The sequence below is a fragment of the Variovorax brevis genome (assembly GCF_030317105.1).
Classification (GTDB): domain Bacteria; phylum Pseudomonadota; class Gammaproteobacteria; order Burkholderiales; family Burkholderiaceae_C; genus Variovorax; species Variovorax brevis.
In genome coordinates this window covers 1-57671 of record NZ_JASZYG010000020.1, presented here as the reverse complement: position 1 = coordinate 57671, position 57671 = coordinate 1, and the positions used below count along the sequence as shown (strand labels likewise).

The 57671-nt window shown below is 66.2% G+C and carries 45 protein-coding genes (1 of these 45 running past the window's edge); 20 read left to right on the top strand and 25 right to left on the bottom strand.

The features are described from left to right. The 9 genes in view from QTI66_RS33510 to QTI66_RS33470 are tightly spaced (at most 32 nt apart) and all read right to left on the bottom strand, a layout consistent with a single transcriptional unit that may run on beyond the window. Window positions 1–1093: the 5' portion of an acyl-CoA dehydrogenase family protein gene (locus QTI66_RS33510; protein WP_286564699.1), read on the bottom strand. The gene continues 113 nt to the left of window position 1, outside the view; 1093 of the gene's 1206 nt are visible here — the first part of the coding sequence; the start codon lies at window positions 1091–1093; its stop codon lies beyond the left edge, outside the window. Beyond that, window positions 1090–2229 carry a class III poly(R)-hydroxyalkanoic acid synthase subunit PhaC gene (phaC, locus tag QTI66_RS33505; protein ID WP_286564698.1) on the bottom strand — a complete coding sequence of 380 codons (1140 nt, stop codon included), beginning with the start codon at window positions 2227–2229 and terminating at the stop codon, window positions 1090–1092. Before phaC ends, QTI66_RS33510 begins: the two co-directional genes overlap by 4 nt. Then, the gene (locus QTI66_RS33500; RefSeq protein WP_286564697.1) at window positions 2226–3263 is read right to left on the bottom strand and encodes a poly(R)-hydroxyalkanoic acid synthase subunit PhaE; all 1038 of its coding nucleotides are present in this window, start codon (window positions 3261–3263) and stop codon (window positions 2226–2228) included. The genes phaC and QTI66_RS33500 overlap by 4 nt, the downstream gene beginning before the upstream one ends. A gap of 22 nt (window positions 3264–3285) precedes the next feature. Next, window positions 3286–4068 (bottom strand): SDR family NAD(P)-dependent oxidoreductase, encoded by a 783-nt coding sequence (locus QTI66_RS33495; protein WP_286564696.1) that lies wholly within the window; start codon window positions 4066–4068, stop codon window positions 3286–3288. An 8-nt stretch (window positions 4069–4076) separates the two neighbouring features. After that, on the bottom strand, window positions 4077–5720 hold the full coding sequence (locus QTI66_RS33490) for an acyl-CoA synthetase (protein ID WP_286564695.1): 1644 nt from the start codon (window positions 5718–5720) through the stop codon (window positions 4077–4079). A gap of 5 nt (window positions 5721–5725) precedes the next feature. Continuing rightward, on the bottom strand, window positions 5726–6265 hold the full coding sequence (locus tag QTI66_RS33485; RefSeq protein ID WP_286564694.1) for a carboxymuconolactone decarboxylase family protein: 540 nt from the start codon (window positions 6263–6265) through the stop codon (window positions 5726–5728). 32 nt (window positions 6266–6297) lie between these two features. Next, window positions 6298–6927: a protocatechuate 3,4-dioxygenase subunit alpha gene (gene pcaG, locus QTI66_RS33480; protein WP_286564693.1), complete on the bottom strand. Its 630-nt coding sequence runs from the start codon at window positions 6925–6927 to the stop codon at window positions 6298–6300. Continuing rightward, window positions 6924–7667: a protocatechuate 3,4-dioxygenase subunit beta gene (pcaH, locus tag QTI66_RS33475; protein WP_286564692.1), complete on the bottom strand. Its 744-nt coding sequence runs from the start codon at window positions 7665–7667 to the stop codon at window positions 6924–6926. Before pcaH ends, pcaG begins: the two co-directional genes overlap by 4 nt. A gap of 27 nt (window positions 7668–7694) precedes the next feature. Beyond that, entirely contained in the window at window positions 7695–9098 is a 1404-nt protein-coding gene (locus tag QTI66_RS33470; RefSeq protein WP_286564691.1) for an MFS transporter, read from the bottom strand. Window positions 9099–9238: 140 nt separating this feature from the next. Here QTI66_RS33470 and QTI66_RS33465 point away from each other — a divergent pair, with 140 nt between their 5' ends. Then, window positions 9239–10036, top strand: a complete 798-nt coding sequence (locus QTI66_RS33465; protein WP_286564690.1) for an IclR family transcriptional regulator domain-containing protein — start codon at window positions 9239–9241, stop codon at window positions 10034–10036. A 55-nt stretch (window positions 10037–10091) separates the two neighbouring features. Here QTI66_RS33465 and QTI66_RS33460 read toward each other — a convergent pair whose 3' ends face one another. The 4 genes from QTI66_RS33460 to QTI66_RS33445 are packed head-to-tail and all read right to left on the bottom strand — an operon-like array spanning window position 10092 to window position 14782. After that, window positions 10092–11054, bottom strand: a complete 963-nt coding sequence (locus QTI66_RS33460) for an MBL fold metallo-hydrolase (protein WP_286564689.1) — start codon at window positions 11052–11054, stop codon at window positions 10092–10094. 37 nt (window positions 11055–11091) lie between these two features. Next, complete coding sequence (locus tag QTI66_RS33455) at window positions 11092–12852, bottom strand: FAD-dependent oxidoreductase (protein ID WP_286564688.1); 1761 nt, start codon at window positions 12850–12852, stop codon at window positions 11092–11094. An 11-nt stretch (window positions 12853–12863) separates the two neighbouring features. Next, window positions 12864–13679 carry a sugar phosphate isomerase/epimerase family protein gene (locus tag QTI66_RS33450; protein ID WP_286564687.1) on the bottom strand — a complete coding sequence of 272 codons (816 nt, stop codon included), beginning with the start codon at window positions 13677–13679 and terminating at the stop codon, window positions 12864–12866. 20 nt (window positions 13680–13699) lie between these two features. Next, on the bottom strand, window positions 13700–14782 hold the full coding sequence (locus QTI66_RS33445) for a Gfo/Idh/MocA family protein (protein ID WP_286564686.1): 1083 nt from the start codon (window positions 14780–14782) through the stop codon (window positions 13700–13702). A 108-nt stretch (window positions 14783–14890) separates the two neighbouring features. Here QTI66_RS33445 and QTI66_RS33440 point away from each other — a divergent pair, with 108 nt between their 5' ends. After that, the gene (locus tag QTI66_RS33440) at window positions 14891–15823 is read left to right on the top strand and encodes a LysR substrate-binding domain-containing protein (protein ID WP_353506258.1); all 933 of its coding nucleotides are present in this window, start codon (window positions 14891–14893) and stop codon (window positions 15821–15823) included. Between the two features lie 66 nt (window positions 15824–15889). Continuing rightward, entirely contained in the window at window positions 15890–17044 is a 1155-nt protein-coding gene (locus tag QTI66_RS33435; protein WP_286564684.1) for a PAS domain-containing sensor histidine kinase, read from the top strand. Window positions 17045–17249: 205 nt separating this feature from the next. On the opposite strand, the gene QTI66_RS33430 is transcribed toward QTI66_RS33435, so the two are convergent. Next, window positions 17250–18242: an ABC transporter substrate-binding protein gene (locus QTI66_RS33430; RefSeq protein ID WP_286564683.1), complete on the bottom strand. Its 993-nt coding sequence runs from the start codon at window positions 18240–18242 to the stop codon at window positions 17250–17252. A 613-nt stretch (window positions 18243–18855) separates the two neighbouring features. On the opposite strand from QTI66_RS33430, the gene QTI66_RS33425 reads away from it, so the two are divergent. Further along, window positions 18856–22134: an ATP-binding protein gene (locus QTI66_RS33425; protein WP_286564682.1), complete on the top strand. Its 3279-nt coding sequence runs from the start codon at window positions 18856–18858 to the stop codon at window positions 22132–22134. A 115-nt stretch (window positions 22135–22249) separates the two neighbouring features. Here QTI66_RS33425 and QTI66_RS33420 read toward each other — a convergent pair whose 3' ends face one another. Beyond that, window positions 22250–22687, bottom strand: coding sequence for a hypothetical protein (locus tag QTI66_RS33420; RefSeq protein WP_286564681.1), 438 nt, complete (start codon window positions 22685–22687; stop codon window positions 22250–22252). A 530-nt stretch (window positions 22688–23217) separates the two neighbouring features. On the opposite strand from QTI66_RS33420, the gene QTI66_RS33415 reads away from it, so the two are divergent. Together QTI66_RS33415 and QTI66_RS33410 are read left to right on the top strand one after the other, a co-directional pair. Beyond that, the gene (locus tag QTI66_RS33415) at window positions 23218–23490 is read left to right on the top strand and encodes a hypothetical protein (RefSeq protein ID WP_286564680.1); all 273 of its coding nucleotides are present in this window, start codon (window positions 23218–23220) and stop codon (window positions 23488–23490) included. Next, entirely contained in the window at window positions 23487–23687 is a 201-nt protein-coding gene (locus tag QTI66_RS33410; RefSeq protein WP_286564679.1) for a hypothetical protein, read from the top strand. Before QTI66_RS33415 ends, QTI66_RS33410 begins: the two co-directional genes overlap by 4 nt. Here QTI66_RS33410 and QTI66_RS33405 read toward each other — a convergent pair. Further along, window positions 23665–24909, bottom strand: coding sequence for a CaiB/BaiF CoA transferase family protein (locus QTI66_RS33405; RefSeq protein ID WP_286564678.1), 1245 nt, complete (start codon window positions 24907–24909; stop codon window positions 23665–23667). The two genes, QTI66_RS33410 and QTI66_RS33405, sit on opposite strands and share 23 nt — an antisense overlap. Next, window positions 24906–25385, bottom strand: coding sequence for a PaaI family thioesterase (locus tag QTI66_RS33400; RefSeq protein WP_286564677.1), 480 nt, complete (start codon window positions 25383–25385; stop codon window positions 24906–24908). The genes QTI66_RS33405 and QTI66_RS33400 overlap by 4 nt, the downstream gene beginning before the upstream one ends. A 245-nt stretch (window positions 25386–25630) precedes the next feature. Between QTI66_RS33400 and QTI66_RS33395 the strand changes: the two genes are divergently transcribed. From QTI66_RS33395 to QTI66_RS33380, 4 genes are read left to right on the top strand one after another with little or no spacing between them, the layout of a single operon-like run. Next, window positions 25631–25987 carry a Zn-ribbon domain-containing OB-fold protein gene (locus QTI66_RS33395; RefSeq protein ID WP_286564676.1) on the top strand — a complete coding sequence of 119 codons (357 nt, stop codon included), beginning with the start codon at window positions 25631–25633 and terminating at the stop codon, window positions 25985–25987. After that, complete coding sequence (locus QTI66_RS33390; protein WP_286564675.1) at window positions 25984–27135, top strand: thiolase family protein; 1152 nt, start codon at window positions 25984–25986, stop codon at window positions 27133–27135. Before QTI66_RS33395 ends, QTI66_RS33390 begins: the two co-directional genes overlap by 4 nt. 1 nt (window position 27136) lies before the next feature. Then, window positions 27137–27895: an SDR family NAD(P)-dependent oxidoreductase gene (locus QTI66_RS33385; RefSeq protein ID WP_286564674.1), complete on the top strand. Its 759-nt coding sequence runs from the start codon at window positions 27137–27139 to the stop codon at window positions 27893–27895. 7 nt (window positions 27896–27902) lie between these two features. Then, complete coding sequence (locus QTI66_RS33380) at window positions 27903–28706, top strand: enoyl-CoA hydratase/isomerase family protein (protein ID WP_286564673.1); 804 nt, start codon at window positions 27903–27905, stop codon at window positions 28704–28706. Window positions 28707–28712: 6 nt separating this feature from the next. Here QTI66_RS33380 and gcvA read toward each other — a convergent pair whose 3' ends face one another. Both gcvA and QTI66_RS33370 read right to left on the bottom strand, forming a co-directional pair. Beyond that, window positions 28713–29618, bottom strand: coding sequence for a transcriptional regulator GcvA (gene gcvA, locus QTI66_RS33375; RefSeq protein WP_286564672.1), 906 nt, complete (start codon window positions 29616–29618; stop codon window positions 28713–28715). Window positions 29619–29686: 68 nt separating this feature from the next. Then, window positions 29687–29935, bottom strand: coding sequence for a hypothetical protein (locus tag QTI66_RS33370; RefSeq protein ID WP_286564671.1), 249 nt, complete (start codon window positions 29933–29935; stop codon window positions 29687–29689). Window positions 29936–30027: 92 nt separating this feature from the next. Between QTI66_RS33370 and QTI66_RS33365 the strand changes: the two genes are divergently transcribed. From QTI66_RS33365 to QTI66_RS33330, 8 genes are all read left to right on the top strand, one after another. Beyond that, window positions 30028–31035 (top strand): M14 family metallopeptidase, encoded by a 1008-nt coding sequence (locus QTI66_RS33365; protein WP_286564670.1) that lies wholly within the window; start codon window positions 30028–30030, stop codon window positions 31033–31035. Between the two features lie 95 nt (window positions 31036–31130). Continuing rightward, a complete protein-coding gene (gene ligD, locus QTI66_RS33360; protein ID WP_286564669.1) occupies window positions 31131–32687 on the top strand; it encodes a non-homologous end-joining DNA ligase in 1557 nt (518 codons plus the stop codon). 196 nt (window positions 32688–32883) lie between these two features. Then, a complete protein-coding gene (locus tag QTI66_RS33355) occupies window positions 32884–33033 on the top strand; it encodes a hypothetical protein (RefSeq protein WP_286564668.1) in 150 nt (49 codons plus the stop codon). 48 nt (window positions 33034–33081) lie between these two features. After that, complete coding sequence (gene katE / locus QTI66_RS33350) at window positions 33082–35295, top strand: catalase HPII (protein WP_286564667.1); 2214 nt, start codon at window positions 33082–33084, stop codon at window positions 35293–35295. Between the two features lie 887 nt (window positions 35296–36182). Continuing rightward, the gene (locus QTI66_RS33345) at window positions 36183–38261 is read left to right on the top strand and encodes a CHAT domain-containing protein (RefSeq protein WP_286564666.1); all 2079 of its coding nucleotides are present in this window, start codon (window positions 36183–36185) and stop codon (window positions 38259–38261) included. After that, entirely contained in the window at window positions 38258–40003 is a 1746-nt protein-coding gene (locus tag QTI66_RS33340) for a ShlB/FhaC/HecB family hemolysin secretion/activation protein (RefSeq protein WP_286564665.1), read from the top strand. The genes QTI66_RS33345 and QTI66_RS33340 overlap by 4 nt, the downstream gene beginning before the upstream one ends. A gap of 1 nt (window position 40004) precedes the next feature. Then, the gene (locus QTI66_RS33335; RefSeq protein ID WP_286564664.1) at window positions 40005–48131 is read left to right on the top strand and encodes a two-partner secretion domain-containing protein; all 8127 of its coding nucleotides are present in this window, start codon (window positions 40005–40007) and stop codon (window positions 48129–48131) included. 80 nt (window positions 48132–48211) lie between these two features. Continuing rightward, window positions 48212–48811: a hypothetical protein gene (locus tag QTI66_RS33330; protein ID WP_286564663.1), complete on the top strand. Its 600-nt coding sequence runs from the start codon at window positions 48212–48214 to the stop codon at window positions 48809–48811. Here the strand turns inward: QTI66_RS33330 and QTI66_RS33325 are convergent. From QTI66_RS33325 to QTI66_RS33310, 4 genes are all read right to left on the bottom strand, one after another. Continuing rightward, window positions 48756–49538: a hypothetical protein gene (locus QTI66_RS33325; RefSeq protein WP_286564662.1), complete on the bottom strand. Its 783-nt coding sequence runs from the start codon at window positions 49536–49538 to the stop codon at window positions 48756–48758. The genes QTI66_RS33330 and QTI66_RS33325 overlap by 56 nt on opposite strands. After that, window positions 49531–51552 (bottom strand): hybrid sensor histidine kinase/response regulator, encoded by a 2022-nt coding sequence (locus QTI66_RS33320; RefSeq protein WP_286564661.1) that lies wholly within the window; start codon window positions 51550–51552, stop codon window positions 49531–49533. The genes QTI66_RS33325 and QTI66_RS33320 overlap by 8 nt, the downstream gene beginning before the upstream one ends. Beyond that, a complete protein-coding gene (locus QTI66_RS33315) occupies window positions 51549–52580 on the bottom strand; it encodes an ABC transporter substrate-binding protein (protein ID WP_286564660.1) in 1032 nt (343 codons plus the stop codon). The genes QTI66_RS33320 and QTI66_RS33315 overlap by 4 nt, the downstream gene beginning before the upstream one ends. Before the next feature lie 186 nt (window positions 52581–52766). Continuing rightward, window positions 52767–54650: an ATP-binding response regulator gene (locus QTI66_RS33310; RefSeq protein WP_286564659.1), complete on the bottom strand. Its 1884-nt coding sequence runs from the start codon at window positions 54648–54650 to the stop codon at window positions 52767–52769. A gap of 229 nt (window positions 54651–54879) precedes the next feature. Between QTI66_RS33310 and phnD the strand changes: the two genes are divergently transcribed. After that, window positions 54880–55896: a phosphate/phosphite/phosphonate ABC transporter substrate-binding protein gene (phnD, locus tag QTI66_RS33305; protein ID WP_444815081.1), complete on the top strand. Its 1017-nt coding sequence runs from the start codon at window positions 54880–54882 to the stop codon at window positions 55894–55896. Window positions 55897–55899: 3 nt separating this feature from the next. On the opposite strand, the gene QTI66_RS33300 is transcribed toward phnD, so the two are convergent. Both QTI66_RS33300 and QTI66_RS33295 read right to left on the bottom strand, forming a co-directional pair. Beyond that, entirely contained in the window at window positions 55900–56484 is a 585-nt protein-coding gene (locus QTI66_RS33300; RefSeq protein WP_286564657.1) for a hypothetical protein, read from the bottom strand. A 12-nt stretch (window positions 56485–56496) separates the two neighbouring features. Next, complete coding sequence (locus QTI66_RS33295) at window positions 56497–56874, bottom strand: hypothetical protein (protein WP_286564656.1); 378 nt, start codon at window positions 56872–56874, stop codon at window positions 56497–56499. Window positions 56875–57052: 178 nt separating this feature from the next. Here QTI66_RS33295 and QTI66_RS33290 point away from each other — a divergent pair, with 178 nt between their 5' ends. Then, window positions 57053–57268 carry a hypothetical protein gene (locus QTI66_RS33290; RefSeq protein ID WP_286564655.1) on the top strand — a complete coding sequence of 72 codons (216 nt, stop codon included), beginning with the start codon at window positions 57053–57055 and terminating at the stop codon, window positions 57266–57268. Window positions 57269–57671: the final 403 nt, after the last annotated feature.

The window sequence follows — 57671 nt, the reverse complement described above, 5'->3', positions numbered from 1 at the left end:
GCTCCACGACGCTGTCGCGCGACACGCCGGTGCCGCCCATCACCTGCACGCATCGGTCGGCAATGCCGAACAGCAGGTCGGACACGGCGACCTTCGTCATGGAGCTTTCGGTGGTGCCCAGCGAGCCGGAGTCCAGCACCGAGGCGCACCAGTCGATCATCAGTTCGGCCTGCTTCAGGTCGATGAGGTTCTGCGCCAGCATGAAGCCCACGCCCTCGTGGTCGATGAGCAGCTTGCCGAAGGCCTTGCGCCGCACGGCGTAGCCGGTGGCGATTTCCTGCGAGCGGATGGCAGCGCCCAGCCAGCGCATGCAATGCGACAGGCGCGCGGGCGACAGCCGGATCTGCGCATAGCGAAAGCCTTCGTCCACTTGCCCGAGCACCTGGTCATCGGCCACCCGCAGCGCATCGATGAGCACCACCGAATGCCCGCCGGGCATCGAGCTGTCGATGGTGTCGAGCACGCGTTCGACGCGGATCGCGGGGTGGGGCAGGTCGACCAGGAACATGGTCGCGCTCGTCTTCTCGCCATCCTTGCTGGTGCGCGCCATGACGATGCCCACGGAAGCCCCGACGGCGCCGGTGATGAAAGCCTTGCGTCCGTTGATGAGCCAGCCGCCCGCATCGCGCACCGCGGTGGTCTGGAGCATCGACGGGTCCGAACCTGCGCCGCCTTCATCCGCGGGCTCCGTCATGAAGAACGCGGACCGTGCCTCGCCGCTCACCAGCTTCGACAGGAAGCGCTCCTTCTGGCCGCTTGATGCGACCTTGCCGAGCAGGAACATGTTGCCCTCGTCGGGCGCTGCCGTGTTCACGGCGACCGGCCCCAGCGGCGAGAGGCCGCTGAACCGCAGCACGTACGCCGTTTCAAGCTGCGACAGGTGATCGCCGCCATCGAGGATGTGCGGTGTGAGCACGCCCGCTTCGCGCGCCTTGCCGCGCAATTCGCGAACCAGTTCCTCGCTGGGGCCGTGCGCGCCACAGCGCGGATCGCGCTCGAAAGGGATGACGACGTCGCGAACGAAAGCTTCGACGCGCTGGGCGATGCGCTGGCTGCGTTCGGATGGAACAGGGGCGTGGATGGAATCGCTCATGCAGCAGAACCCTTGTTGCGCTCCTTGAGCCATTTCGAGATCGAAGGCGCCAGCACCTTCTGCGCCTTGCCGCCCACGAAGGTGCCGATATGCCCGCCGGGCACCGACAGTTCGCTGTAGTCGTCGGTGCCGAACTTGTCGCCCATGTCGGCGGAGCAGCAGGTCGGAACGACCACGTCGCCCTGCGCATAGACGTTCAGCACCGGCATGCGGATCTGGTTCAGGTCCACGCGCCGGCCGCCCAGCATCAGTTCGTTTTTCACGAGCTTGTTCTCCTGGTAGAGGTCCTTGAACCATTGGCGCATGACCTCGCCGGGGTGGTCCGGCCGGTCCGCGATCCAGCGCTCCATGTGCAGGAAGCCCAGCATCTTGTCGTCGTCGTCCAGGATGTCGACAAGCTCGGTCGTGTACTTCGTCATGTTGAGCACCGGGCTCATCATCAGGAACGAGAAGCCGACCGCCGCGCCCGGCGCCACGCCCATCGTATCGACCATCATGTCGATGTCTTCGGGCGCCATCGCGCGTGCCCACAGGTTCATGTAGCCGGAACCCGGCTCGGGCGGCAGGCCCTTGTCGCCGTGGAAGTCCAGCGGCGTCACCGTGATGACCAGGTTCTTGATCTTCTGGGGAAACAGCGCCGCGTAGCAGGTGCAGAAAACGCCTCCCTGGCACACGCCCAGCAGGTTGATCTGGTCGACGCCGTGGCGCTCGCGGATCACGTCGACGCAATCGTCCAGGTAGCCCGACACGTAGTCGTCGATCGTGAGCCAGCGCTGCGCGCGCGTGGGATGTCCCCAGTCGATCACGTAGACGTCGAGCCCTTCGGCCAGCAGCTTGCGCACGAAGGAGCGCTCGGGCTCCAGGTCGATCATCTGGTAGCGGCCGACCAGTGCATAGGCCAGCAGGATCGGCACGCCCATCGGCTTGTCGACGGTGGGCCGGTAGCGGTACAGGCGCACGGTGTCCTGTCGCCAGACCTCGTCCTTCGGCGTCGTGGCAATGGCCAATTGCTCCTCGGTGTAGCCGGCCAGGCGCTGGCTGCCGCGCGTGAGGTTTTCAGAGACGCGTTGCAGTTCGCGCATCACGCCTTCGGGGGTGATGCGGATCGGCAAGGTGGCGGCTTTGGTATCGGTCATGCCTTGACCCTCGTGGACTTGGCGCGCTTTGCAGCGGCGGGGAGTGATCGCGTGCGCTTGACGGCCGCGGGTTTGGGTGTCGGTTTCGGAGCGGCAAGCGCGATGCTGCTGGATGCCTTGCTGCTGACAGTCGGCGCCGCCGCCTGCGCGGGCTTGCGCAGTTTGCGAATCTGCCGCTTCAATTCCTGGATCTCGCGGTAGGCGTCATCGACTTCGGCGCGTGTGGGGATGTTCAGCGCTTCGCTGGCGATGGCGACCATGCGCTGCTTCTGCAGCCGCGCGCGGGAGCCTGCACGCACCAGCTTGGCCGAGGCTTCGAGCGCCTCGGGTGCCTGCATGGCGGCGTGCATCGACTGGTCGAGCGCGCGAGCCCATAGGCGCACCAGCTTGAGCAGCGAGTCCACGGATTCACCGCGATCGCCCATCGCCCGAAGCTCCGCCAGCAGGCCTTCGTTTCCCTTGGCCAGCGCGGCGGCCACGATGCTCATGTATTGCGCCTGGGCCTGCTGCTTTCCGAGCGAGGCGGCCGCCAGCTCACGCGCTGCGCCCTGCAGTTCGCGCGACGGCGCCAGTCCGAAAGCATCGGCCAGGCCGCCATAGGCGCGCTCCAGGTTGAGCGACAGGGGCGCGACCGCCTGGCCGAACATCTTCATCGGCGCCGTCATCAAGCCCCAGCCGTCCGAGAGAATGGTTTGCGCGGAACCCAGGCCGGGTGCCACGGCACCCAACGCATCCGAGACGCTTTGCATCTGCGTGCGCAGCATGTCCTGCAGCGAGACGAACGCCTCGCCCGCATTCGGGTTGGTCAGCAGCGCCTGGACGTAGCCCTGGTAGAGCGGGCCGATCAACTGTTGCGTGAGTTGCAGGGCCTGCGCGAGCTGCCCGGCCGGGAACGGCAATTCACCTCTGCCGTCGCCGGCTGAAGAAGATCCGGCTTGCGGCACGACGCCAGCCAGGTTCGCGATCTGGTCGCGCCACCATCCGAAGAGCTCGCCGGATTCGTTGCGCGGCTCGTTGTCCTTGTCGACAGGCATGAATGATTTCCTTGTTCGGTATTCAGAGCGAGCTGACCAGATGGCCGCCATCGACCGCGAGCACGGCGCCGGTCATGTGCGCGCCGGCCGGGCTTGAGAGCAGCAGCAGCGGCCCGTCGAGGTTTTCCAGCTGGCCGAAGCGGCGCGTGGGGATGCGCGCGCGCAGCTTCTCTCCCGCATCGCTCTGCAGGAAGTCGCGGTTCAGGTCCGTGACCACGTAGCCAGGAAGGATCGCGTTCACGCGGATGTCGTAGCGCGCGAGTTCGAGCGCCATCGCCTTGGTCGCCTGCACGATGCCGGCCTTGGAGATGGCATAGGGCGCCACGCCACCCGCCACCCGTTCACCCAGGATGGACGCGATGTTGATGATGCTGCCGCCCTTCTTCGCCGCGACCATGCGGCGCGCCGCTTCCTGCGCCACCATCCAGCCGCCCTTGAGGTTGGTGCCAACGACCGCGTCCCAGTCTTCCTCGGTGTGTTGCAGCAGCGACTTGGTGACGGTGACGCCCGCGTTGTTGACCACGATGTCGGCGGCCCCGCCGGCCGAGCGCTCGATTTCGTCGAAGCAGGCCGCGATGCTCGCCCCGCTGGTCACGTCCAGGCTCAGCGCCAGGCATTTGCCGCCGAGCGACTGCACTTCCTCCACCAGGGCGCCGAGCTTGTCGGCCCGCCGTGCGACCACGATGAGCTCAGCGCCCGCCCTGGCCAGCGTGAGCGCAAAGCGCCGCCCGAGTCCGCTCGACGCGCCCGTCACCAGCGCGCGCTGGCCGTCGACGCGGAACATGCTTTCGATCTTGTCTGCCATGTCAATCCTCAAAGCTGCGCAGCGCGTTCGCGCAGCACGTTCTTCTGAACCTTGCCCGTGGCAGTCTTCGGCAATTCACCGAACACCACGTTCTTCGGACACTTGAAGCCGGCCAGGCTGGCGCGGCACCACTTGATGATTTCCTCGGCACTCACCTCGCCAGCGCCGGCGCGCAGCGTGACGAAGGCGCACGGCGTCTCGCCCCATTTCTCGTCCGGCTTGGCGACCACGGCTGCATCCATGACCTTGGGATGGCGGTAGAGCACTTCCTCGACTTCCAGCGTCGAGATGTTCTCGCCGCCCGAAATGATGATGTCCTTCAACCGGTCCTTGATCTCGAGGTAGCCGTCGGGATGCATCACCGCCAGGTCGCCGGAGCGGAACCAGCCGCCCTTGAACGCCTCTTCGGTCGCGGCCGGGTTGTGGAGGTAGCCCTTCATCACGGTGTTGCCGCGGATCGCAATCTCGCCGACGGTCTTGCCATCGGCCGGCGCACGGGCACCGGTGTCGATGTCGAGCACGGCGATCTCCTGCTGCGTCGGCATGGCGACGCCCTGGCGCGCCATCTTGCCGGCGCGCGCCGTGAGGTCGAGGTCGTCCCAGTCGTGCTGCCACGCGCACAGCGTGGCGGGGCCGTAGGTTTCGGTCAGGCCGTAGAGGTGCGTGATCTTGAAGCCGATGCGCTCCATGGCCTCGATCACCGCGCTGGGCGGCGCCGCGCCGCCGGTCGCGACTTCCACGCGGTGGGCGTAGGGGTCTTGGGGCAAGGCCGGGGAGTGCAGCAGCATGTTGAGCACGATCGGCGCCGCGCACAGGTGCGTGATGCGCTCGCTGCCGATCAGGCTGAAGATCTGCGCAGGGTCGACCGTTCGCAGGCACACGTGCGTTCCGCCCACCAGCGTCACGGCCCAGGTGTAGGTCCAGCCGTTGCAGTGGAACATCGGCAGCGTCCAGAGGTAGGCCGTGTCGGGCGTCAGGCCGAAGGCCAGCGCATTGCCCATGGCGTTCAGGTAGGCGCCGCGATGGTGGTAGAGCACGCCTTTCGGGTCGCCCGTCGTGCCCGAGGTGTAGTTGAGCGCGATGGAATCCCACTCGTCCTGCGGCAGCTGCCACGCGAAATCCGGGTCGCCTTGCCGAAGGAAGGCCTCGTAGTCGAGCTTGCCCACGGCCATCGAATCCGGATGGCCGTCCTTGCCCGTTGCGGTGTCCACGATGTCGATCACGAGCGGCGGCGAATCGAGGCCCTGGAGCGCCTCGCGCATCGGCTTGGCGTAGTCGCGGTCGGCGATCAGCACCTTGGCCTTGCTGTGCTTCAGGCCGAAGCCGATGGCCGGCCCGTCCAGGCGCGTGTTGATGGTGTTGAGGATGCCGCCCGCCATCGGCACGCCGTAGTGCGCCTCGAGCAGCGCGGGCACGTTGGGCGCCATGATCGCCACCGTGTCGCCGGGCCCGACGCCGGCCTGGGTCAAGGCTGACGCAAAGCACTTGCAACGCCGGTACAGCTCGGCATAGGTGATGCGCCAGTCGCCGTGCACCACCGCCACCTTGTGGGGGTAGACCTTGGCGGCGCGCTCCAGGAAGCTCAGCGGCGAAAGCGGAACGTAGTTCGCCTCGCGTCGCGGCAGGGCTTCGTCATCCGTGCGGGAAGCCATCTGCATCACTCCCCGGTCGCGTCGATGTCGAGCACGACCAGGAAGCGCGACACCATGTTGTAGCCGGCAATCGTTCCCATCAGCTCGACCAACTGTTGCTCGCCGAACAGCTGGCGCGCTTTCTCGATGATCTCCTTGCGCACCTTGACCTGGCGCGTCATGTCGAGCGTGAGCCGCAGCGCCACGCGCTCCTGCTCGTTGAAGAGCGCGGTGTCGTAGCACGCCGCGGTGACGTCGTCCAGCGCATCGAGCTGCGCTTGCGTGCCGTTGGCCGCGAGGAACTCCGGCGCATGCTGGATCCACTCGTAGTCCGCCTCGTTGAGCCGCGCGACGGCGCAGATGGCCAGCTCGTTGATGTGGCGCGGCACCTGCAGCTGGTTGCGGATGGCCGCGAACATCGAGTTCCAGCCACGCGCGAAGTGCGGGCTGTGCAGCAGCATGCGGTCCAGGTTGAGCAGCTTGCCGGTGGAGCGGCGCTTGCGGATGGTGGCGACCAACTCGGCAATTTCCGGGTCGTCGACGTTGCAGTAATCGATGTTGGGCACGGGAGTCTCCTTGCTTTCAGTGAAATGGTGGATCAGATGTCGAAGAAGACGGTTTCGCCGTCGCCTTGCAGACGAATGTCGAAGCGGTAGACCACCTGGCCGTCGCGCGTCTCGCGCTGCGCAATCAGGGTCTTGCGGCGCACTTCCCATTCGATGAGGTTGAGCACCGGGTCCCTGGCATTGGCCTCGGCTTCATCGCTGAAGTAAAGCCGCGTGTGCAGCCCCAAGTTGATGCCGCGCGCCACCACCCACAAGGCGATGTGCGGCGCCATCGGGCGTCCCTTGCGGCCCTGCACCACGCCGGGCTTGACGGTCTCGAAGCTGTAGAGGCCGGTGTCGAAGTCGCTGCACGCGCGACCCCAGCCGCGGAACGACGGGTCGATGGACTTGCCGGCCTGCCGGTCCGCCGGGTGGTTGTACTTGCCCTCGGCATTGGCCTGCCAGCACTCGATGAGCACGTCGCGCACCAGCGTGCCCGAGCCGTCGAACACGGTGCCCTCGATGCGGATGCGCTCGCCCTGGGTCTGCGGCGTTGTCAGCACGTTGCCGAAGTTGTTCTCGAAGATGTCGAAGCCGGCTTGCCGGGGCGCCAGGCCGATGTGCACATAAGGGCCCGCCGTCTGGGACGCGGTCTCGCGAAGCAGGGTCGTGTTCATGTTCATGACGTGGCCTCCTGCACGAAGTTCTCGAACAGCGTGGCGCGGTGGCCGCGCAGCACGATGTCGAAGCGATAGGCGCGGCTGTCCAGCGGAACGAAGGCGCTGGTGTCCTGCATGGCGATGAGCCCGCGGATCTGTTCCTCGCTCGGCACGATGCCCAGGATCGGGCAACTCCAGATCAGCGGGTCGCCTTCGAAATACATCTGCGTGATGAGCCGCTGCACCCAGCCGTCGCCCGAGATCGCGTAGTGGATGTGGGCCGGCCGCCAGTCGTTGACGCGGTTGCGCCAGGGGTAGGGGCCGGGCCGGATCGTGCGGTAGGCGTAGTAGCCGTTCTCGTCGGTCAGCATGCGCCCGCAGCCGCCGAAGTTGGGGTCCAGCGCGCCGATGTACTGGTCCTTCTTGTGGCGGTAGCGGCCGCTGGCGTTGGCCTGCCAGACCTCGACCAGCGCGTTTTTTACCGGCCGGCCGTACTGGTCGCGCACGTAGCCGTGCACGACGACGCGCTCGCCGATCGGCAAGCCGTCCTTCGCGGCGTTCATGATCAGGTCGTTGTCCAGGCGGCCCAGTTCTTCGGCGCGGAATACCGGCGCCGTCACTTCCGTGAGCGACTGCTGCAGCGAGATCAGCGCATTGCGCGGGCTGCGCAGGATGCTGGTCTTGTAGGCCGGCGCGTAGGCGGCGGGGTGCGACGCGGTGTCGCGCATGACGAATTCATCGCCGGGTGCGGCGGCATGGGACATGTGCGGTCTCCTTGTTCAGATCCGCCGTCACGCCGAGGCGCCGGCCACGGCCTTCTCACGCAGGCGGTCGTATTCAGGCTTGGGCACGGGCACCGCGTTGCGGTTGCCCAGGTCGTTCATGTGAACGCGGTAGGTTTCCCGGGCGGTCCAGGCGGCGACGGCGGCCACCGCGCAAATGGCCAGCGTGATGCAGCCGATCGTCACCGGGATGTTGGCCGCACCCGGAGGCGCCACGGCGACGAAGAGCGCCGGCAGGAGCGCGCTGACCGCGGTGCCCAGGTTCTGCGAGATGGCCATGCCCGAAACACGCGTGCGGGTCGGGAACATCTCGGGGTAGAAGCTCGGGAACACGGCGTTGTAGCCTTGGTAGACCACGCCCCACATCAGCAGCGAGAACACGATGGCCATCGGCACGTTGTGGATGCTGATCGCATACAGGTAGCCGAAGGACAGCAGGCCCGCGCCGATGGCACCCACCATGATCGGGATGCGGCGGCCAACCTTGTCCGAGAGGTTGCCCACGAAGGGAATCACGATCACCGCCAGGATGTTGCCCATCACCGGGATCCAGAGATAGACATCCTTCTCGAAACCGATGCCGTAGCCCGGCTGCACCGCATAGGCCGCGCCGAAGATCGTCGCCACCACCGGAATCACGTTCATCAGCGAGCACAGCATCACGCGGATCATGTCGCGCCAGCTCTCGGTGACGGCCTGGACGATGGGGGCCTTGGGCAGTTCGCCATGCTCGCCTTCCTCCGTGAAGGCCGGCGTCTCGTCGACTTCCTTGCGGATGATGTAGCCGGCGATGATGACCACGAAGCTCAGCAGGAAGGGAATGCGCCAGCCCCAGCTGTTGAAGGCGTCCTTGTCCATGTAGTGCGCAAGCGGCAGGAACACCGCGGCCGCCATGATCTGGCCGGCCTGCACGCCCTGCAGGGTGAAGCTGGAGTAGTAGCCGCGTCGCCCGAACGGCGCGTGCTCCAGGATCATCGAGCTGGCCCCCGATATCTCGCCGGCCACCGCGAAGCCCTGGATCAGGCGCAACACCACCAGCAGCGCCGGAGCGAGCAGGCCCACCTGGTCGTAGGTCGGCAGCAGCCCGACGGCGATGGTGGAGAAGCCCATGAGGAACATGCAGATGATCAGCACCATCTTTCGGCCATGGGTGTCGCCCCAATGGCCCAGGAAGAAGGCCCCGATCGGCCGGGCGATGTAGCCCACGCCGTAGGTGGCCAGCGAGGCGATGATGGCGACCTTGGGGTCGGTCTTCGGAAAGAAGATCTGCGGAAAGATCAGCGACGCGGCCGTCGCGTAGATGAAGAAGTCGTAGTACTCCAATGCCGAGCCGATCCAGCCACTGGCAGTGGCCTTCCTGGTTTGGTGTCTGGCGTGGGGTTCATGGGAATCATGGGTCGAAACACTGGCCATTTATGTCTCCGGTAAAGACTGTCAAAAACGCTTGCCTGTAAAGTAATCACCGGGCAGGGTGGTCGCAAGAATTGCTTTGGCAAGCGCGGCGGTCATCGCTCACAGTGCGCGATCAACGAACGTTTCAATGGTTTTTACTGATGTCCGCATACGATCCAGTTCCCGGCGCGCACGAAGCTTTTCCGATTGATCCCAAGGATCACATCGAGGGCTTGGCGCGTGGCCTGTCCGTGATCGAGGCCTTCGATGCGGCGCATGACCGCATGAGCGCTTCCGATGTGGCCGCTCGCACCGGACTGAGTCGAACGGCGGCGCGCCGGCACCTGCTGACGCTGTGCCATCACGGCTACGCGCACTCCGATGGCAAGCTGTTCTGGCTCACGGCACGCGTGCTGCGGCTGGGCGAAAGCTACCTGGACGCAGCCCACGTGCCGCGCGTGGTGCAGCCGGCCATCGAGCACCTGTCGGCCCGCACGGGCGAGACCGTGAACGTCTGCGTGCTGGAGGGCCACGACCTGGTCTACATCTCGCGCAGCAACAGCCCGCGCCTGGTGTCGGTCGGCTTCTATCCGGGCCTGCGCGTTCCGGCGCACGTGGTCACGCCGGGCGTGGCGCTGCTCGCGACGCTGGACGACAACGCGCTTCAACGCTGGGTGGGCGAACACAAGTTCACGGCCTTCACCGCCAAGACCGTGACCGATCCGGCGGTGTTCCTGCAGGATGTGCGTGCCGCACGCGAACTGGGTTACTGGATCATCGAGGAACACCTCGACCCCGCCCTGCTCGGCGTGGCGATGGCCTTGCGAAACCGCCGCGGCGAACCGGTCGCCGCGATCGGCATCACCTTGCAGATGCGCGCCTGGACGCGCGAGTCGGTCATCGACAAGCTGGTGCCCGCGTTGAGCCAGACGGCACAGGCCCTGCGGCCGCTTCTCTGACCGTTGCCGTCAGGCCTCTCGACTGCGACATTCGACGGTCCGCAGACCGTCGTCATCACTCCTCCGGAAGGATGGCGACCGGCTCGAACAAGGGAAGGATGGCGAGTTCGCGCTTCTCGTGCAACGCCAATGCCTGCATGACGCGAACCGTCTTTGGCATGTCGTCGGCAATGGGTGGCAAGGCCTTGAGGCCTTCGCTCAGGGGCAATGTGAAGTCGTCCCAGTGGATGAGGATCACCCGCCTGGGCTTGCTTGCGCCGATGATGTTGTGCCAATAGTCGGCGATCTGCTTATCCGTGCGCTTGCCCAGGTTCGCGATGCCCAGGAACACCACGTCCGCCTCGAAGCCTGCAGGGAGCAGGCTCTCGTGATCCGCACCGGGAACGATCAGCAACCTGCGGCCCTCGTTCCCGATCAGGAACGCAAAGTTGGCACCCATGCGGTAGCTGGCGACATTGGGGCGATCTCCAAGGGGCTCGGTGATCTCGCCGGGAAAGCGGACGACGATGGGCGTGCGCGTGTGCGCCAGTTGAAGAAACCGGACCGTGAACGCGCCTTCCTTCACTTCGCCCTGCATCGGAGGCGGCGCCTGGACGGTGCACTGCGGGCACTGCTGCTGGACAAGCACCTTCGTGGATTCCGAGCCGATGATGCGTCCGCCGATCCGCTTGGCCACTGCGCCGGTGTCCATCGCATGATCGTGATGCGAGTGCGCAACGAGAATCAGGTTCGCGGACGTCACCTGACCGTCATGGAGCGCGCTCGTGATGCGGCCCTCGTCAGGAACGACCGGGCCGAAGATCAGCCGGGCCAGCGACGGGCGGCTGAAGAAGCCGTCGACCAGGATGGAAGACTTTCCGTCCGTGATGTACATGGAGGAGACGCCAAAGTACCTGACCGTCAGTGACGCACTGCTGGTTGCGTGCAGCACCTTGAGGTCTCGGGGCACGTCAGGCGTACTGCAGCCGGCGCAAAGGCCGGCCACGGCTGCAAGCGTTGCGAAGAAGCGGGTTTTCATGTGCGGGGGGTGGCCAGTATGCACATGCCTTGCCCGTTTACCACGCTTCGACGGCAGAACGTTCAGTCACTCCAGGCGCCTCGCCCGCGGCCCTGGCCGCGTGGCGGCCGGCGATGAAGCCGAAGGTCATGGCCGGGCCGAGGTTGATGCCGCCCGAGGGGTAGAAGCCGCCCATGACGCTGGCCATGTCCGTGCCGACCGCGTAAAGGCCTTCAATCGGCTGGCCGTCAGCGCCCACGACTTGCGCGTGCGCGTTCGTCTTCAGCCCCGCAAAGGTGCCGAAGCTGCCGGGCAGCACTTTCACCGCGTAGAAGGGGCCATGTTCGATCGGCGCGACGCACGGGTTGGGGCCTTGGTGCAATGGGTCGCCCATCTTGCGGTTGTAGGGCGTGCTGCCGCGTCCGAAGTCCGGGTCCGTGCCGTGTCGGGCGTGTTCGTTGAAGCGCTTGACGGTTTGCGCGAGCGCGGCCGCAGGAATGCCGCAGGCCGCTGCGAGTGCCTCGATGGTGTCGCCGCGCTTCAGGTAGCCATTGCGCACGAAGCGCCCCACGGGAACCGGAAACGGGCGCGCGTAGCCCAGCCCGTACAGCCGCTGGAAGCGATGGTCGCAGACGAGCCATGAATGCACTTCTTCGCCCTCAGGCGCCTGCGCCATCATGGCGGCAACGTAGTCGTAGTAGCCATCGGCTTCGTTGACGAAGCGCTTGCCGTTGGACAGCACGCCGATCAGCCCTGGCTTGCCGCGATCGATGATGTGCGGGAAGTGGCCGGTGGAGCCGTCCGCATGCGGCACGCGGGACACGGGCGCCCACGCGGCTGGCGATGCGACGCTGGTGTCCAGCATGCCGCCCGCCGATTCGCCCAAGGTGATGCCGTCGCCCGAACAGCTCTCCGGCGGCAGTGCAAGGTGTTCGTGGCCTGTCGGCGTTCTCGGGAACAAGGCCTTGCGCCGCGCGATGTCGTTCGGAAAGCCGCCCGCTGCGAGCACCACACCCTTCGCTGCGCGGATCTCGATGTCGCCCCCGGGCGTCGAGACGACGGCGCCGCGAACCACGCCGTTGTCGACGAGCAAGCGTTTCGCCGGCGCCGATTCGATCATTCGCACCTTCAGGTCCTCGGCTGACTTGGCCAGCCGCCCGATCAGCGCGACACCATTGACCAGATGCATCGCACGGCCATGCAGCGCGAGATCGCGCAAGTGGCGCAGGAAGCGCTTGGTCACGTGCAGGAAGGATTGGGGCGAGCGCGTCATGCTGAGGAATGCGCCGAGGTCCGCGCCGGCCATGATCGGCATGCCCAGGAAGGAGGTCTCGCGCATCGTCTTGCGAAGGCGCTTGTTCAGCGCGCCCAGTTCGCGCGCATCGAAGGGCGCAGCGATGACCTGATGGCCTCCGGTGCCCGCGCCGGCCACGTGGCCGTGCACATCGGGAATGGCGTTGCCATCGACGAACTGGAGCGCGGTGTTCTGCTCGAAGAAGGAGACCATCTGCGGTGCGTTGTCGAGGAAGGCATCGACCCTCGCCGCGTCGTAGCGGTCGCCCAGTTCGTTCTTCAGGTAGGTGCGCGGCTGCTGCGGGTCTTCGTGGATGCCGGCGCGTTGGGCGAGGGGATTGCCCGGTGCCCACATCCACCCGCCCGACCAGGCGGTGGCGCCGCCGAACACGGGCGCTTTTTCCACGACGACGACCTTCAGGCCGTGCCACGACGCAGTGACCGCTGCGGCGAGCCCGGACGCGCCGGAACCGATGACGAGCAGGTCGCAGTCGATCTTGCCCGGTTGGGGTTTGACGGAGGACATGGTCGTCCCGTTCAGTCGTCGAGCTGCGCAAGCACGCGCATCGTCGCGGCCAATGCGCGGCGCGCTCGTTCGGTCGCGCCGACGGTGCGCGCCAGGGTGTGCGTCGGCACTTCCAGGCTCAGCGGAATGTCGCGCGGCACGGCGCGCAGCAGGCCCAGCAGGTCGACGCCGCCTTCGCCCGGAAACAGGCGCTCGGCGCGGGCCTGGTCGAGGATGGCTTCCATCGTCGGCGGAATCTCCGCGGGCACGTCGCAGAACTGCATGTAGCGCAGGCGCGAAGGCGGGATCGATGCGATGTCTTCGATGCGGCTGCGCGAACGGCTGAAATGGAACGGGTCGATCAGCACGCCGACGTTGTCGCGGCCGCAGCGTTCGACGATGCGTGCGGCTTGCACCAGATCCTTGGCATCTGTCCACGGCATGAACTCGAGCACTGCGCCCAGGCCGTAGCTTTGTGCAAGCTCGCAAAACGCTGCGAATGACTCGATCTGCCGCGCGTCGTCGGGATCGTTGCCCGCGACCAGCAACTCGCTCGCGCCGAGGCGGGCGGAGGTGGCGATGGCGGCTTCGTAATCCGTGGCGCGCGTATCGGGCTTGATGCGGAAGATCTCGACATCCAGCACCTGGATGCCGGTGTCCGCGAGCCGTGCCTCCACTTCGCGCAGCAGCGGCGTGTCGCCCACGATGTCGTACTGCGGCTCGGTCGGCGTCGCCGGCAGCAGGCGGATGCCGACGTGGCTGTAGCCGGCTTCGAAGGCACAGGTCACCATTTCGGGTGGCGTGAGTTCGAGCACCGTCAGGGCGGCGAGGGAGATGGGGCGGGTCACGTCGTTGTCTCCTGTTGATTTCAGTGTTGTGTGGCGATCTCGACCACTGCGCCGCTGCGCGCGGCCTGTGCCAGCGCTTCGACGACGCGCAGGTTCTGCAAGCCATCGCGCACGCTGACCAGCGGGGCCGCTTCGCCGCGGATCACCGCACAGAAATGGATCAGTTGCAAGGCGAGCGGATCGAGGCGCTCGCACGCGGCGACAGAAGCCGTCATCGACTCGTACCACGAGCGCTTCTGGCCGGCCTCAAAGCGCTTCAGGCGCATCGTCGGAATGGACAGCGAACCGTGGGTGCCGACGATGCCGTAGCAGTCTTCGTCGGCATCGCTTGCGTAGTCCCTGTTTTCTTGCGAAGTCTGCTCCCAGCTGCGCGTCGATGCGGCCGTGTCGGAGAGAACGAAGGCGCCCAGCGCGCCGCTGGCAAAGCGCAAGAGCATCGCTGCCGTGTCTTCCACGTCGAAGCCGCGCGTCGCGTTGGAGGCCGCAGCCTGCACCGAGACGATTTCGCCGCAGAGCGAGCGCAGGTTGCCGATCTCGTGGATGAGGTTGATGAGGATCGGGCCGCCGCCAATTTGCGTGCGCCAGACGGTGTCCCCGAAATAGTTGTCAGGCTTGTAGAACAAGGCCGTGCCGGTCACGGCGACGATCTTGCCCAATGCGCCTTGCTGGATGATTTCGCGCGCTTTCGCGAGGATCGGGCTGTGCGCACGATGGTGGCCCACGAGCACCCGCGCGCCGCTGCGCGCGACAGCTTGGGCCAGCCGCTCGGCTTCCTCGACGGTGTGCGCGACCGGCTTTTCAACCAAGGCGGCCACGCCGGCGTCGATGCACTCGAATGCATTCGCCACATGCAGGTGGTTCGGCGTCGCGAGGATCACACCGTCGGGCTTGTCGTGTTGCGCCAGCAGGTCGGACAGGTGCTTGAAGTGCGGCACCTTCGCGCCATCGGCCAGGGCCGCTGCGGCAGGCGACGGATCGACGATGGCCGCGAGCGTGCATTCGCCGCTCTGCTGGACCAACTCGATGTGGCGGCGGCCGATCAAGCCGGCACCGGCCACTGCGATACGCAGCGGCGGCTGGGTGGAGGATGTGGCGGCGTTCACGGGGTCTGTCTCCTGCTTTTGCTGCGCAAGCGTTGCGCTATGCGGCCAATGTATTGAAGACAGATTGAGCGAACAACGGCCCGGATGTGGTTCTATGATTCACGAATCGTGAATCTCGACTTCCAGCTCGAAGACCTGCGCGTGTTCTGCCTTGCGGCCCGCAAGGCCAGCTTTGCGGCGACGGCGACCGAACTGGGCACTTCCCCGGCTTACGTGAGCAAGCGCATCGCCATCCTGGAGAAGGCGCTCGGGGTCACGCTATTTCATCGCGCGGCCAGGCGCGTGACGGTGACCGACGACGGCGAGCGCGTGTACGCCTCGGCGCAGCAGATCTTCCAGGGCGTGGACCACCTGGGCGAGACCGTCGCCGGCGGCCGACTCGACCCGCGTGGCAGCTTGCGCGTGACGACCAGTTTCAGGCTCGGGCGCAAGCACATCGCGCCGATCCTTTCCCTGCTGGCCACGCGCTATCCCGCGCTCGACATCACGCTCGACGCCGTGGACCGACGCGTCGACCTGGTCAGCGAGAACATCGACCTGGATGTGCGTGTGGGCGAGGTGGACGAGCCGCATCTGGTCGCCCATCGCATCGCTTCGAGCCAGCGCGTGTTGTGCGCTGCGCCCGGCTACCTGGCGCGACGCGGCACGCCGGCCAGCGTCGCCGAACTGAGCCAGCACGATTGCCTGGTCTTGCGCGACCGCAACCAGACCTTCGGCGTGTGGCGCCTGACCGGTCCGGGCGGCGGCGTCGAGAAGGTCAAGGTCACGGGCCGGCTGTCATCCAACAATTCCGAGATCGTGCGCGGATGGGCGAACGACGGTCACGGCATCCTGCTGCCGGCGGTGTGGGACCTGCATGCCGACCTGGTGGCGGGGCGGCTGGTGCAGATTCTTCCGGCCTGGTCGCAGCCTGCGGACGTGTGGGCTGCGAGCACGGTGCGCTTGAGCCATTCGGCAAAGGTGCGGGTGTGCGTTCAGTTTCTCCGGGAGCAGCTTGGGGGTGATGGGCCGTTTGCGCTGAAGCATCTCGCCACACTTTGACCCGCAGCGGGTTCTGCATGCCCCGCGTTGCACGTCTCCGCGCGCTTGGGCGCATCATCGGCGGCCATGAATGAAAGCCACCCCGACCATTGCAGTGAGCGCGTCACGCCCGAACGGGCGCTGGAGTTACTCTGGCAGCAGGCGCCCGACCTGGCATTCGTCCTGCTCGATACGGCGGGAGCCATCATTGGCTGGCGCGGCGCCTCCGAGGCCATGTTCGGCTACACCGAAGAAGAGGTGATCGGAAAGCCGTTCGACCTGATCTTTGCACCGGAGGATCTGGCGCTGGGCCTGGCCGACATGGAGCGCGCGGTGGCGCTGGCGATCGGCCAGTCCGAGGACGACCGCTGGCACGTTCGCAAAGACGGCATTCGCATCTGGGTGGCCGGCAGCCTCGTCGCATTGCGCGAGGGCGACCGGCACGTCGGCTTCGCCAAGATGATGTGCAACCGAACGAACCTGCGGGCCCAGATGGAGACGACCGTGAACCGGCTCGACCATGCGCACGATGCGCTGCGCGGCAGGGACGTCTTCTTCAGTCGCCTGACCCATGAAGTGCGAAACGCGCTGGGGCCCATTCGCAACGTGACCGAACTGGTGGCAAGGCGGGGCTTGGCAACGCCCGAGCTGGAAATGCCGCTCAACGTCGTGAAGCGACAGGTCGTCCAGATGGAGCGGATGCTGGAGGACCTGGCCGAGGTCGCACGATTCGGCGCGGGCAAGCTCCAGCTCGTGAAGACCTCATTTGACCTGTGCACCGACCTGCAGGAAATCGCGGCGGCTGTGCGTCCCGACGCAAGCCTGAAGCTGCAGACTTTGGACGTGCTGGTGCCGCCGGCGCCCGTTCACCTGCTGGCCGACAAGGCCAGGGTGCACCAGATTGTTTTCAACCTCTTGCACAACGCGATCAAGTACACGCCCCGCGGCGGGCACATCTGGCTTCACTGCACGGTCGAGATCGACCAGGCCGTGATCAAGGTCAGCGACAACGGCATCGGGATCCCGTCCACGCTCTTGCCGACTATCTTCGATCTGTTCACGCAGGAGAATCCGCATCAGGCCGAAGGCGGGTTCGGGGTGGGGCTGTCGCTGGTCAAGGACCTGGTGGATGCGCACAAGGGCTTTGTGGAGGTGCGCTCCGATGGGAAGGATCATGGGAGTGAGTTCACGGTGCGCTTGCCGTTGTGCCCAGAGGTGGTGGAGGGGGCGTCGGGGCCTTGAGGGTGGGGCTTTCTGCGTGACTGGCCGGTTCTGGACTGGTTTTGTGGTCGCGCGAACTGCGAGAGGCGGGGATGGGTCCGTTGCTGTCGCCCAGCCTTCAACGAAGCGGACTGTCTCGGAATTCGGCGGTCGGGCCATGAGCGGACATTGAGCAGGGCAATCGGATGCGGAATGACGACGCGGTTTTGGAGCGACGTGGGGGAGCTCACCCTACGATTCGACTTGCGCGCTGCAACAGGCTGGGAGGAAGCTTGATATTCAGAGCACCGGCCGTCGCTCGATTGATCACGAACTCAAACTCGCGGGGTTGCTCGATGGGGATCTCACCCGGCGACGCGCCATTGAGAATCCTGTCGACATAGTCAGCGGCGCGCCAAATCAATGAGTCGAAGTTCACGCCGTAGCTCATTAGGAAGCCCGCTTCCGCCAGTGGGGGAAGCACACTGATCGATGGGAGCCTGGCATCGATCGCCCGACGTGCAAGCTGTGCCCGGTGCTCGAAGATCAATGGCGTCGGCAGTGCCAGGAGGGCTTGAGCACGCTCAGCGCCGGCCGTCTTGAATGCACTGTCGAAATCAGTTTGCTCTTTCACGAGCAGGATGATGAGCTGCACGGAGAGTTTCCCCGCTGCGTCCTGGAGCTTGCGCTCATACATCGGCGTAGTCATCATCGCGGCCACCCGCTTCAAGCCAGGAACCGCCATCTGAAGCAACTCGAGCTGCTTCTGCCCCATTTGCGGAAGCGTCACCGTCAGGCCGGTGATGTTGCCACCCGGTCTGGCGAGCGAATTGGCCCAGCCCTCCGCAACGGGATCGCTACCGGCGATCGCAACGATCGGGATGCTGACAGTTGCGCGCTGCGCAACTTCGCGAACTTCAGTCCCTGCCGTGACGATCACATCAACCTTGGAGCGCACCAGATCTTCTGCGTGCTCAACGAGTTGCCTGGAGTCCGTTCCACGGCGAATGTCGATCTGAATTGTCTTTCCCTCGATGTATCCGAGTTCACGAAGGCGCCGGCGCAACGGAGCGAATCTCTCTGACGATTCTCCTTGTGGCGCCGCACCAAACAGCAGAACGCCGACGTGGGCACTCCTTCGAGAGCTCTCCAGCTTGTCGTTGATGGCGCGGTGGGTTTGAGCAAACAAGCGCCCGGGCACGCCGCCGGGAATACACGACGCGGCGCCAGCGATCAGCATTCGACGACGGAGGCCGAATTGGCACATGTCCGGATTGGGCGCCTGGCGTCTGAGCTCGTCAAGATGGCCCACACATGGGCGTTAAGGGGAGCGCCCGCGCGAATGGCAGCCATCTGCAAATCCGAACGACCGCAACGGGTCGACAGCGGCGTCGAGCGGCCGCTATCGGGCACAGGCATCGACTGGCCGGTGATGGCCGCGAGCACCGGTTCGCGACCGTCCCTGGCGGCCGACCTTGGGCGCGATCGCCCGGTCGGCCAAGGGCCCCACTATCAGCGAGTTTTGCGAGCATGCAGCCCCGGCCATTTGCCAGGCAATCATGTAGATGCCAGAAGCAGCCGCTCGACGCAGCTTTCGACCCTGACCAGCGACACGGCCGCGGAATTAGTGCCGGGGAGCGGTCCTTCAATGCGACTGTGAGCCCCACGTTGCGGACCATGATGTAGTCCTAAAATGCCAAGCCGAGATTGCAACGTTGGGCGCTCGGAGAGGGGGGTCCGGCTGCGATAGGGAGTTCCGCGCCGGAATTCGAGGGTTCACACTCCCGTGCACGTTCTGTTCTGAGCACTTGTTTGAATTCACTGGCGTCTAGTGCGTAAGCCTCAGGAGCCACATGAACGACCGTCAACAACTTGAAATGGCGATCGCCGCGCTGGAAGCGCAACGCCATATCGTTGGCAATTCGATCACCGATGCTGCTCTCGCGCCCATGCTTGAACGTTTGGCCGGTGTCGTCGAGCATGATCAATCGTTGCGCCAAGTCACGGTGCTTTTCACGGACGTCGTGGGATCCACTGCGTTGAGTCGTCAACTCGACGCGGAGGAGGTTCACTCGATCATTGATGGCGCGCTGCGGCGACTTACCCTGATAGTTGAGGGCCACCGAGGTCGCGTATTGCAGTATGCCGGTGACAGCCTGCTTGCAGTGTTCGGCGCAACCACGGTTCTCGAAGATGACGCCGAGCGAGCTGTGCGCTGTGGACTCGCAATTGTCCGCGAGGCGCAGCAGATTGGCGCCGAGGTTCGAGCCAAGATCCGCCAAGGTGACTTCAACGTTCGAGTCGGCGTGCACACGGGTACTGTGCTGTTGGGGGGTGGTGTTGACGAAGCGAGCACCATCCGCGGCATCACGGTCAACATTGCTGCGCGCATGGAACAAACGGCTCCCGTCGGCGGAGTGCGCATCAGCCATGAGACCCAGCATCACGTTCGAGGCAAGTTCGACCTGACCGAAGAGCCACCGATCACCGTAAAAGGCTTCTCGGAGCCAATGCGCAGTTATCTGGTGGTTCGCGAGTTCACCCGCCGCGTCGGCATGGTGGGTCGCGGTCTCGATGGCATCTTCACCCCGACAGTCGGACGCGAACGCGAACTTGCGAAACTGATCGAAGGCTTTGAGACCGTATCGGTAGACGGCAACCTCATGCACGTGACCGTGTCGGGCGAGGCCGGGCTCGGCAAGACCCGGCTGGCGCTCGACTTTGAAAAGGGACTCAAACATAGCGGCAGCGTCTTCATCCACATGCATGGCCGCGCCCAGCCGTACAGCAACAGCATCCCCTATGGATTGCTGCGCGATCTGCTGACATCGCATTTCGGGATCCTCGACAGCGACCCTCAAGAGGTGGCTCGCGAAAAGTTGAAGGAAGGGTTCGCCGCGAAACTCGACGAGGTGGCGGCGGAACAACCGGCCTCCGTCGGCCGCCTGATCGGGTTGGCTTTCGGAAACGACTTGCAGATCACCGCCATCGAAGGCGATGGACAGGCCGTGCGGGATCGCGCGTTTCGCACTGTTGCGCAGTACCTCCGGCGGCTCCACCAGGATACAAAGGCGACGCTCTTGCTGCTGCTCGATGACCTCCACTGGGCCGACGATGGTTCCCTGGATTTCGTTGACCACATCGTGCGTGCCTGCCAGGACGTGCCAATCCTGATCTTGGGCCTGACCCGCCCTACCCTGTTGAATAGGCGACCGCTCTGGGGTGCCGGCCAGGCCAACTATCTGCGGATTGACCTGGAGCCACTGTCGATCGACGGAAGCTGTGCACTTGCTGACGTGCTGCTGGCCCGGATGGACGCCGTTCCAGCCGCTCTCCGCGATCTGGTGGCGCATACGGCTGAGGGCAACCCGTACTACATCGAGGAACTCATCGGAATGCTCATCGACGACGGCGTCATCGTTGTCGATGAGGAACGCTGGCGGGTCGATACCGACCGCCTGCTGCAGATGCGCGTGCCATCGACCCTTGCTGGCGTGCTCCAGGCCCGTCTGGACGCACTACCGCCACTGGAACTGGCGGCGCTACGCCACGCGAGCGTGATTGGCCATGTATTCTGGGACGAGGCGCTGCAGCAGATCACGCCGGTCGCGTCGCAAACGCTGGATGGCCTCATGCTGCACGACTTCACCCGTGCGCGGGATGCGAGCGCCTTCGAGGGCACGCGAGAGTTCTCGTTCAAGCACCATCTGCTGCACTCCGTTACCTACAGCACCGTCCTCAAGCGAGACAAGCGCGAACAACATCGACTGACGGCGCAGTGGCTGCTGGCACGCAGCGGCGATCGGGCGAACGAGTACCACGGATTGATCGCAGACCATTTTGAGAGATCCGGGGACGCAGACAGCGCTGTGCTCTACCTTCGCAAGGCAGCGGCTGCTTCGCGGAGCACTTTTGCCCTGACGGCTGCGCTTGCGTACTTTGATCGCGCTTTGGCATTGATGCCTTGTTCGAAAAATCGGTTCTACGTTCTCATTGAGCGCATGCAGGTTGCGTCCGGTCTTGGCCACCGTGCAGAGGACGAGAGCAAGATTGTCGACCTCGAGCAGATGGCGGAACAGATGGACGACGACAGCTTGCGTGCAGGTGCGGCCGCCTTCAGAACGACGTATGCGGCTTTTTCGAATGACCTCCCGATGGCCGAGGCCGCTGCGGCCAAAGCCCTGATGTATGCGCAGGCGCCGGGGTGTGAGGCATGGGCCGGTCGCGCTCACAATCAACTGGGGGGCGCGCTGGCCTCTGCTGGTGAGTTCGAGCGCGCCCAACAGCATGCTGAGCAGAGTCTCGCATTGGCGCGTTTGACGAAGTCCTGGTCTGGCGAGTCCGCCACGTTGAATCTCTTGGCCCGTATCGCGCGCGAAGGCGGTCGATTTGCAGCCGCGCGGGTGTACATGCAAAGTGCCATCGATCTGATGCAGGTCCATGGCGATCGCGTATGGGAACTGACTTTTATCTGTCGCTTGGCGCACATCGAACTCCAAATTGGACATTTCGAGATTGCCATACAACGCCTGCGGGATGCCGCCGATCAGTTCAAAGCCTTGGACCTGCATGACCATTCGATGGATGTATTGGCCAGTCTCGCTCACGCCGCTTGCGAGATCGGCAAGTTCGATGAGGCGCTCGAGTGGATCGATCGAGCGGGCGGCCCAGATCGAGAGTGGGATCAACAGGTGTGGCTTCTGGCGATTGCCGGAGAAGCGCATCTGGGCTTGGGGAATCTTCGCGAGGCTTGGACGTTCTACGAACGTTCGCTTGCAATTCACACGTCACACGGGCGACCAATGATGGCGCTCTATCCGCAGGCTGGACTTGCGCGGCTTGCCTTGATGAACAACGATCTGGCGTTGGCCAAGTCGTTCGCAACGCCAATTGTCGCCGCGATCCAGGGTGGTTGGCGGAGAGGGTTAGGCTTCAATCTACCGAGGATCATGTTTACTTGCTACGAGGTCTCTGTCGCCTGCGATGATGCACAGGCAAATGAGCTTCTTTGCATTGCGCACTCATTCGTGAAGACGCGAGCAGACTTGCTTGAGGGCTACGACAAGGAGGTCTTTCTAGGCGTCGCCGCGAATGGCGCAATTATTGCCGCATGGGAATCTCGGCCACGCTGAAGACCGCGTTGGTGCACGGCAAACACTGGCGCGCAGAGCGGACGATCGCGAGTGCCTGCTTTTGGCCCCGGATGCAGACGCCTGTCAAGCAGGCGCGGCGCCCGCGCAAGACGTTCTATGCGCCGAGTTGCGCAACGCCTTTGAAGCGACGCATGCCTATGACACCGACTACGAGGTGCACCACAAATGCCACGACCAAAAAGATTCCGCCCACTACCAACCAGGATTCGGCTGGCAGAACAAGCATGACGGGAATAGTGGCCAGTTCCGCTGCGAGCATTACGCCCATTTGGATGCGGCCGAACTTTCGCGCCATCAGGGCGCGCACGTTGCCGGGCTCCTTCTTGAGCAACGCGCGCAACGGCCAGAGAGCGCCGCCTCCGATGAGCACCTTTAAGACAAGCATCGGCAACTTCAGCCCGAACGCGGATGCCGCGACCAAGCCGAGATACGTGATGGGCATGCCCCAGAGCGCGTAGCGGCCGATCCAGTTGAGATGCTGTGTCTGGCCAAGCGCCTCCGTTGGTGACGCTAAGGGCCGGGGACGCTTCAAGTTGGATGCTGGGGCGCCGTCGCTTGCACTGGAGGCATGTTCGAGGCGCAAGTCACGGGACGGGCCAAAAGGGTTCCCGCATTTGGCACAGCGCGTGGCCGCGAACGCGTTCTCAGCCTCGCATTGGGGGCAAATCATTCCTATGGCGCTCCTTGTCAGTGGCCAAGCAGGAGACGCTCAGCCGGCTGCAACAAAATGTAGCCCATGCAATGTCGAAAGCCAATTGGAAGCGCTTCGATGTGTTGCACATCACTTGAACCGGAACGTAGACGCCCTCGACAACGGCAGCTCATGGCCGTATGCCGCGTGCCAACTGAACAGCGCAACAAGAGCGCAGGGCGTGACAAGGCGCCGCCGACGGCTTCGCGGTTTCCGCACTCTCCTTCGGAATGGGAACGAAGGCGGGGACGAGCGCACGCGCGGTTGAGGAGCCTCACATCAAGGCCCGTGTCCGGGTTGGTCGATGAAAGCCGTCCTGTTGCTAGTATCAGTCGCTTTTTCGCTCAACCGACAAGGGGGCATGGACGCTTATGACGAACGATTCCAACGAACAAGACCAACCCGGAAACATGCAGCTCTGCGCCTCATGCGCCGGCATCCAGCGCAACTGGCGCCGCGCGCCCGGGCATGCCGAGCTCGTCCAGATCTCCAGCCGCAAGGTGGAGCGCAGCGATGGCGACAGCGGCGGGCACACGGTCACCGTCACCCGCTACCGTTGCGACGCCTGCGGCACAGCATGGGACTACGAAAACGACAAGACGAACCAGCATGCAGGCTGGTCGGTGGCGGTGCGCCAGCCATGAAAGACAACACGCAGATGCTCCCCCGCGGCGTCGCCTGCATCGTGATCGGCATCGTGGTGTTGCTCGCGCCGCAGTTCCTGCAGTCGCCGGCATACCGCGAGATGATCGGCGGCGCCTACCTCGTGGGATGGTTTGCGATCGTGCTCGGCGTGGCGCTGGTGGCAGTGGCGCTGTTCAAGCGGAGCAAGGGGCGCTGAGGGGTACGACGGGCTTCGTTGCACTGCAAGGAGGCCCGCTCACCGCCTTGTCCCGTACGAGCCCCGCGATTTGCGCATCCCCATAACCCAACTCGCGCAGGATCGCTTCCGTGTCCTGCCCACATGAAGGCGCCGCGCTGAACCCCGCCGCGTTCGCACTCGCGCTGTTGATCGGAAAGCCCGGCATCCTCAGCGCGCCGAAGCCCGGCACCTCCACCGCCGGCAGCATCGCATTCGCCGCCACCTGCGGATGCGCCGCAATGTCGGCATAGCTGGCCACCTTCGCGCAAAGGATGTCCGCCGCCTGCAACGGCGCGATCCATTCGTCAGCCGTGTGGCGCCGGAACGCGACCGTCAATTCCCGCGTCATCGCATCGCGGTTCGCCACGCGCAGCGGCGACGTCGCAAAGCGCGGGTCGTTCGCCAGTTGCGGCAGCTCGAGCACCTCGCAAAGACTGGCCCATCGCTGCGCGCTGTAGGCGGCCACCATCAACCAGCCTTCCTTCGTCTCGAAGGCCTGGTTGGGCGCGGAGTAGGGCGCGGCGCTGCCCGAAGGCACCGGCAACTCGCCATCCGCAAAGTAGCTCGTGATGGACGACTGTTGCAAGGCCAGTGCGGCGTTCAGCAGGCTCACGTCCAGATGCCCGCCCTGGCCATCGCGGCTGCGCTGCTGCAGCTTGGCGAGGATGGCGATGCACGCGAGGTAGCCGGTGGTCACGTCCACGACCGGCGCCTGAACCTTGCAGGGCTCGCCGCCGGGCGTGCCGATCAGGCTCATCAAGCCGGAGTCCGCCTGCAGCACGCCATCGACGCCTGCGCGTTGCGCATACGGCCCCTCCTGCCCGTACGCGGAGATCGAGCAATAGATGAGTGCCGGGTGCCGCGCTTGCAACTGCGCATGGGCCAGCCCCGCTCGCTGCATCACGCCGGGGCGCATGCTCTCGACGACGATGTCGGCGGTGGCGATGAGACGTTTCGCAATCTCCAGGCCCTCGGGCGTCTTGAAGTCCAGTGCCATGCCGAGCTTGTTGCGGTTGAAGCCGTGGTACAGCGCGGCGTCTTCGCCGACCCACCCGGGGCCCAGCGTCCGGCCGATGTCGCCGGCCGGCGATTCGACCTTGATGACGCGTGCCCCCAAGTCGGCCAGCAACATGGTGCAGGTGGGACCGGCGCCGATCTGCGTGAAGTCCACGACCGTGAGGCCGTCCAGTGCGTGTCTCATGACCTTGTCTCTTTGCTGATGGATTGACGTGACAAGGGCGCCGTGCGCTTGAAGCTGCCCTGCGCGGTGGCGATGAGCTCGCCCGCTTCGGACACCAGTTCGCCCGAGCAGAAAAAGATGCTCCGGCCCGAACGCACGACACGGCCGGTGGCGAGGACGCGGCCGGCACTCACGCGGCCCAAGTAGCACACCGACAGCATCACCGTCACACCGTGGCGGAGCGGCGCCTGTGCGTCGGTCATGAGCCCCGCATAGCCGCAGGCGGCATCCAGCAGCGTGGCCGAGACACCTCCTTGCAGGCTCCCCGAGCGGTTGAGGTGGCGCTCGCCGATCTGAAGCGTGAGCGTGCATTCGCCGGGTGCGATGCGGCCGAGCCGCACGTCGAGGTCGTCGAGCAGCGGGTTGCCGCGCACGCGGCCGTCGGGGTCGAAGTCATCCCGCAGCGCGCTCGCCGTTGATGCTGTTGTCGTCTCCATTGGGTCCTTCCACATCCATGGCGCGAATCGCCACAGGTGAAGCAATGGTTGCGCGCACAGCAGGAAGGGACAACCGAGATTTCGGGCGCCACGCTTGATCAAAACTCACGCATGGAAGGCTTGGCGTTTTGCTTGAGTTTCAGTCAACCGTGAGGCCGTAAATATCGGTTTGAGGGTTTGCGGGCTTGGCTGAACATTCCTCCCAGCACCGGCTGTATCGCCGGCCACTTCAAGGAGACCCGGGCATGTCATCGCCATCCATCTGGAGCCCCGGCGCGTCGAGCGCGCTGCTGGCTTCGCGTCACAAATCCACCGGACAGATCATGTTCCCGCCCTATGCCGAAGGCTCGCCGCTCAATGCGGCACATGAGCGCATCGAGCTTCAAGGCGAAGGGACGGTCTACAGCTTCACCGTGATCCATCCCAACCCGAAGAGCGGCGAGCAGCCCTTCGCGCTGGGCTACGTCGATCTGCCGGGACCGGTGCGCATCTTCGGCCGCCTGCAAGGCAAGCATCGGCCCGCCATCGGCGACCGTTATCGCGCCGTGCCGGATGCGGCTTTCGGCTATGTGTTCAGCCATGTCGAAGGGAGTGCGCAATGACCGCCAAGGACGTTTTCATCACCGGCGCCGCCATGACGCCTTTCGGACGCCACACCGGCACCCTGGCGCCCGAGTTGGCGCAGGCCGCGATCCTGCGCGCCATGGACGACGCGGGCGTGTCGCCGCAGGACATCCAGGCCATCTACTGCGCCAACGTGCTGGGCGGGATGATCCTGGGCCAGGTGATCGTGCGAGACTTGGGCTTCAACGGCGTGCCGGTCTACAACGTGGAGAACGCCTGCGCCAGCGGCGCCACCGCCGTGCACCTGGCGCGGCACGCGATGCTGGCCGATCAATACGACACGGTGCTGGTGTTCGGCATCGAGCAACTGACCGCGCTGGGCGGCGGCACCATTCCCCTGCAGCGCAACGACGCGATGACGGATCTCTACGCGACGGCCGGCATGGTGCTGCCAGCGGTCTACGCGATGCGCGGCACGCGCTTCATCGAGGAGCGCGGCGCGAGCCCACGCGACCTGGCGACGGTGGCCGTGAAGAACCGCCGCCACGGCGCGCTCAACGAATACGCGCAGCAGCGCAAGGAAACCTCGATCGACGAAGTGCTGGCCTCGCGCATGATCGCCGACCCGCTGACGCTGCTGCAATGCTGTCCGTCGCAAGTCGACGGTTCCGCCGCGGTGGTGCTGAGCACCAAGCGCGGCGATGCCAACAAGCCGGTGAGGATCCTCTCCTCTGCCGTGGTGTCGGGCCTGCGTGAAAGCGCACGCGACGACATCCTCGATGCCGAGATCACGGCGCGCGCCGCGCGTGTGTCGTACGAGCAGGCCGGCTTGTCGCCAAAGGACGTGGACGTGGTGGAACTGCACGACGCCTTCACCATCGCCGAGCTGCTGTACTACGAAGCGCTGGGCCTGGCCGCGCATGGCGAGGCGGTGTCGCTGCTGCATTCCGGCGCGACCGCATTGGGCGGCCGGCAGCCGGTGAACCCCAGTGGCGGCTTGCTCGCCAAGGGGCATCCGCTCGGCGCCACGGGCGTTGCGCAGATGGTCGAACTGGTCTGGCAGCTGCAGGGCCGCGCAGGCGCGCGGCAGGTGCAGGGCGCGAAAGTCGGGCTGGCGCAATGCACCGGCGGCGGCATTGCGGGCGTGGATCACGCGGCGTCTTCCGTTCATTTGCTGGGGGTGTGACATGAGCCGATTCGAATCCCATCACGTCGCCGTCGTCACCGGCGCCGCACGCGGCATCGGACTGGGCATCGCCGCGCGGCTGGCCCGGCAGGGCATGGCCGTCGCATTGTTCGATCGCGACCGGGACGCGCTGGATGCCTCCGTGGCCACGTTGCAGGCCGACGACCTCAAGGTCATCGGCGTGCCGGTCGACCTCACGAATTCCGCCGAGGTCAACGCAGCCGTGGCCACGGTGGCGGAGCGCCTGGGCAAGGTCGACTTCCTCGTCAACAACGCCGGCGCGGTGCGCGACACGCGCTTCCTCAAGATGACGGACGACGACTGGGACCTGGTCATCGACACCAACCTGCGCTCGCAGTTCCTGTGCTGCCGCGCGGTGCTGGGCGGCATGGTGGAGCGCGGCTTCGGGCGCATCGTCAACATCTCTTCGCGCGCATGGCTCGGCGGCTTCGGTCAGGCCAACTATTCGGCGGCCAAGGGAGGCGTGGTGAGCCTCACGCGCAGCCTGGCCATCGAGTTCGCGGCCAAGGGCATCACGGTGAACGCGGTGGCGCCGGGCATCGTCGACACGCCGCTGTTTCGCACCTTCACCGACGAGGTGCAGACGAAGCTGAAGAACACGGTGCCCGTCCAGCGCATCGGCACGCCGGACGACATCGCGCTGGCCATCGAGTTCTTTCTTGACCCTGCGGCCTCGTACGTCACGGGACAGACGCTGTACGTTTGCGGCGGGCGCAGCCTGTCGTCGGCCAGCGTGTGAGGCGGTCATGAACGTCCTGTACGACACGCAAGACGGCGTGGCCCGCCTGACGCTGAACCGGGCGCAGGCGCACAACGCGCTGAGCATCGACGCGTTGCACGATTTGCGCCAACGCATCGGCGAAGCGCGCGACGACGATGCCGTTCGCGTGCTGGTCGTCACCGGGGCGGGCGAGAAGTCCTTCTGCTCCGGCGCGGACCTCAAGGGCGCGCCGGAGATTTCAGCGAGCTATGCGCAAGGCATGTTCGCATCGACGGACATCGCGACGCGCCTCGGCGTCTACGTGCGGCTGATGGACTTGAGCGAGCTTCAGCTTCACAAGCCGGTGATCGCCGCCATCAACGGCTATTGTTTGGGCGGCGGGCTGGAGCTGGCCTTGCAGTGTGACATGCGCATCGCGTCGACGACGGCGAGCTTCGGCTTGCCGGAGGCGGCTGTCGGCTCTGTCCCGGGCGTGTCGGGCGTGCATCGCTTGCTGCGCGCCGTGCCCGCGGCGCATGCGATGCAGATGGCGCTCACCGGCGAACGCGTCGATGCGCAGGCGGCGCTGCAGATGGGGTTGGTGTCAGAGCTGTGCGGGCCCGCCGAACTGGTGGAGCGCGCGATGGCGCTGGCCCGCCGCATCGCCGGCAACGCACCGCTGGCGGTGCAGGCCATCAAGCGCCTCGCCAAGAGCACCGCGCACCTGAGCGATGCCGATGCGCAGCAACTCACCGAACTGTACTGGGGCACTCTGCGCGATTCCATCGATCGCCGCGAAGGCAAGCAGGCTTTTTCGGAGAAGCGATCGCCGCGCTTCGTGGGCGCTTGATCGTGACTACGCTTGCGCGCTCGCGTCCAATTGCGCCATCAGCCACGCGCGAAAGGTCTTCATGTTCTTGCCTTCCTCGCGGTGCGAGGGCGTGATCAGGTAGTAGGTGTAGTCGCCCATGTCGACGACGTTTTGCTTGAAGGGCGCGACCAGCCGGCCCTCGCGCAGGTCGTTCTCGACCAGGAAGCGCTGTGCAATCGCCACGCCCTGGCCTTCTGCTGCCGCCATGTACGACATCGCGGAGCTCTGGTAGCTCATGCCCGAACGCGCATCGATGCGCGCGCGCGGCGCGTGCGCGTCCAGCCAGTGCGCCCAGTCGTCGGGCCGTGCGATGGAATGCAGCAACGTGTGCGCTTTCAGGTCGGCCGCTTTCTTGAGGGGCGGCCCGTTCTTCATCAGCGCGGGACTCGCCACCGGCAACAGGATGTTGTCGATGAGTCGATGCGCATTGACGCCCGGCCACTGCCCATCGCCCAGGCGGATGGCGCCGTCGATGTCTTCCTTCTTGAAATCCACTTCGTCCAGCGACGCCGTCAGCAGCACCTCCACGCCGGGGTTGGCCGCGTGAAAGCCCGACAGGCGCGGAATCAGCCAGCGCATGGCAAAGGTGGTGTAGGCGCGAATCCGCAGTTGCTTGCGCGGGCTGCGGCGCTGGAGCTTGCGGGTCGCTTCCTTCAGGTCGTCGAAGGCCTTGGTGACGGCCTTGAAGTATTCGCTGCCCAGGCGCGTCAGCGAGATCTGCCGATGCCCGCGCACCAGCAGTTTCATGCCCAGCGATTCTTCCAGCGATTTGATCTGCCGGCTGACCGCGCCCGGCGTCACGCTCAGCTCGTCGGCGGCGAGGGTGATGCTGAGATGCCGCGCGGCGGCCTCGAATGCCTTGATGGCATTGAGCGGAGGGAGTCGTTCCATCCGCGGGAGCCTATTCGTCGATGGAGAAATCTTCAATCGACGGGGCGGCCGCGTTTACCCTGATGTCTTCAGCGCTTGACCTTGTCGTTATAGACCCGATCCGTCACCGGCCCACGGTCCGTATCGACCATGCCGCGCTCGATGTCTTCGGCCGCCTGGCGCCCCACTTCGGTCGGCACGCCGTCCTGTGTTTCCTGGCTGTCCGAGGATTGGTCGTGCTCGTGTGGCAGGCGCGGGGCCGATTCTCCGCCTTGCTGCGTCTTCGTCTTGCCGCCTCCGGCGTCCTTCAGGTCGTCTGGCTTTTGATGGGTGGCCACGGCAGCCTCCTGTTTCATAAAGCTGCGTTGTCGCACGCCGTTCCGCCGAAAACGGTAGGACCGCCATGCGCCGGGTTGTAGGATGGCCGGCGATGTCGACTCCGCCAGAAAAAGCCCCCTCCGCCGCCGCCCCGCCAGAGTTGCCCGATGTCTTGCGGGTGCATGGATTTGCCGCCCTCGAGCCCGGGCCGCGCCTTGTCGTGCTGGGCGGCGTGCACGGCGATGAAACCTGCGGAACCGTCGGCATCGAACGCGTGCTGCGCGAACTCGACAGCGGCGCCATCGCGTTGCTGCGCGGCCAACTCACGATGGTGCCGGTCGCCAACCCGCTGGCGCGGCGGCGCCTGCAGCGCGAGGGCGAGCGCAACCTCAACCGCATGTTCCGCCCGACCGCCAAGGGCGAAGCGCCCGCGGACTACGAAGCGCGCATCACCGACCTGCTCTGCCCGCTGCTCGAACGGCACGAGGTGCTGCTGGACCTGCATTCCTTCCAGAGCGCCGGCGAGGCCTTCGCGATGATCGGGCCGCGCGACAACACCGGCACACTGGAGCCATTTGCGCGCGCAAAAGAAGAAGGACGACTGGCCCTGCACCTGCGCACGCCTCGCGTGGTCGAGGGCTGGCTCGACATCTACGCCGCCGGGCTGGCGCAACGCGCGCCGGACGTGGCCGTCGACGACTCGGCCATCGACTTCGGACGCGGCACCAACGAGTACATGCGCAGCCGCGGCGGCTACGGCGTCACGCTCGAATGCGGCCAGCACAACGACCCCGCGGCGCCCGGCGTGGCCTGCGACGCCATCCTGGCCACCCTTCGCCTGCTGGGCATGATCGCCGCCGACCCCGAAGCGCCACCACCGCCACGCCCGCAAGTGCTGCGCCTGATCAGCGTGACCGACAGGCTGCACGCCGAGGACGAGTTCGTGCGCGACTGGGCCACCTTCGACGAAGTCATGGAGGGAGAGGCCATCGGCATGCGCGAAGACGGCACGGTGTTGCATGCCCCGAAGGACGGCTTCATCGTGTTCCCCAACCCGGAAGCCTTGCCGGGCACCGAGTGGTTCTATTTCGCGCAACTCAGCGAGCGCGATCTGGGCTGAACCGGGCGCAGCAAGGCGCGCAAGCGGCGCCCACGCACGAGGCGCACCGCTGCTTTCCTACAGGGCCCTTTCGCAGCGACGCCTAGCTTGCGCCCATGGCGACCCGCGAGGCCCTGGCCCCCTACCACCGCAAGCGCAATTTCTCCAACACGCCTGAGCCGCGCCAGGCAGGGAAAAAGCGTGCCGGCGCCCTGTCTTTCGTGATCCAGAAACACCACGCAAGCCAGCTGCACTACGACTTCCGACTGGAACTCGATGGCACGCTCAAGAGCTGGGCGGTGCCGAAGGGCCCATGCCTCGACCCCAGCGTCAAGCGCATGGCCGTTCAGGTCGAGGACCACCCTCTTTCCTACGGCGACTTCGAAGGCACCATTCCGCCCGGCAACTACGGCGCGGGCACCGTCATCGTGTGGGACCGCGGCCAGTGGCTGCCCGAGGAGGATGCGCGCAAGGGCTACGAAGACGGCAAGCTGGTGTTCGAACTGCAAGGCGAGAAGCTCCATGGCCACTGGGCCTTGGTGCGCATGCGCAGGAACGGCGAGAAGAAGACGCCGTGGCTGCTCATCAAGGAGTCCGACAGCGCCGCGCGCCCGCTCAATGAATACGATGTGCTGGAAGACCAGCCGGACAGCGTGATCAGCGGGCGGAAGCCGCAGGCGCCTGCGGCCACGCCGACGCCGGAGGCCAAGAAAGCACCGAACGCCAAACCAGCACCGAACGCCAAAAAAACACCGAGCGCCAAACGAGCACCAAGCGCCAAGACCGCCACGCGCATCACGAACGCCGACCGCGTCATCGACCAATCCAGCGGCGCTACCAAGGGCGATCTTGTCGCCCACTACGCACGCTTCGCCGACGTCGTGCTTCCCCACTTGCACCGGCGTCCCGTGTCACTCGTGCGCGCGCCAGAGGGCGTGGGCGGCGAACTGTTCTTCCAGAAGCACGCGCAAGCGCGCGAACTGCCGGACGTGAAGCTGCTCGACACCTCGCTCGACCCCGGCCACGAAGCCTTGCTGCAGATCGACACCACCGCCGGTCTCCTGTCGGCCGCGCAGATGAATACGGTCGAGCTGCACACGTGGAACGCCACCTCCGACATCATCGACAAGCCGGACCGCATGACCTTCGACCTCGACCCCGGTGAAGGCGTGCCGTGGTCGCGCATGCAGGAAGCTGCGCTGCTGGTCCAGACGCTGCTGGTCGAACTCGGGCTGTCGCCCTTCCTCAAGACCAGTGGCGGCAAGGGCCTGCACATCGTCGTGCCGCTCCGGCGCCACTTCGGCTGGGACGCTGTGCGCGACTTCTCGCATGCCATCGTGGCGCATCTGGCCCAGATCATTCCCGACCGCTTCGTGGCCAAGAGCGGCCCGAAGAACCGCGTGGGCAAGATCTTCGTGGACTACCTGCGCAACGGATTCGGCGCGACGACCGCCGCGGCATGGTCAGTCCGGGCGCGTCCCGGGCTGGGTGTTTCCGTGCCGGTCGCGTGGGACGAACTACCCGACCTGACGAGCGGCGCCCACTGGACGCTGGCCAATATCGAATCACGCCACGACGTCGGCAATCGACCGTGGGCCGACATGGAAAAGCGCCGCGCCGGGCTGGCTGCGCCGATGCGTGCGCTGGGCTTTGCGCCGGCGGCCAAACGGTAGCGCATCGCCAAACGCGACATGCCGTCGGCGCATGCCTACCGCAAGCGCCACCGCCGTCCCACAGCGTGGAGCGCGCGCCCACTACGGGTTGAAGGCCCTCTGAGCCTTAACGTTGGCATGGATCGCAGATTGGGGCTGCGACACAGGTGTCGCACTGTTTCCCTGTCGACGTGCAACCGACATGCAAAGGCGTGCCATGGACCTTCTCTCATCCCTGTTTCAGGCCTTCAGCACTGTCACGCTCGATGACGTCATCGTGTGGGTCGGCATCGTCATCGCCGTAGGGATTGCAGTGATCGCCCTGGTCAACGCCATGGATCTGTTCTTCGACACCGAAGCCGGTTAACCCGCGCGCCACCCCGGCGCGCTGCAAGGATGGAAGAAAGAAGACCTGATGACTTCGCCCAAGAAGCCCGCCGCGCCACGACGCGCCAAGCCCTCCGAGGCCAGCAACGAAAAGATCGACCAGCTCGGCGAATACACGATGGCGCCGGAGCCCTTGCTGACGACCAACCAGGGCTTGCGCATTCCCGACAACCACAACTCGCTCAAGGCCGGCCAGCGCGGGCCATCGTTGCTGGAAGACTTCATCCTGCGCGAGAAGATCACGCACTTCGACCACGAGCGCATTCCCGAGCGCGTGGTCCATGCGCGCGGCTCGGCGGCGCACGGCTACTTCCAAGTCTACAAGTCGATGTCGCAGTTCACCTGCGCCGACTTCCTGCAAGACCCCAGCCAGAAGACGCCGGTGTTCGTGCGCTTCTCGACGGTGGCCGGTGGCGCGGGCTCGGCCGACACGGTGCGCGACGTGCGCGGCTTTGCCGTCAAGTTCTACACGCGCGAAGGCAACTACGACCTGGTGGGCAACAACATTCCGGTGTTCTTCATCCAGGACGCGATGAAGTTCCCTGACCTCATCCACGCCGTCAAGCCCGAGCCGCACAACGCCATGCCGCAGGCCGCGAGCGCGCACGATACCTTCTGGGACTTCGCGTCGCTCATGCCCGAGACCACGCACATGCTGATGTGGGCGATGTCGGACCGCGCCATCCCGCGCAGCCTGCGCATGATCGAAGGCTTCGGGGTGCACACCTTCCGCTTTGTCAACTCGCGCGGTGAAAGCCATTTCGTGAAGTTCCACTGGAAGCCCAAGCTTGGCGTGCACGGCCTGGTCTGGGACGAGGCCCAGAAGCTCGCCGGCCAGGACGCGGACTTTCACCGCCGCGACCTGTGGGAGGCCATCGATTCCGGCGAATTCCCCGAATGGGAACTGGGCGTGCAGATGATTCCGCCCGACAAGGAACACAGCTTCGGATTCGACCTGCTCGACCCGACCAAGCTGATTCCGGAAGAAATGGTGCCGGTGCAGCGCATCGGCAGGCTGGTGCTCAACCGCAACCCCGACAATTTTTTTGCGGAGACGGAGCAGGTCGCCTTTCATCCCGGCCACATCGTGCCGGGCATTGATTTCACCAACGACCCGCTGCTGCAGGGGCGGCTGTTTTCGTACACCGACACGCAACTCTCGCGCTTGGGCGGTCCCAACTTTCACGAGCTGCCGATCAACCGCGGCGTGTGTCCCTTCCACAACTTCCAGCGTGACGGCATGCATCGGCAGGTGATTGCGCGCGGCCAGGCGGCGTATGAGCCCAACTCTCTGGGCAGCGGCGTCGAGTACCGCGTCGATGGCGCGAGCGAAGGCTTCCAGTCTTATCCGGACGAACTCGAGTCGCCCAAGGTGCGGCGCCGCAGCCCGACCTTCGATGATCACTTCACGCAGGCACGCCTGTTCTTCAACAGCCAGAGCGCGGTGGAGAAGGAACACATCATCGCGGCCTTCCGCTTCGAGCTCTCGAAGGTGCAGGTGCCGGCGATTCGCCAGCGGCTGGTCGACAACCTCGCGCACGTCGACGAAAAGTTTGCGCGACGCGTGGCGGAAGCCCTGGGTATCGAGGCGCCCGATGCGCGCGCGGCAGCGGGGCGTGCAGGGTTTCGCGATCACCAGATCAGCATGCCGATCGAAGAGTCGCCGGCGCTGAGCATGGTCGAGCGAGGGCCTGCCAACGCCAATGGCAGCAGCAACAACAACGCGCCGGTGATTCGCACGCGCAAGGTGGCGATCCTCGCGGCCGACGGATTCGATTCCGCGTCGCTCAAGCCGATTCGCGAGGCGTTGGAGCAGGCCGGTGCAGTGTGCAAGGTGATCGGTCCGCACTTGGGCAGCGTGACCAGTGCATCGAAACGGCAGGTCGAGGTGGAAGCAACATTTGCCAACAGCACGTCGGTGATGTTCGACGCGGTGCTCGTTCCGGCCGGTGCCGACAGTGCCAAGGCGCTGGCCGCCAACGGCGACGCGCAGCGCTTCGTGCTGGAGGCGTACAAGCACTTCAAGACGGTGTGCGCGATTGGCGAAGGCCGCCAGCTGCTGGCGCCTGCGGGCATTGGCGACGATCCCGAAAAGGCGCCGCCCGGCATCGTGCTCGCCGCGACGCCGGCGTTGAACCTGGGCGACAGCAGCGCTGCTACGCAGGTGGCACACGCATTCATTGCCGCGATCTCCAAACACCGCCATTGGGACCGGCCGGGGGTGGAGCGTGTGGCGGCTTGATGGGATGTTGGTTGTTGTATGGGGCGTTGCTGTTGGCGTTGGGGCGGCGTCGGCGGGCGGTATGCCTGTGGTCGGCTGACGCCTGCGGTCCTTCGGACTTCGCTGCTGCTCCTCAGAAAAGGCGGGGTCCGCAGAACTCGCCTGCGGCTCAAACAGCTGCGGCCCTTCTTCCGCCTTTTCTTGCGGTGCTCGCCGCAGGCTCAACAGCCGCCCACAGGCATACCGCCCACCGACGCTGGACACGGTGGGGGTGAACTGTCCGCCACACACGGTGGGGGTGAACAGGACGTTTCGACGGTCGTAACCATTGGAGAGAGTGCGCGCGCCGTGTGGGCTTGCGCACCAACGGATCGACGCGCAGGATCAATAGAAACGCCCACACTGTTGGCACCTCCCCGGAGCCCGGTATGCGATGGCCGCTGGGCGCCGCCTCTGTGGCGTCGAGGAGCGGAGCGATTTGCGGGATCAGGCTCGCAGCTGTTTGAGCGAAGCGAGTTCTGCGAGACCCCGCAAATCGTGAGCACCGCAGAGCAGTCGCGAAGCGACCGCCACAGTGAAGGCGCCCAGCGGCCATCGCATGCCGGGCGGCCCCCGAAGAGACCCACCCGCCCCATACCCGCGCGCCCCATAAAACCCGTCATCACCAAGACTAATTAACCCGTTTGCCCTAGACCTTCTTGAGAATGTTCACGCACCGGGGCCACTCCTAGACTCGCCGCACGAGGCCTGAGGGGGCGCGCACTTTCGCGGCGCCCGTGGGTGCGCTTCACGCGCACCGCCGGGCAGCGCGCGGGGGTCGAATGCAACGGTATCCATCGTTATTCGGAAATGCGCGAAACAATGCGCCACCAAGGCTTGCAACCGCCGGTGCGCTCGCGTCATGGGGTGTGGCCTTGCTGCTGGCATTGGGAGGCGCCACAGCGCTGGCACAGGGCCAACCGCCCGACGCCACCGCGGCAGCCGCCAAGGAAGAAAAAGCGCGGCTCGCGGACACCGACACCATTTTTGCCCTGACCAACGACGGCGCCATCCTCTACAACAAGGATCCCGTCAAGTTATCGGGCTACCAGTATTGCAGCCAGGCCGTCGCCCTGGCCGAAAACGGTGACTTCCGCCAGAGCGTGCGCGCCGCCAGCAAGGCGCTGCACCTGGCCAACACCAGCAAGGACCCCAACCTCCTTGCGTTTGCCAACCGCGACCTCGCCATCGTCTACAGCTACTCGGGCCAACTCGACAAGGCCGAGGAGTTTGCGCGCGAGGCCCTCAAGTACCAGGTGCGCGACCCGCTCCTCGTCGTCGGTCCGGCCAACAAAGTCATCGGCGACGTGCAGACGCGCCGCAACGACTACGCCGGCGCCATCCTGAGCTACGACACCGCCCTGGCCAACAGCTCGCCGCGCTACACCCCGCTGGTGCAGGCGTCGCTGGCCAACGTGCTCATCGAGTCGGGCAACATCGAACGCGCGCAACAAGTGCTTTCGTCCATTGCGCCGCCGCAGGACGTGGCGCTGGCCGCCCAACTCGACCGCACGCGCGCCCGCCTCCTGCTGGCCCAGAAGAAGCCCGCCGAAGCACGCGACCTGTACACGCAGCTCACCAAGCGCAACGTCGGTGCCGACAGCGAGTACTACCGCCTGTGGGCGTGGGACGGCGTTGCGCGCAGCGAAATCGCCATGGGCAACAAGCCGGCCGCCGCCGAAGCCGCCGGCAAGGCGCTGGCCGGCGTCGACACCGCGCGGGCGCGCTTTCGCAGCGAAGAATTCAAGATGGGCCTGTTCTCCAACCTGCAGACCATCTTCGACAACGGCATCGGCCTTTACAGCGACAACGGTGAAGCGGCCCGCGCCTTTGAAGTGAGCGAGCGCAGCCGCTCGCGCGCCCTGCTCGACGCCGTGCGTGGCCGCGCCAAGATGAGCTCCATCGAGTCCGCCACCATCGACCTGCCGACGCTGCAACGCTCCCTTCGCCCGGATGAGCGCGTGGTCGAATTCCATTCGCTGCCCGACCGCCTGCAGGTCTGGGTCGTCAGCCCCACGGACATCCAGTCCAAGTCCATTCCCATCAAGCGCGAAGAGCTCGCCGACCTGGTCGAGTTCTTCCGCAACTCGGTCGTCCGCGGCAGCCGCACGGCAGTGGCCAATGCGGACAAGCTGGGTGCGGCCCTCATCGCGCCGCTGGGCATTTCGCCGGGCGCGCGCATCGTCTTCGTGCCGCACGGCCCGCTGCACTACCTGCCCTTCCAGGCCATGCGCGTGGATGGCCGCTACCTCATCGAAACGCACCCCGTGTCGGTGGCGCCGTCGATGACGATCGCGATTCAGCTGGCCCAGCGCTCGCCGCGCACCGACGCATCGCTCATCGCGTTTGGAAATCCGGCCATCGAAGCCAAGTACGACCTGCCGGGCGCCGAAGTCGAGGTCAAGCAACTGGCGCAACTGTTTCCACGCAACAACCTCTACCTGGGCGCCGCCGCCACCAAGACGCAGTTCCGCGAAGCGGTGACCAATGCGCCGATGGTCCACGTGGCCGCGCACGCCGAGGCCGACCAGGTCGATCCGCTTTATTCGCGCATCCTTCTGGCCAACGAGAACGGCAAGGAAAACTTCCTCGAAGCCCACGAGATCATTGGCATGTCGATGCAGCGCACCTCGCTGGTGACGCTGTCGGCCTGCGAATCGGGCCTCGGCCGCATTGCGCAAGGCGATGAAGTGCTGGGCTTCACGCGCTCCTTCCTGTCGGCGGGCACGTCTTCGCTCATCTCCTCGCTGTGGCCCGTGTCAGATGACGCGACCGAAGTCCTCATGAGCACGATGTACGCCGAACTGGCCAAGGGCCGCGACATCCAGAGCGCGATGCAGGCGGGGCAACTGGCGGTGCTCAAGGTGCCCAAGATGGCGCACCCCTTCTTCTGGGCCCCGTTCAACCTGATTGGCAACTGGCGCCTGACGGTGGGGAGCGCGGCATGAAGGCGCGGACCGGCATGAAGTTGCGCCCCGTGGCGCTGGCGTCGGCTGCTCTGGTCGCCGCCGTGCTGGGGTTGACTGCAGCGCAACGCGCGCACGCGCAGTCGCAACAACTGCAGAACACGCTCATTCCCACGCAGAACCCGTGCACGAGCTGCGACAACCCGGCCGTGAGGGCGACGCCGCCCACGGCGCCGGGTGGATCGCCTTCCGTGAGTTCACCTCAATCGCTGCCCGCCGCGCCGGTGCCGCAGACGTCCTTCCGCCTCAACGACCTGCGGCTCAACGGAGCGCAGGCCTTGACGGCCGAGCAACTGAAGGCCGTCACGCAGCCCTACATCGGCCGCGACGTCACGCTGGCAGACCTGGAGGCGCTGGCGCAATCCATCACCGACCTTTACCGTGCACGCGGCTTCTTCCTGGCGCAGGCCGTGATTCCTGTGCAAACCGTGCAGGACGGCGTGGTGGAGGTCAGCGTCATCGAAGGCAAGCTGGGCAACGTGACGGTGAACGTCGCGCCCGACGCACCCATCAAGGAAGAGCGCGTTCGCAACTTCCTGGCGGTCATCAAGCCCGGCATGGCGCTGGACACGGCCGCCTACGAGCGCGCCATGCTGCTGCTGTCGGACCAGCCCGGCATCCGCGTGACCTCCCAATTGCAGGAAGGCATCACGCCCGGCACCACCGACCTCAACGTGGACGTCATCGCAGGACGGCGCTGGGAGTTCAGCGCCGACGCGGACAACTACGGCACCGAGGAGTCAGGCCGGTACCGCATCGGCGGCACGGCGCGCTGGCTGAGTCCCTTTGGCATCGGGGACAACCTGGATGCGCGGATCATGGCGTCCAACGGCAGCGGGATGCTCTTTGGCCGCATGTCGTACGAAGCGCCGATCGGCTCCAGCGGCTTTCGTGCCGGCGTGGGTGCTGCGCACGTCTACTACGAGCTGGGCGGCAGCTTTGCGAACCTGGACGCACATGGCACCGCCGACGTGCTCGATTTTTCGCTCAGCTATCCGATGATCAGGTCGCGGCACCAGAACCTGTTCCTGCGCCTGAGTGGTGACATGCAGGACCTCACGGATCACTTCGACGCGGTGGGCCTCGACTCCAAGAAGCGCGTACAGGGCGTGGGCCTGGGCTGGGCCTGGGAATACCGCGATGACTTCTTCGGCGGCGGCTACTGGGCAAGCTCGGGCAGCCTCTATCACGGTCACCTGGACATCAACAGCCCCGCCGTCGAGGAGGTCGACCAAGCCCCTTTCGGCCCGCACACGCAAGGCAGCTTCGACAAGCTGACGATGCGCTTCTCGCGCCTGCAGGCAATCATTCCGCGCCACTCGCTCTACGTGTCGGTGGGTGCGCAACTGTCCAACAAGAACCTGGACGCGTCACAGAAGCTCTCGCTCGGTGGTCCGCAGGCGGTGCGGGCCTATCCGTCGGGCGAACTGCTGGTGGACACGGGCGTGCTGGCGACGGTCGAATGGCGGTGGTCCTACAACGAGGAAATCACGCCCTTCCTGCTGTTCGACGCCGGGCGCGGAAACATCCAGCACGACCCGCTGACCATCAACACCGACAACACCCAGAGCCTGCGTGGCGTCGGCTTCGGCGTGTCGTGGGCACGGCCCAACAATTTCTCCATCAACGCGACACTCGCCTGGCGCGCCGGCACGCGCGAGGCGATCACCGATGGCGGCGGGCACAACCCGCGGCTGTTCGTGCAGTTGCAGAAGGCGTTCTGAAATGACAAGCCATCACGCTCATCTTGTGGCGCCGCGGCACCTTCGGCTGCGGCCGCTGGCTTTAAGCCTGTTGTGCATGGGGCTGGCGCCGGCATTGGCGCAGGTCTTGCCTGTGCCGATGCCGATCGCACCCGCGCCCGGAGGGCAACCGTTTGTCGCCGGTGGCGCCGTCTCCATCGTGCCCGGCGCGCCGGCCGGCACGATGAACATCCTGCAGACCACCCCGCGCGCCATCGCGCAGTGGCAAAGCTTTTCCATCGGCGCCGACAACACGGTCAACATCGCACAGCCTGCCAATACCAGCGTGCTGCTCAACCGCGTGTTGGGCAACGACATGTCGACCATCGCGGGCAAGCTCATTGCCAACGGGCATGTGTATCTCGTCAACCCGAGCGGCGTGACGTTCAGCAAGGGCTCGTCGGTCAGCGTGGGCGGGCTGGTGGCTTCCACGCTCAACGTGAGCAACGAAAACTTCATGGCCGGCGGCAAGCTCCTGTTCGAGCGTGACAACACCGTGACCGCCAAGGTCGTCAACCAGGGTGCGATCACCTCCACGGGCGGGCCGGTGGTGCTGATGGGCGCGGGCGTGGAGAACGGCGCCGACGGCACCATCAACGTGGCAGGCGGTGGCTCGATCGGCCTCGTGTCGGCTCGCACCGTCACGGTGGACTTCAACGGCGATGGCCTGACCACCTTCACCATCCCCGCCGACTCCAAGGCCACGACGGCGCTCGTACAGAACGCGGGGGTGCTCACGGCGGACGGCGGGCAGGTCTCGCTGCTGGCGGCATCCACCGCGCAGGCACAGGTGGTGAACCAGACCGGCGTCATCCAGGCCAAGTCGCTGGCCACGCGAGGTGGCCAGATCGTGCTCGGTGCATCGGGCGATAGCAACGGCATGGCGGTGGGTGGAACGCTGGACGTGTCGAGCGCCGAAAGCGGCGTCAATGGCGGCACGATCAGCGCGACGGCCACGGGCAAGCTCGCGGTGACCGGAAAGTTGTCCGCGCAAGGAAACGGCGAAGCCTCCGGCGGCCAGGTGCTGACGCAGGGAGACCATGTCGAGGTGGGGCCGGCAGCCGTCATCAATGCGGCTGGAGGCCTGCCTTCGGCCAATGGCACATGGACCGTGCAGTCGGGGCAGGACATCACGGTGGCGAACACGGTTCCCACCGCGGTTGGCAGCGTTGTCAACGCAAGCGCGCTGGGCGTTGCGTTGAGCAGTTCCACGAACGTCGTCCTCAACAGTGACGCGAGCACCGTTGCGGGCCAGTCGCCAGGCACGGGCGTCACGTTCGCCGAAGGCGCGAAGGTGGTCAAGGCCGTGGGCTCCGGCGCCGCGAGCCTGACGGTGAACTCCGTGCGCAACATCCACATGAAAGCGGGGTCGGCCATCCAGTCGGGGACGGGTCCGTTGAATGTCGATTTCAATGCGGACTCCAAGGGCACTTTCGTGGACGAGGTGGTTCCAGTCCTTGACGGCGTGACCGATGCGCAGAAGCGCGGAAACATCGCGATGGACTCCGCGTCCATCGAGACCAACGGCGGCAACATCCTGTTCCACGGCCAGACGGATCCCTCGGGCCGCCGGGGTTGGGCCACCGGCAGCTACTCGGCCGACCAGAGCCAGCTCAACGGCATCACGCTTCGCAACAGCCTGCTGTCAACCTGCCCTCCCGGCGCCGAGAGCTGCACCAACCTGGGCAGCATCGCGCTCTTTGGCCAGGGGATCTCGCAGGTCACGAGCGCCACCGAAAGGGTCAGCGGCATTGGCGTGGGCATCTTCGGCAGCAAGCTCCTGGCCGGCGCGGACACCATCGGCATCGACGCATGGGGTGCGCTGGGGTCGTCGGCGCTTCAGATGTCGCCGCTGGCCGGCGTGGCGTCCAGCATCCGGACATTCACCGGCGGCATCGACATCACGGGCCGCGCGAATGCGCGAGGCCTCACGGATCCAGGCGCCACCTATACGGCGGCTGCGCAGCCGGCGGGCCCCGCCATCATCGTGGGTGACACGGCACTTGCTGACGCCGACCCCAGCGGTACCAACGGCGACCGCATCCGCATGCTGCGCGGTGGCGCCCTGGTGACCAGCGCGCCGGAAGTGGCAGGCGACGGCGGGCACGTCGGCCTCACGGCCAACACCGACCTGTTCGTGGATGCGACGCTGCTCGCACGTGGCACCGGAGGCGGCGCAGGCGGCACCGTCGAGACTTCGGGCAGCTACGTGCTCGTGGGCGGTGGCACGCGCATCGACGCCGCAGGCGGGCCAGGCGTACCAGGGACGCCAGGCGTTCCGGGCATTCCGGGCGGAGCCAACGGCAAATGGACGCTGACCTCGACGCAGGACCTCACCATCAACAACAACACGCTGACTGCTGAAAGCCGCGACACGCTCGACCGCCTGGTCATCAACGACCCGCAGATGGGCAGCGTGGTGAACGCCGGCGCGCTGGGCCGGGCGCTGGGCCGCTCGACCGACGTGGAGCTGACCAGCCAGGCCGTGGAGACGCTTCCGAACTCGCCCGGCTACGGCGTTCGCATTGCTGGCGACACCCGTGTCGTCAAGACCGAAGGCGGTGCGAGCACACTGACGGTGAATTCGTCGCGCAACATCACCATGAACGCCAACTCGGCGATCCAGTCGAGCGCCGGCGCACTGAACGTCGCCTTCAATGCCGATGCGCAGGGCGAGGCCTTACCCGACAACTTGCCGATCAACACGGGCACGAGTGAAGTGTCTTCGGGCGGCGCGATCTCGCTCACCACCGCCAGGATCGAAACCAGCGGCGGCAACATCCGCTTCTACGGGCAGAGCGATCCTGACAACGGCCGCGCGGTCGGCAGCTACTTCAACGGCGGCGAGATCCAGAACGGCATCTCCCTCACGGGCGGCAGCGTGCTGTCGGCATGCGCCATGGACCAGACCAGCTGCACCGTGGCTGGCGACATCAGCTTGCGCGGCCAGGGCAACACGGGTGCGGAGACGTCCCTGGTGTTCGGCGGCGTAGGCGTGGGCATCGACAACAGCACGGTGCGCACGGGCTCCGGCGCCATCACAATGGACGGGCGGGGTGGGTTGGGTGCGTCGGGGGTGCGGGTCGCGAGAGGGTCGACCATCGCATCGGGTTCCGGCGACATCACGGCCACGGGGACGACGCGCAGTTGGGACGGCGAGCTCGACCCCGTCGTCACCTTCCGGTCGGACGACACGGCCGATCTCGCCGGCGTGCAGATGGGTGGCGGAGGTGGCGTGTCCGTGCGCAATTCGAGCCTCTCGACCGGCGGCAACATCACGCTGGACGGCACGGGCGCCGACCTGCAGGCGCTCGCGTTCGACCGAAGCTTCCAGTTTGCAACCCTGCCGCTGATGGTCAACAACAGCGCCATCGTGGGCGGATCCAACGGCGTCACGCTCAATGAGAGCACGCTGAAGGCTGGCGTGGGGCGCAACATCTCGATCTCGGGCACGGCGGGCAGCGACACCTACGAGGTGAGCACATTCCAGAGCAGCCTGACCACGTTTCTGGACGCCACCAGCGAGGGTGTTGCCATCAACGCGACTACTGCGGGCGTGCTGACGCCGCTTCCCACGAGATTCATCGAGGCCGAGGGCGGCACCATCACCGTCGACGGGCGGGGTACGGGCGTGCGTCTCACCCTGGGCCTGGCGTCGTTGTCCACGTCGACATCGACGTCGACCTTCACGAACGATTCCCTGCTCAGCGTTGCATCGTTGAATGGGCCTGGCGGCGCCATCGAGATCACCGGCAAGGACATCTACGCCAATTCGACCCTGCCCGCGCAGCACCTGCTGGACGCAAGCGGCACGAGCGGCGGCAAGATCCATCTCGTGGGTGATGGCACGCTCGAGCTGTACCAGGGCCTGTCGGCGGATGCCTCCGGGAGCGGACAGGGAGGCGACATCCTGACCCAGGGACGCGCGGTGTTCATTGCAGAGTCCACCCAGGTCAGTGCCGCGGGCGGCCCCACCGGCGCCAACGGCAAGTGGACCGTGAACTCGAACCTGGACCTCACCATCGACATCACTGAATCCGGCGGCAGCCAGGTCGATTCGGGTGTGCTGGGCCGTGCACTCAGCCGCTCGACGGACGTGGTGATCAACAGCGATGCGGTTGCAGATGGCGATTCGACCTTTGGCCTCGGGGTTCGATTCGGCAATGGGGAGCAGGTCGTCAAGGACGGCGGCCATGACACCACGTTCACGGTGAACTCGGGGCGCAACATCGTCATGGGCCCCAACTCGGCCATTGTTGCCAGCAGCGGAGCGCTCAACGTCAACTTCAATGCGGACGCGAACGGAGCGGCCCTGCCGGCCACGCTCCCCATCAGCAACAGCGCGATCACCACGCCGTCGGGCGGCGCCATCACGATCAACAGTGCGAGCATCCAGACCAATGGCGGCAGCATCCGCTTTTATGGGCAAGGCGATCCGGACAACGGGCGCGCGGTGGGCAGCACCGGCACCTTCGGCGACCGGACCTACAACGGCGTCACCATCGACAACAGCCTGCTGTCTGCCTGCGCGCCGGGCGCGACCGCGTGCACCTCGCCGGGCGACATCAGCTTGCGCGGCCAGGGCCAGTCGACCTTCAACGGCAACTCCTTCGTGGCCAGCGGCGCCGGCGTCGATATTGCGAACAGCGGCCTGCTCACCGGCCTCGGATCCATCGCGGTAGACGGCCGTGGTGGCGCCGCTTCAGCGGGCGTGCAGATCGCGGGCGGCTACACATTGCTCAACGACGCCGGGCAGGTCGTGGCGTCGGCCAAGGCCGTCGAGTCGACGTCCGGCGAGGTCAGCCTGACGGGAACGACGCGTGGATGGGCCACCGGCGACCGGGTGGTCGTCGGGTCCAATGGCTGCAACGACTGCGAGCACCTGGATGGCGTGTCCATCCAGGATGCCGCCATTTCAACGGGCGGCAACGTGGCCATCAACGGCACGGGCGCCGACCTCACGACCTTGTTCAACGATCCGGCCTACAGGGCCGCGATCACTGCGAACGTCGCAACCGTCCGTCCGTCGCTTGGCGTGAACATCGGCAACACCTCGATCATTGCCGGCTCCGGCAAGAACCTCGCCATCACGGGCAAGGGCGGCAGCGGGGAGATGACCCTCACCTTTGATGCCAACAGGGTGCCGACCGCCACCATCGATCCACAGCGTCTGGGCGTCAGCGTCTTTGGCTTCGACTACACGCCCCTGCAAGCCGCGGGCGGCAAGATCAGCATCGACGGCGTGGGCACCGATGTCAGGCTGCAGTACATCCAGGACAGCGCTGCGGCGCCCGTGCCGATGGTGGATGTGGCGTCGTCCAGTGCGGCTGGCGGCAGCATCGACGTGCGGGGCCGCAACATCACCGTCCTCAACGATGGCATGTCGCCCGATGCGCTGTTCGATGCGCGAGGTGTTGGCGGCGGCGGCAGCATCTCACTGCGGGGCAACGCGGACCCCGGACTTGCCGACAGCGGCATGATCGCCGTCAGCAACGACGTCGTGATGCGAGCCGACGCGGTGGGCTCGGGCAATGGCGGCACCATCCGCCTCGTGGCCGATGGCAGCCTGCGCGGTTTCGGCACCTACACGGCTCGCGGCGGCGCCGCGGGTGGCGACGGCGGGTTGGTTGAAACCTCGGGCCGCTTCTTCGACATCGCCGGCATCAACGTCGACGCCTCGGCGGTGGCCGGCAAGGCCGGCACGTGGCTGGTCGATCCGTACGATGTCACCATCGTGGGCGGAGCCGCCAATGGCAGCCTGCCGACCGAGCCTTTCGTGCCGCTGTCGAAAGCCACCATCCAGGACGGCGACATCAACCGGGCACTCAACAGCGGCACCAATGTCTCGATCACCACCGGCAACAGCGGTGACGACTTCGGCAACATCACCATGGGTGCGAACGGTGTCAACATCGCGCTGACCAATCCGCAGGTGCCGGCCGTGACCTTCCGGCTGGACGCAGCGGGCAACATCACCACCTTCGGCGGACCGACGAGCATCCTGTCATCGGCGGCCCCGCTCAGCGTGTCCTTCAATGCCGGCCTGGGCGGTAAGGGCGGCGCCATCTACTACAGCGGGAACATGCTGACCAACGGCGGCACCGTCGACATGACGGCACCCGGCGGCACCATGGGGTGCGCGATCTGCCTGGTGGGTGCCAACGTCGACACGCGCATCGGCCAGAGCGATACCAGCGCGGGCGCCAACGTCAACCTCACCGTGCCTGCGGGCGGGCCGCAATACTTCGGGTTCAAGACGGCGGCCGTCGACCTCGACTTTGCGCAGATCTCCACGTCCACCGGCAACGTCACCGTGACCGGCAACGCGCCGGCTGGCGGCGGCGTGCGCGTGCGCGGCCAGCAGGGCGCCAATGCGTCGGGTGGCATCTCGACGACCACGGGCAACATCGCGCTCAGCGGCATCGGCGCGTTTGCGAGCAACAGCTCCGACGCGCCTGGCCATGGCGTGCTCATCGACGGCGCCACCTTGCGCACCTCGGGCGGCAACATCGCGGTGCGCGGCCTGCAGCAAGCGGGTGCAGGGGGCGCTCCCGGCAATGGCGTGAGCATGCTTCGCGGCGCGACCGTCGTGACCACTGGCGCGGGCGACATCGACATCAGCGGCGAGTCCCAAGGCAACGGCGCGGGCCTTTTGATGGCCGCGGAAGTTCCGCCGAATCCAGCGCAGGAACAAGAGGGCGCGCCCGCCACGAGCATCAGCGGCGGCCGCAACGTCGTGCTGCGTGCCAGCAACGACGGCACGACCGACGCCATCGTGCTCGATGGCAGCGTCACTGCCGCCAATGTGCTCAACCTGCGCCCCGGCGGCGTCGATGCCGCGACCGGCGCGGCGGTAGACCGCACCGGCAACCCCATCGTGCTCGGCTCGGGCACGGGCTTCGCGCTCTCCGCCGACGAACTCACGCGGCTCAGCGCCAAGGCGGTGGTGGTGGGCAGCAACGCCCATGCAGGCAACATCGACGTGACGACGCCGGTGACCAGCGCCGCGGCGCTCACACTGCAAGACGGCGGTGGCGGCAACATCACGTTGAACGGGTCGATCAATGCGCCGACGCTGGGCCTCGTGAGTGCGGGCAACATCACGCAGGCGGCCAACGCGGGCATCACCGCCGGCAGCCTTCTGGCCACATCGAGCAAGGGCAACGTCACGCTCAATTCGGCCAGCAACAACGTCGGCACCAACACGCTGGCGGGCGGCGCCCAGGGCAGCTTCCAGTTCACGAATTCGGGTGCGATCCGCATCGGGCCTGTTCCCGTCGCTGGCTACGACGCGGAAACCAATGCGCCCAACACGATTTCGGTCAACTCGATGGCGGCCGACACGGTGATGGTGCGCGCGCTCAGCGGCAACCTGACGCTGGACAGCAACGTCAGCGCCGCGACGTCGACCGACCTCGTGGCGGCGGGCACTTTCCAGAATCCCGAGGGCCACACCATCACCGGTGGACCCTTCCGCATCTGGGCGAACACCTGGGTGGGCGAGACGCGCGGCGGCATCGTGGGCTCGGGCGACTTCCCCAACTTCTATCACTGCACCTTCCTCGGAGAATGCGCGGTGGTCGTGACGGAAGGCAACCACTTCATCTACACGCAGCAGCCGACGGCGACCATCACCCTCGACAGCTTCCAGCGGCAGTTCGGCCAAGAGAATCCGCGATTCACCTACAGGCTCGATGGCTTGATCCTCGACGACCGCGGCCTGGGCATTTCAGGCACGCCGGGCACCGAGGCAAATGCCAACAGTCCTGCGGGCCAATACCGGATTGCCGGGACTTTCACGTCGCGCGAAGGCTATGCCATCGACGTGTTGCCGGGGCTCCTGACCATCGCGGATGTGATCAGGGAAAACTTCAACGAACAGTTCTTCAACCTCCCCCGCGTCGACTACTACCGCGACGAACCCACCACCTGGGTCTACGACCGCAACATCGGCTTCGCCCCCATCTGCGTGGCCACCGGTCCGCTGGACACCAGCCGCGGAGCGCAGAAAGGCGACGTGCTGGCGCGTGAATGGTCGCGCGTGCGCACACGGCCCAACCTCACGAGCTGCGTTGATACGGAACGTCACAACGGCTGCGCGGACTTCTAGCGGCGCCTGGCCCGCTCTTTCATAATTGGCGCTGTTGTCGCCCGCCAGGGCGACGCGCGAATCCAGGGAGAGTGGGAACCATGCTGAGTTCTTTTCGCGCGTGTGCGCATGTGCGCCGCGTGCGTCGAAGGCGGCCGCTGCTGCTGGGCCGGATCGTGGGTGCGCTGGTGGCCGGCCTCGCGTTGGCCGGCGCTGTCTATTGCTACCTGCACCACGGAGGGACGGCCGACCCGGTCGACCTGCGAACCAACCTTGTGGAGCTGACCGTGCCCTTGTCCATCGGCTTGCTGCTGCTCTGGCGCGGCCGCGTCGACAGGCGCTTTTGCAAGCAGGTCTTCGGCGTGCTGCTGGCCAATGCCGGCGCGCTGGGCACGATGGTGCTGATCGTCATGGTCGATGAGTCGCGTGGCCACTTCGCGCATTTCTTTTCAGTGCCCTTGCTGGCCTTGCCGGCCGTGGCGTCGCCGCTGGTACTGTGGGGCGGGCTGATCCTGGTGTTCGCCTCGCCGCGCCGAAGTCGCAGCCTGCACCTCAGGTCCATCGTGCCGGGCGTGTCGGTCGCGGGCATGCGCCGGCAATCGCCTTGCTATTGGCACCGGGCGTCGCAGGAGGCGGGCATCGGCGTCAGCGCAAGGCCTTTCCGAAGTCGCCCGTATAGGTCTTCAGTCCCTGGTGAGTGAGCCGGGATCGCGCATCCACGAACACCTTGCCGCCGATCGATTGCCAGCGTCGGCAGAAGGCATAGTCCTCGGTCAGGTAGCGGCCGTTGTCAGGCTCGGCCAGCACGTCGAAGAAGCGGTAGTGCGGATCCTGCGTTGCCGGCAGTCCCAGCGCGTAGCCGGCGCGGTCGGGGGTGTAGCGCAACTCGGGCATGGCGTGGGCCAGCTTCTCGAACACATGGCGTGCAATGAGCATGAAGCCCGTGGGCGCGTCCAGCACTTCCATGAAGCCGTCCACATCGATCCTGCTTTGCCCGTGTGACAGCAGGTTGGCCGGAAAGCTGGGATAGCGCGCCTCGAAGTCCTCGCGCGTGCTGCCGGCGGGCAGCGCCTCATCCAGTCCCTGCACGGGCCAGCCGTCGAGCTTGTGTGGATACACGCCGGCCACCACGTCGCGGTCGGCCAGCAGCAGGCGCATCGCGGCCTCGGGCTCGAAGCCGATGTCCGCGTCGATCCAGAACAGGTGCGTCCAGCGCGTGTCCGCCATGAACTCGGCCACCATGCGGTTGCGTGCCCGCGTGATGAGGCTGTCGCCGTCCAGGAAGCGCGTCTGCATCGCAAAGCCGTGGGTCCACGCGATGTTCACCAGGCCGAGCAGGCTGCGCACGTAATTGGAAGTGAGCACGCCCCCGTAGTTGGGCGTCGCCACGAAGGGATGGATGTTCTTCAGGGCACTGGTGTCAAGCATGGAGGGCTGGCACCGGCTGGGACATGCGGCGCGTGGACAGCAGCGCGCGCAACTTGGCCGGCGCCACGGGCTTGGTGAGGAGCGTCACGTTTTGCTGGCGCAGGCGTTGCAGCGCCTCGGGCCCCGTGGCGCCGGAGATGAGCACGGCCAGCGCATGCGGCTGCAGGCGCCGCGCGTTCTCGATCACGGCCATGCCGTCTTCGTCGCCCGCCAGTTGCAGGTCGCACAGGATGGCATCGAACCGCGCGCCGGATTCGCTCATGCGCGCGAGCGCGTCCACGCCGCTGTCGACGCACGCCACATGGCAACCCCACTGCTCCAGCAGCGCACGCGTGCCATGCAGGATGGCTTCGTCGTCGTCCACCACCAGGCAGCGCAGGCCGGACAGCGGGGCGATCGGCGCGGCGGGCGGCACGGGGCGCGCCGCGCCCACCGGATCGGCCGCGGGCAGCGTCATTGAAAAGGTGCTGCCCAGCAGCAGGGCGGAACGCAACTCGATGCGCGTGCCCAGCAGCGCCGCGACACGCGCGCAGATGGCCAGCCCCAGGCCGAAGCCCTGGCGCCGGTCGCGCTCGGTGTTGGCCACTTGGTAGAACTCCTCGAAGATGCGCTGCTGGTGAATGGGCGCAATGCCGATGCCGTTGTCGCGCACCTCGATGCGCACCGTGTTGTCGCCCTTGCCGCGCCGTGCCGCCACCATCACCGTGCCTTCGGGCGGCGCATGGCGGATCGCGTTGCTGATGAGGTTGCCGATGATGCGCAGCAGCAGCGCCGCATCGCTTCGCACGGCCAGCCCGTTGGGGCGCCACACCATGCGCACGCGCGACTGGGCTGACTGCGCCGCGTACTGGCCCGACAGGTGTTCGAACAGCGGCCCGAGCGCGATGGGTGCCAGCGCGGGCGTGAGCACTTGGGCATCGAGGCGCGAGATTTCGAGCAGGTCGTCCAGCAGCATGCTCATGAACTCGGTGCTCTCCTGCAGCCGTCGCATGGCCGGTTGCTGGGCGGGCGTGGCGGTGGGCAAGAGACCGTCGATGAACAGGCCCATGGCGTGCAGCGGCTGGCGCAGGTCGTGGCTCGCCGCAGCAAGAAAGCGTGCGCGGGACAGTGCCGCCTGCTCGGCTTCGGCCATGCGCTGCATCGCCACCGCGGTGGCTTCGCGCACGCGCTCTTCGCTCACCTGCTGGTTGTGCTCCAGCCGCTCGGCCAGCCGGTTCACGTCGTGCGCGAGGCTGGCGAGTTCGTGCCGTTCGCGGCGCGGGGCGACGCCGGAATCAGGCCCTTCGCTGACCACGTCGCAGCGCGCGTCGAAGTGCCCGGCCTCCAGTGCCGCCACGGTGCGCGACACGCGGCGCAAGGGCCGCGCCACCGTGCGCGCCATGTGCCGCACCGAAGCCCATGCCACCAGGATCGCGATCAGCGCGATGCCGAAGCCGGCAATGAGCGAGCGGGTGCGCTCGTTCGCATACGCGGCGGTGTCGCGAAAGGTCTGCACCTGGCCGATGGGCGCATCGCCCGTCGGCGCGGCGCCGGCCGGTGAAAACGCGCTCGCGCGCGAGGCCTCGCGCAGCGTGACCGGCGCGGTGAACACGCGCAGGTTTTCCATGTTGGTGGCGCTGGCGCCGGCCGTCACGAAAACGCCCGCGTTGTTGCTGATCTCCACCCGCGTCACCTGGCTGCCGCGCAGTGCCGCGTTGGCCACGTTCTGCAGTGCAGGAACGTCGCCAGCGTAAAGGCTCAGGTCCGACAGGGCGGCCACCTGGCGGGCGATGGCCTGGCCTTCGGCGTTGAAGGCGCCTTCGAGCGTGTCGAGCCGGCTGTGGGTGAACCAGGCGGTGAGGGCGAGCGCCGCCGCTGCGCAGGGCACCACGCCCAGCCGCAGCAGGTCGCGCTGCAGGTTGCCGCTGACCACCAGCGCCGACGGCAACGCCGCCGCCTGCTGTTGCTGCTGCGCGGGGGCCGGGGCAGGCGACGAAGGAGACGCCGGCGCAACGCCGGGGTGCGAGGTGCTCATCGCGCGCCCGTGCCCGTGACCCGCTGGGTCAGTTCGCGTTCGTCGGGCAGCCGCAGGCCCAGGCCGCGGGCGACGTTGCTGTTGACGCGGACCGTGGCCGGCGTGGCGTCTTCCACCATCGTGACGCCGCTGGGCCCCAGCGCCACCTTGTGGCCGAGCGCGCGCGCTTGCAGCGCCAGCTGCGAAGGGGTCGACACCGCAGCGGCCAGGCCACCGGAGCGCACCATGCCGTCGCTCGCGCCGAACACCGGCACGCCCGCGCCCGCCGCGGCGCGCAGCACCGCCAGCGTGGCGGCCTGGTTGTCGCCGATCAGGTCGGGCAACACGATGAGCGCATCGCTGCGCGGCAGCACGCCGTTCAGGGCCGGGGCGATCGACTGCACGTCCGGCGCGGTTTCCACCTGAAGGCTCCAGCCTTGCGCGGCGCGCTCCAGGTCGCGCAGCAGGGGCTCGGATTCGGCCGTCGTCACCACGCCCAGTCGCCGGCGCTGGGGCAAGGCCGCGTTGACGAGCGCAAGCTGGTCGGCCATTGACGGATCGCGCAGCAGCACGCCGACGCGGCGGTCGGTGCGCTTCATGGCGGGGTGCGACTTGAGGCTTTCATAGTCGAGCCGGCTGAGCATGGCGAGCAACAGCGTCTCGTTGCTCTCGCGCTCGATGGCCGTGCGTGCCGCGTTCGCGCCGACGGCAATCACGAGCGTGTCAGGCATGTTCACCGGCGCCGGCGGCCGAATGCCGCGCGTGACGACGCCCGCGTTGACGGGCGAGGAGCCATCGCCTGCCTGCAGTCCCAGTTCGGCCACGGCGCCACCGCCGCGCGGGAGGCGAACCACGTCGATGCGGCTGCCCGGCTCCAGCGTGGCGCGAAGCTGCTGCACGAATTCCATGTGCGGCGCCATGTCGTCGCTGGTGAGGACCGTCAGGCGTGCCGGCGCGGCATGCACGAGCCCGAGCTGCACGCAGGCAAAGGCCACGGACACAAAGGCCCGCAGACCGAAGAACAAAGCCTTGATGGGCCTGGAGAACATGACCTGCAAACCATGCAGTGAAGGTCGTCCCAATGTACGGACGCAACCGGTTTCGCGCGATAAGGCAGAGGGCTTATGTCGCCTCTGGCAGGGCGCCGATGGGCCTTCGCGCCCATTTGCAGCGGCTAGGCTGAAAGGCGTAGTCCGGGCACGGCGATAACACCCCGTTGCACTTTAAACATGCCCTCAGGCCTGCGCGCGCACGCTCGCCAACTGCACCCCGATGGCCTGTCGCAGCGTGCGCGGGGACACCGGCTTGTAGAGCACCGCGACGCCCGCGTTGGCCACCTCGCGCAGCCGGTCGGGCTTGGTCTCGCCGGTGACCAGCAGGCGTGCCGTCTGCAAGCCGATGCCGTTGGGATGCCGCTCCAGCGCGGCGATCACGTCCAGCCCGTTGTCGCCGCCTTGCAGCAGCAGGTCGCTCAGCACCACGTCGGGCGGCTGCGTCCAGCTGTCGGCCAGCGCCAGTGCCTCGGCGCGCGTCTGCGCGGCCAGGACCACCGCGCCCCAGTTGGACAGCACCACCTGCAGGCCTTCGAGGATGGTGCGCTCGTCGTCGATGATGAGCACGCGCACCCCTTCCAGGCTGGGCTGGGCTTCCACCGGCAGGCCCACCGTCGCCATCTCCGCGCCCACGGCTTCGGCCGAAGGCTCCGCCGCGCGCACCATGATCCGCACGCAGGTGCCCTTGTGCAGCACCGACGAAAGCTCCACGCGCGTGTTGAGCAAGGCCGCAAGACGCTGCACCGTGGCCAGCCCCAGGCCCATGCCGCGCGTGGCACCGCGTGCGCGCTGCGGATCGATCTGGAAGAACTCCTCGAACACACGCTCCTGCAGTTGCGGGGCGATGCCCACGCCGGTGTCGATCACGTCGATGCGGATGCTGCGCCCGCGCCGCCGCGCGCCGATCAACAGGCCCCCTTCGGTCGTGTGGCGCAGCGAGTTCGACACCAGGTTGTTGAGGATGCGCGAGAGCATCACGTAGTCGCAGCGCACCCACACGTCCGTCTTGCGCGCCACCAGTCGCAGGCCCTGCTGCTCGGCCACGGGGCGGAAGTTGCGGCTGATCTCGTCGAACAAGCGATCCAGCGGAAAGTCGGCCCACTGCGGCTGCAGCACGCCGGCATCGAGCTGCGAAAGGTTCAGCAGTTCGGAGAAAAGCCGGTCCAGCGAGTCGACGCATTCGCGGATGTGGCCGATGCGCTGCAGGCGCAGTGGGTCGGTCTCGCCATTGGCCAGGCCGTCGGAAAACAGCGTGAGCGCATGCAGGGGTTGGCGCAGGTCGTGGCTGGCCGCCGCGAGCAGGCGCGTCTTGGCCTGGCTGGCGATTTCGAGTTGCTGGTTCTTGCGCGCGAGTTCGGCCGTGGCTTCGCCGATGCGGCTTTGCAGGAGGCGCCGGCTCTCGGCCAGCGCGCCGGCCGCCTGGTTGAAGCCACGCTGCAAGCGCCGAACCTCGGCCGTGCCCAGCACGCTCACGCTCACGTCTTCGCCGGCGCCCAGCCGGTCAACCGCCTCGCCCAGCCGGCGAATGGGCGCGCTGATGCGCCGCGCCGCCCACCAGCCCGCCAGCCCCACGCCCGCCAGGCTGGCGCCCAGCACGATGAACACGTTGAACCAGGCCGCATTGCGCGCGGACTCGACCGAATCGAGGCTGATCTCGACCATGACCTTGCCTGTGCGCCGTCCGTCATCGGTCAGGATGGGCGTGACCACACGCAGGCGTTCGTTGCGGGAGCGGTCTTCGACTTCGGCGTTGGCGACGATCTCGCCGTCTTCGGTCCAGATCTGCACCTGCTGCACATGGGGCTGCGAGGTGCCGGACTGTGCGGTGCGCAACAGGGCGCGGCGGTCCATCTGGAGCAGCGGGGCCTGCGCCAGCGCAGCCACCTGCAGGGCGACCGTCTGGCCGCTGGCGCGCATCAGCTCGGTCACGTTGGCCAGGTGCTGGCGGGTCAGGACCACGATGGCGCCGATGGTGGCAATGGTGGCAGGCAGCAGCGCCAGCAGCACCAGTTGCTGGCCGAGCGACAGGCGTGTCATGCGGCGCAGCGCGCGGACGGACCAGTTCATGGGGGAGCGGACCCTCGTTGTTTTGGGGTGATATCCGGAGTCAAAAAACATGGCATTTGATGACAGAGCTGGTATCTAATTGTGTACTTCTCTGACTTCATTTGAACAGGCTCAAAGCTGTCTGGCCGGCCCCAAGGGGCCTGCCGCAGATGTGACGATGCACTATCAAGAAGGTTTGCGCGAGCGTTTCGTTGTCCGGACGCCGGGCGTTGGGCAACTGGCGCGCCGCATGGCGGCCCCGCTTCTTCGATCCCTGGGCGTGCTGGCGCTGGTGTGCATGAGCGTGGCCGCGCCGGCGCAACAGGTGGTCGGCAACGCCAATGCCCTTCCGGTTCGCTTCGGCATCCTGCCGCTGGGCGGCGCTTTCGAGTCGCGCAACGACTGGGTGCCGCTGCTGGCCGACCTGAGCCGCGCCATTGGCCGGCCGGTCACCGTGCTGTCGGCCACATCTTATGAAGGGCTCGACCAGGCCATCCAGCGCGACGAGGTCGACATGGCCTTCCTCTCGGGCAAGATGGCGCTCGACGCCGTCACGCTGTACAACATGAAAGTCGTCGCCCAAGTCACGCGGCACGACAACCTGCCGGGCTACCGTGCGCTGTTGCTGGCGCGCAAGACGGGGCCCACGGTGCAGGCGCTGCTGGCCGAGCCGGACCGCTGGCGCCTGGCGCGCGGAGAGAGCCGTTCGGTGTCGGGCTTCATCGTGCCGCAGCTGCAGTTCTTCTTGCCGAACCACATTGCGATGGAAACGCGCTTTCGCAGCGAAAGGGTCGGCACGCACCAGTTCACCGCACTGGCCGTGGCCAACGGCGAGGCTGACGTGGCCACCAACAACACGGCCGACTTCGAGCGCTTCAGGCTGCAGTTTCCGGAAGAGGCCGATCGGCTGCAGGTCATCTGGCAGTCGGACCTGATTCCACATGCGCAGATCGTGATGCGACGCGACTACCCGCGCGACTTCCAGCTCAAGGTGCAGGCTTTCCTGGCCGAGTACGCACGCGCCAAGGGGCCGCGCGGCGATCCCGAGCGCGCGGTGCTCAAGTCGCTGCACGACCTTGCGGGCTTCGTGGTGGCAGACAACAGTTCGCTGCTGCCTGCGGCCAAACTGTCTTATCAGCTGGCCCGGCAAAGCGCCCTGAATGCGCAGTGGGTGAACGACGAAGCGCGCGACAAGCGGCTGGCGCGCGTGGAGAGCGCCTACGCGCAACAGTTGGCAGTGCTGCGCGGCGCTGGCGCGCCGCCTTGAAAGCTATTTCGCCCGATTCCGGCGCACGTCCGCATCGTTGTCCGCGACGACGTGCAGGTAGTCGGTGAAGCTGGCGCGCATTTCCCTGTAGCGCTCGTCGCGACCCTCGAGATCGCGATCATGGCGCTGTTGCGCCAATTGCTTTCGGCGGATGCTTCGCTCGCGTTCGCGCTCACGCATGCGTTGGCCCAGCACGAGGGTCACGCAGGAGGCGATGAACGACAGCAGGAAATAAGCGCTCGCGGCGATGGCGCTGTCCACGCGCGCGTCGTCGATGCGTGCGTTGTAAAGCAGCCCGATGGACACGGTCACACCGGCCAGGCTCGCCACGGTGAGCGCCGTGGCAGCTGCGGGCTTCGTCTGTCGCATGGTTGCAATGGCCGCCTTCAAAAACGCAGCAGCGCCCGCCAGCGCGATGGCAATGCTGGAGATGAACGTGTCCATGCCCCGGTCGTCGCCAGCGAATTTGCCCAACTGGCTCGCCGCGACAGCGCCCAGGACGATCCACGCCGAGGCCCAGCCCAGGACGTACCAGCGGCTGGCCGCCTTGTGCCGGGAGCGATCTTCATGCCGAGTGAGCGATTCCACAACCCATCCTCATCAGAACAGTTCAGGACGCGAATGCGCCAGATGCAGGCATGCGGCGACCGGCTTGGAGAGGTGCAGCACCGTCCAGGTGCGCCGCCACACGTTTTCCCACGTTCCGCCCTTGAGAAACAAGGGGGAAACAATTCTCAAAATCTGCACAGCGAGAATTGTTCCAACTTTTGACGACTTTTGTTTGCACGCCGCTGTACGGCCTTGAACTGGGAGTGGATCAGGCCGGCTGGAACCTGGCCCTGTCAGCTCCTCCTGCCCTGCGACAAGCGGTGCAATGGCCAGCGCGTTGTCCGGTCGATGAAGAACAAGCTGCCGGGCGTGTCGTTTCGCACCATCGTCCACGCGGATGCGGTGGACGACAGCAATGTAGGCCCGCACTCACCCGAAGCAAGTGCGCCTTCCTGCACCGCGGCGCTGCGTTGCGCCGCACATTCGCGGAACTCAACAACCACGATTGGAGACTGTCATGAAGAGCATCATTCTTTGGCTTTGCGGCGTTCCGCTGGGTGTGATCATCCTGCTGAAGGTCTTCGGCGTTTTCTGATCGGGCGCGTTCATGCTGAATGCAAATTCGCGGATCAGCGGCGTGGTCGAGTACCGCGCAGGGGATGGACCGATGCTGCGAATTCCTGAGGGGCCGTGTCACATCGAATTGGCCGAGGACAGCGCTGTGCTCAATTGGGAGGAAGAAGGAGAGCCGATGAATGCGGCGATTCCTCTGGGGGAGTACGAGCGCTTTGTGGAAGAGGGGAAGGTGGGGAGGCCTGCCTGATTTGTTTTGATGCTGTGCTCTCTGTGGAGGCCGCCCGGCATGCGATGGCCGCTGGGCGCCTTCACTGTGGCGGTCGCTTCGCGACTTCTCTGCGGTGCTCACGATTTGCGGCGTCTCGCAGAACTCCCTGCGCTTCGCTCCGGTCAAACAGCTGCGAGCCTGATCCCGCAAATCGCTCCGCTCCTCGACGCCACAGAGGCGGCGCCCAGCGGCCATCGCATACCGGGCTCCGGGGAGGCGCCAACGGTGTGGGCGTTTCCATCGAACCTGCGCGTTGATCCGTCCTCGCGCAAGAGTTCGCGGCACGCGCACTCTTTGCTGGAGCACAACCGTCGAAACGTCCTGTTCATCCCCACCCTGTGCGGCGGACAGTTCACCCCCACCGTGTCCAGCGTCGGTGGGG

Bases quoted from the DNA above. Each gene is read 5' to 3' on its own strand.
- phaC (WP_286564698.1), bottom strand. From the start codon at position 2,229: ATGACCGATACCAAAGCCGCCACCTTGCCGATCCGCATCACCCCCGAA.
- QTI66_RS33500 (WP_286564697.1), bottom strand. From the start codon at position 3,263: ATGCCTGTCGACAAGGACAACGAGCCGCGCAACGAATCCGGCGAGCTC.
- QTI66_RS33495 (WP_286564696.1), bottom strand. From the start codon at position 4,068: ATGGCAGACAAGATCGAAAGCATGTTCCGCGTCGACGGCCAGCGCGCG.
- QTI66_RS33490 (WP_286564695.1), bottom strand. From the start codon at position 5,720: ATGGCTTCCCGCACGGATGACGAAGCCCTGCCGCGACGCGAGGCGAAC.
- pcaG (WP_286564693.1), bottom strand. From the start codon at position 6,927: ATGAACATGAACACGACCCTGCTTCGCGAGACCGCGTCCCAGACGGCG.
- pcaH (WP_286564692.1), bottom strand. From the start codon at position 7,667: ATGTCCCATGCCGCCGCACCCGGCGATGAATTCGTCATGCGCGACACC.
- QTI66_RS33470 (WP_286564691.1), bottom strand. From the start codon at position 9,098: ATGGCCAGTGTTTCGACCCATGATTCCCATGAACCCCACGCCAGACAC.
- QTI66_RS33465 (WP_286564690.1), top strand. From the start codon at position 9,239: ATGTCCGCATACGATCCAGTTCCCGGCGCGCACGAAGCTTTTCCGATT.
- QTI66_RS33460 (WP_286564689.1), bottom strand. From the start codon at position 11,054: ATGAAAACCCGCTTCTTCGCAACGCTTGCAGCCGTGGCCGGCCTTTGC.
- QTI66_RS33455 (WP_286564688.1), bottom strand. From the start codon at position 12,852: ATGTCCTCCGTCAAACCCCAACCGGGCAAGATCGACTGCGACCTGCTC.
- QTI66_RS33435 (WP_286564684.1), top strand. From the start codon at position 15,890: ATGAATGAAAGCCACCCCGACCATTGCAGTGAGCGCGTCACGCCCGAA.
- QTI66_RS33430 (WP_286564683.1), bottom strand. From the start codon at position 18,242: ATGCTGATCGCTGGCGCCGCGTCGTGTATTCCCGGCGGCGTGCCCGGG.
- QTI66_RS33425 (WP_286564682.1), top strand. From the start codon at position 18,856: ATGAACGACCGTCAACAACTTGAAATGGCGATCGCCGCGCTGGAAGCG.
- QTI66_RS33415 (WP_286564680.1), top strand. From the start codon at position 23,218: ATGACGAACGATTCCAACGAACAAGACCAACCCGGAAACATGCAGCTC.
- QTI66_RS33410 (WP_286564679.1), top strand. From the start codon at position 23,487: ATGAAAGACAACACGCAGATGCTCCCCCGCGGCGTCGCCTGCATCGTG.
- QTI66_RS33405 (WP_286564678.1), bottom strand. From the start codon at position 24,909: ATGAGACACGCACTGGACGGCCTCACGGTCGTGGACTTCACGCAGATC.
- QTI66_RS33400 (WP_286564677.1), bottom strand. From the start codon at position 25,385: ATGGAGACGACAACAGCATCAACGGCGAGCGCGCTGCGGGATGACTTC.
- QTI66_RS33395 (WP_286564676.1), top strand. From the start codon at position 25,631: ATGTCATCGCCATCCATCTGGAGCCCCGGCGCGTCGAGCGCGCTGCTG.
- QTI66_RS33390 (WP_286564675.1), top strand. From the start codon at position 25,984: ATGACCGCCAAGGACGTTTTCATCACCGGCGCCGCCATGACGCCTTTC.
- QTI66_RS33385 (WP_286564674.1), top strand. From the start codon at position 27,137: ATGAGCCGATTCGAATCCCATCACGTCGCCGTCGTCACCGGCGCCGCA.
- QTI66_RS33380 (WP_286564673.1), top strand. From the start codon at position 27,903: ATGAACGTCCTGTACGACACGCAAGACGGCGTGGCCCGCCTGACGCTG.
- gcvA (WP_286564672.1), bottom strand. From the start codon at position 29,618: ATGGAACGACTCCCTCCGCTCAATGCCATCAAGGCATTCGAGGCCGCC.
- QTI66_RS33365 (WP_286564670.1), top strand. From the start codon at position 30,028: ATGTCGACTCCGCCAGAAAAAGCCCCCTCCGCCGCCGCCCCGCCAGAG.
- ligD (WP_286564669.1), top strand. From the start codon at position 31,131: ATGGCGACCCGCGAGGCCCTGGCCCCCTACCACCGCAAGCGCAATTTC.
- QTI66_RS33355 (WP_286564668.1), top strand. From the start codon at position 32,884: ATGGACCTTCTCTCATCCCTGTTTCAGGCCTTCAGCACTGTCACGCTC.
- katE (WP_286564667.1), top strand. From the start codon at position 33,082: ATGACTTCGCCCAAGAAGCCCGCCGCGCCACGACGCGCCAAGCCCTCC.
- QTI66_RS33340 (WP_286564665.1), top strand. From the start codon at position 38,258: ATGAAGGCGCGGACCGGCATGAAGTTGCGCCCCGTGGCGCTGGCGTCG.
- QTI66_RS33335 (WP_286564664.1), top strand. From the start codon at position 40,005: ATGACAAGCCATCACGCTCATCTTGTGGCGCCGCGGCACCTTCGGCTG.
- QTI66_RS33330 (WP_286564663.1), top strand. From the start codon at position 48,212: ATGCTGAGTTCTTTTCGCGCGTGTGCGCATGTGCGCCGCGTGCGTCGA.
- QTI66_RS33325 (WP_286564662.1), bottom strand. From the start codon at position 49,538: ATGCTTGACACCAGTGCCCTGAAGAACATCCATCCCTTCGTGGCGACG.
- QTI66_RS33320 (WP_286564661.1), bottom strand. From the start codon at position 51,552: ATGAGCACCTCGCACCCCGGCGTTGCGCCGGCGTCTCCTTCGTCGCCT.
- QTI66_RS33315 (WP_286564660.1), bottom strand. From the start codon at position 52,580: ATGTTCTCCAGGCCCATCAAGGCTTTGTTCTTCGGTCTGCGGGCCTTT.
- QTI66_RS33310 (WP_286564659.1), bottom strand. From the start codon at position 54,650: ATGAACTGGTCCGTCCGCGCGCTGCGCCGCATGACACGCCTGTCGCTC.
- phnD (WP_444815081.1), top strand. From the start codon at position 54,880: ATGGCGGCCCCGCTTCTTCGATCCCTGGGCGTGCTGGCGCTGGTGTGC.
- QTI66_RS33290 (WP_286564655.1), top strand. From the start codon at position 57,053: ATGCTGAATGCAAATTCGCGGATCAGCGGCGTGGTCGAGTACCGCGCA.